At 60.7% G+C, this 57,671-nt stretch carries 48 protein-coding genes, 1 tRNA gene and 1 riboswitch (1 of these 50 cut by a window edge); of the genes, 18 read left to right on the forward strand and 31 right to left on the reverse strand.

Features of this window, described 5'->3' with window-relative positions; translation table 11 throughout:
• The coding region (locus tag HMPREF2971_RS02820) for a Clp protease N-terminal domain-containing protein (RefSeq protein WP_305793956.1) at positions 1–639 on the reverse strand (639 nt) is incomplete at its 3' end.
• Positions 640–897: 258 nt separating this feature from the next.
• On the opposite strand from HMPREF2971_RS02820, the gene HMPREF2971_RS02825 reads away from it, so the two are divergent.
• The 4 genes from HMPREF2971_RS02825 (at position 898) to HMPREF2971_RS02840 (ending at position 4,669) form a co-directional block, all read left to right on the forward strand.
• Positions 898–1,581, forward strand: a complete 684-nt coding sequence (locus HMPREF2971_RS02825) for an NAD(P)-dependent oxidoreductase (protein WP_070691180.1) — start codon at positions 898–900, stop codon at positions 1,579–1,581.
• Positions 1,582–1,599: 18 nt separating this feature from the next.
• Positions 1,600–2,256, forward strand: a complete 657-nt coding sequence (locus HMPREF2971_RS02830; protein ID WP_070691185.1) for an HAD family hydrolase — start codon at positions 1,600–1,602, stop codon at positions 2,254–2,256.
• Positions 2,257–2,583: 327 nt separating this feature from the next.
• A complete protein-coding gene (locus HMPREF2971_RS02835) occupies positions 2,584–3,081 on the forward strand; it encodes a Dps family protein (protein ID WP_070507180.1) in 498 nt (165 codons plus the stop codon).
• Positions 3,082–3,454: 373 nt separating this feature from the next.
• Entirely contained in the window at positions 3,455–4,669 is a 1,215-nt protein-coding gene (locus HMPREF2971_RS02840; RefSeq protein ID WP_070691188.1) for a VIT1/CCC1 transporter family protein, read from the forward strand.
• 167 nt (positions 4,670–4,836) lie between these two features.
• Here HMPREF2971_RS02840 and HMPREF2971_RS02845 read toward each other — a convergent pair whose 3' ends face one another.
• The 5 genes from HMPREF2971_RS02845 to HMPREF2971_RS02865 all read right to left on the reverse strand — a co-directional run bounded on the left by HMPREF2971_RS02845 (position 4,837) and on the right by HMPREF2971_RS02865 (position 11,804).
• On the reverse strand, positions 4,837–5,763 hold the full coding sequence (locus HMPREF2971_RS02845; protein WP_049363461.1) for a hypothetical protein: 927 nt from the start codon (positions 5,761–5,763) through the stop codon (positions 4,837–4,839).
• Positions 5,764–5,998: 235 nt separating this feature from the next.
• On the reverse strand, positions 5,999–6,916 hold the full coding sequence (gene sucD / locus HMPREF2971_RS02850) for a succinate--CoA ligase subunit alpha (protein WP_005504562.1): 918 nt from the start codon (positions 6,914–6,916) through the stop codon (positions 5,999–6,001).
• A 29-nt stretch (positions 6,917–6,945) separates the two neighbouring features.
• Positions 6,946–8,112, reverse strand: a complete 1,167-nt coding sequence (gene sucC, locus HMPREF2971_RS02855; RefSeq protein WP_005504561.1) for an ADP-forming succinate--CoA ligase subunit beta — start codon at positions 8,110–8,112, stop codon at positions 6,946–6,948.
• 458 nt (positions 8,113–8,570) lie between these two features.
• A complete protein-coding gene (locus HMPREF2971_RS02860; RefSeq protein ID WP_070691190.1) occupies positions 8,571–11,552 on the reverse strand; it encodes a UvrD-helicase domain-containing protein in 2,982 nt (993 codons plus the stop codon).
• A gap of 179 nt (positions 11,553–11,731) precedes the next feature.
• A tRNA-Arg gene (locus tag HMPREF2971_RS02865) sits at positions 11,732–11,804 on the reverse strand.
• Positions 11,805–11,981: 177 nt separating this feature from the next.
• Between HMPREF2971_RS02865 and HMPREF2971_RS02870 the strand changes: the two genes are divergently transcribed.
• Positions 11,982–12,998 (forward strand): DUF4031 domain-containing protein, encoded by a 1,017-nt coding sequence (locus HMPREF2971_RS02870; RefSeq protein ID WP_070691192.1) that lies wholly within the window; start codon positions 11,982–11,984, stop codon positions 12,996–12,998.
• A 182-nt stretch (positions 12,999–13,180) separates the two neighbouring features.
• Here HMPREF2971_RS02870 and HMPREF2971_RS02875 read toward each other — a convergent pair whose 3' ends face one another.
• The 3 genes from HMPREF2971_RS02875 to HMPREF2971_RS02885 form a co-directional block, all read right to left on the reverse strand.
• Positions 13,181–13,870 (reverse strand): C40 family peptidase, encoded by a 690-nt coding sequence (locus tag HMPREF2971_RS02875; RefSeq protein ID WP_070691194.1) that lies wholly within the window; start codon positions 13,868–13,870, stop codon positions 13,181–13,183.
• Positions 13,871–14,030: riboswitch (cyclic di-AMP (ydaO/yuaA leader) on the reverse strand. It abuts the gene before it with no gap.
• A gap of 605 nt (positions 14,031–14,635) precedes the next feature.
• Positions 14,636–15,340, reverse strand: a complete 705-nt coding sequence (locus tag HMPREF2971_RS02880) for an iron-dependent transcriptional repressor DtxR (RefSeq protein WP_070542967.1) — start codon at positions 15,338–15,340, stop codon at positions 14,636–14,638.
• 210 nt (positions 15,341–15,550) lie between these two features.
• Positions 15,551–16,312 carry a DUF3027 domain-containing protein gene (locus HMPREF2971_RS02885; RefSeq protein ID WP_070691196.1) on the reverse strand — a complete coding sequence of 254 codons (762 nt, stop codon included), beginning with the start codon at positions 16,310–16,312 and terminating at the stop codon, positions 15,551–15,553.
• Between the two features lie 141 nt (positions 16,313–16,453).
• On the opposite strand from HMPREF2971_RS02885, the gene HMPREF2971_RS02890 reads away from it, so the two are divergent.
• The 4 genes from HMPREF2971_RS02890 to HMPREF2971_RS02905 all read left to right on the forward strand — a co-directional run bounded on the left by HMPREF2971_RS02890 (position 16,454) and on the right by HMPREF2971_RS02905 (position 19,712).
• Positions 16,454–16,726: a hypothetical protein gene (locus HMPREF2971_RS02890; RefSeq protein ID WP_070691198.1), complete on the forward strand. Its 273-nt coding sequence runs from the start codon at positions 16,454–16,456 to the stop codon at positions 16,724–16,726.
• Between the two features lie 74 nt (positions 16,727–16,800).
• Complete coding sequence (locus HMPREF2971_RS02895; RefSeq protein ID WP_070691201.1) at positions 16,801–17,505, forward strand: response regulator transcription factor; 705 nt, start codon at positions 16,801–16,803, stop codon at positions 17,503–17,505.
• 1 nt (position 17,506) lies between these two features.
• Complete coding sequence (locus HMPREF2971_RS02900; protein WP_070691203.1) at positions 17,507–19,006, forward strand: sensor histidine kinase; 1,500 nt, start codon at positions 17,507–17,509, stop codon at positions 19,004–19,006.
• Between the two features lie 415 nt (positions 19,007–19,421).
• A complete protein-coding gene (locus HMPREF2971_RS02905; RefSeq protein ID WP_005504526.1) occupies positions 19,422–19,712 on the forward strand; it encodes a WXG100 family type VII secretion target in 291 nt (96 codons plus the stop codon).
• Positions 19,713–19,940: 228 nt separating this feature from the next.
• Here HMPREF2971_RS02905 and HMPREF2971_RS09460 read toward each other — a convergent pair whose 3' ends face one another.
• A complete protein-coding gene (locus HMPREF2971_RS09460; RefSeq protein WP_049363476.1) occupies positions 19,941–21,401 on the reverse strand; it encodes an RNase H family protein in 1,461 nt (486 codons plus the stop codon).
• Positions 21,402–21,575: 174 nt separating this feature from the next.
• Between HMPREF2971_RS09460 and HMPREF2971_RS02915 the strand changes: the two genes are divergently transcribed.
• Complete coding sequence (locus tag HMPREF2971_RS02915; RefSeq protein WP_070691205.1) at positions 21,576–22,565, forward strand: 4'-phosphopantetheinyl transferase family protein; 990 nt, start codon at positions 21,576–21,578, stop codon at positions 22,563–22,565.
• A gap of 133 nt (positions 22,566–22,698) precedes the next feature.
• Here HMPREF2971_RS02915 and HMPREF2971_RS02920 read toward each other — a convergent pair whose 3' ends face one another.
• The 4 genes from HMPREF2971_RS02920 to HMPREF2971_RS02935 form a co-directional block, all read right to left on the reverse strand.
• Positions 22,699–23,802: an isochorismate synthase gene (locus tag HMPREF2971_RS02920; RefSeq protein WP_070691206.1), complete on the reverse strand. Its 1,104-nt coding sequence runs from the start codon at positions 23,800–23,802 to the stop codon at positions 22,699–22,701.
• An 86-nt stretch (positions 23,803–23,888) separates the two neighbouring features.
• Entirely contained in the window at positions 23,889–24,656 is a 768-nt protein-coding gene (locus tag HMPREF2971_RS02925) for an SDR family oxidoreductase (protein WP_070691209.1), read from the reverse strand.
• Positions 24,653–25,354: an isochorismatase family protein gene (locus HMPREF2971_RS02930; RefSeq protein WP_070691212.1), complete on the reverse strand. Its 702-nt coding sequence runs from the start codon at positions 25,352–25,354 to the stop codon at positions 24,653–24,655. The genes HMPREF2971_RS02925 and HMPREF2971_RS02930 overlap by 4 nt, the downstream gene beginning before the upstream one ends.
• 306 nt (positions 25,355–25,660) lie before the next feature.
• Positions 25,661–27,070 carry an FAD-dependent oxidoreductase gene (locus HMPREF2971_RS02935; protein ID WP_070691214.1) on the reverse strand — a complete coding sequence of 470 codons (1,410 nt, stop codon included), beginning with the start codon at positions 27,068–27,070 and terminating at the stop codon, positions 25,661–25,663.
• 190 nt (positions 27,071–27,260) lie between these two features.
• Between HMPREF2971_RS02935 and HMPREF2971_RS02940 the strand changes: the two genes are divergently transcribed.
• Positions 27,261–27,788 (forward strand): mycothiol transferase, encoded by a 528-nt coding sequence (locus HMPREF2971_RS02940; protein ID WP_012902854.1) that lies wholly within the window; start codon positions 27,261–27,263, stop codon positions 27,786–27,788.
• Between the two features lie 171 nt (positions 27,789–27,959).
• Entirely contained in the window at positions 27,960–29,321 is a 1,362-nt protein-coding gene (locus tag HMPREF2971_RS02945; RefSeq protein ID WP_246824527.1) for an MFS transporter, read from the forward strand.
• Between the two features lie 204 nt (positions 29,322–29,525).
• On the opposite strand, the gene rlmC is transcribed toward HMPREF2971_RS02945, so the two are convergent.
• The 4 genes from rlmC to HMPREF2971_RS02965 form a co-directional block, all read right to left on the reverse strand.
• The gene (gene rlmC, locus HMPREF2971_RS02950; protein WP_070691216.1) at positions 29,526–30,659 is read right to left on the reverse strand and encodes a 23S rRNA (uracil(747)-C(5))-methyltransferase RlmC; all 1,134 of its coding nucleotides are present in this window, start codon (positions 30,657–30,659) and stop codon (positions 29,526–29,528) included.
• Between the two features lie 207 nt (positions 30,660–30,866).
• Complete coding sequence (groL, locus tag HMPREF2971_RS02955; protein WP_070691218.1) at positions 30,867–32,489, reverse strand: chaperonin GroEL; 1,623 nt, start codon at positions 32,487–32,489, stop codon at positions 30,867–30,869.
• A gap of 411 nt (positions 32,490–32,900) precedes the next feature.
• On the reverse strand, positions 32,901–33,491 hold the full coding sequence (locus HMPREF2971_RS02960) for a LytR C-terminal domain-containing protein (protein ID WP_070691221.1): 591 nt from the start codon (positions 33,489–33,491) through the stop codon (positions 32,901–32,903).
• Between the two features lie 261 nt (positions 33,492–33,752).
• Positions 33,753–34,076 carry a DUF3263 domain-containing protein gene (locus HMPREF2971_RS02965; protein ID WP_012902847.1) on the reverse strand — a complete coding sequence of 108 codons (324 nt, stop codon included), beginning with the start codon at positions 34,074–34,076 and terminating at the stop codon, positions 33,753–33,755.
• A gap of 211 nt (positions 34,077–34,287) precedes the next feature.
• On the opposite strand from HMPREF2971_RS02965, the gene HMPREF2971_RS02970 reads away from it, so the two are divergent.
• Complete coding sequence (locus tag HMPREF2971_RS02970; protein ID WP_070507220.1) at positions 34,288–34,959, forward strand: uracil-DNA glycosylase; 672 nt, start codon at positions 34,288–34,290, stop codon at positions 34,957–34,959.
• A 139-nt stretch (positions 34,960–35,098) separates the two neighbouring features.
• Here HMPREF2971_RS02970 and HMPREF2971_RS02975 read toward each other — a convergent pair whose 3' ends face one another.
• The 8 genes from HMPREF2971_RS02975 to HMPREF2971_RS03010 form a co-directional block, all read right to left on the reverse strand.
• Entirely contained in the window at positions 35,099–37,237 is a 2,139-nt protein-coding gene (locus HMPREF2971_RS02975) for a threonine/serine exporter family protein (RefSeq protein WP_070691223.1), read from the reverse strand.
• A 416-nt stretch (positions 37,238–37,653) separates the two neighbouring features.
• Positions 37,654–37,932, reverse strand: a complete 279-nt coding sequence (locus HMPREF2971_RS02980) for an HPr family phosphocarrier protein (RefSeq protein ID WP_005504506.1) — start codon at positions 37,930–37,932, stop codon at positions 37,654–37,656.
• A 234-nt stretch (positions 37,933–38,166) separates the two neighbouring features.
• Positions 38,167–39,861, reverse strand: coding sequence for a phosphoenolpyruvate--protein phosphotransferase (gene ptsP, locus HMPREF2971_RS02985; RefSeq protein ID WP_070691225.1), 1,695 nt, complete (start codon positions 39,859–39,861; stop codon positions 38,167–38,169).
• A 99-nt stretch (positions 39,862–39,960) separates the two neighbouring features.
• A complete protein-coding gene (locus tag HMPREF2971_RS02990) occupies positions 39,961–41,970 on the reverse strand; it encodes a PTS fructose transporter subunit IIABC (protein ID WP_070691228.1) in 2,010 nt (669 codons plus the stop codon).
• Between the two features lie 188 nt (positions 41,971–42,158).
• On the reverse strand, positions 42,159–43,109 hold the full coding sequence (locus tag HMPREF2971_RS02995) for a 1-phosphofructokinase family hexose kinase (RefSeq protein WP_005508167.1): 951 nt from the start codon (positions 43,107–43,109) through the stop codon (positions 42,159–42,161).
• On the reverse strand, positions 43,109–43,900 hold the full coding sequence (locus HMPREF2971_RS03000; protein WP_049357323.1) for a DeoR/GlpR family DNA-binding transcription regulator: 792 nt from the start codon (positions 43,898–43,900) through the stop codon (positions 43,109–43,111). Before HMPREF2971_RS03000 ends, HMPREF2971_RS02995 begins: the two co-directional genes overlap by 1 nt.
• A 418-nt stretch (positions 43,901–44,318) precedes the next feature.
• A complete protein-coding gene (locus HMPREF2971_RS03005) occupies positions 44,319–44,798 on the reverse strand; it encodes a VanZ family protein (RefSeq protein WP_049363501.1) in 480 nt (159 codons plus the stop codon).
• Positions 44,788–46,077, reverse strand: a complete 1,290-nt coding sequence (locus HMPREF2971_RS03010; protein ID WP_049363503.1) for a histidine phosphatase family protein — start codon at positions 46,075–46,077, stop codon at positions 44,788–44,790. Before HMPREF2971_RS03010 ends, HMPREF2971_RS03005 begins: the two co-directional genes overlap by 11 nt.
• Before the next feature lie 228 nt (positions 46,078–46,305).
• On the opposite strand from HMPREF2971_RS03010, the gene HMPREF2971_RS03015 reads away from it, so the two are divergent.
• The 3 genes from HMPREF2971_RS03015 to HMPREF2971_RS03025 all read left to right on the forward strand — a co-directional run bounded on the left by HMPREF2971_RS03015 (position 46,306) and on the right by HMPREF2971_RS03025 (position 49,660).
• Complete coding sequence (locus HMPREF2971_RS03015) at positions 46,306–47,301, forward strand: ABC transporter ATP-binding protein (RefSeq protein WP_049363716.1); 996 nt, start codon at positions 46,306–46,308, stop codon at positions 47,299–47,301.
• Positions 47,301–48,719, forward strand: coding sequence for an FtsX-like permease family protein (locus tag HMPREF2971_RS03020; protein ID WP_049363510.1), 1,419 nt, complete (start codon positions 47,301–47,303; stop codon positions 48,717–48,719). The genes HMPREF2971_RS03015 and HMPREF2971_RS03020 overlap by 1 nt, the downstream gene beginning before the upstream one ends.
• Positions 48,720–48,895: 176 nt before the next feature.
• Positions 48,896–49,660 (forward strand): HAD family hydrolase, encoded by a 765-nt coding sequence (locus HMPREF2971_RS03025; RefSeq protein ID WP_070691230.1) that lies wholly within the window; start codon positions 48,896–48,898, stop codon positions 49,658–49,660.
• Positions 49,661–49,803: 143 nt separating this feature from the next.
• Here the strand turns inward: HMPREF2971_RS03025 and HMPREF2971_RS03030 are convergent, their stop codons facing one another.
• The 4 genes from HMPREF2971_RS03030 to HMPREF2971_RS03045 form a co-directional block, all read right to left on the reverse strand.
• Positions 49,804–50,499, reverse strand: coding sequence for a methionine ABC transporter permease (locus HMPREF2971_RS03030; protein ID WP_070507236.1), 696 nt, complete (start codon positions 50,497–50,499; stop codon positions 49,804–49,806).
• Positions 50,500–51,555 (reverse strand): methionine ABC transporter ATP-binding protein, encoded by a 1,056-nt coding sequence (locus HMPREF2971_RS03035; RefSeq protein ID WP_049353211.1) that lies wholly within the window; start codon positions 51,553–51,555, stop codon positions 50,500–50,502.
• A 141-nt stretch (positions 51,556–51,696) separates the two neighbouring features.
• Positions 51,697–52,581: a MetQ/NlpA family ABC transporter substrate-binding protein gene (locus HMPREF2971_RS03040; RefSeq protein ID WP_070507239.1), complete on the reverse strand. Its 885-nt coding sequence runs from the start codon at positions 52,579–52,581 to the stop codon at positions 51,697–51,699.
• A gap of 316 nt (positions 52,582–52,897) precedes the next feature.
• Positions 52,898–54,664, reverse strand: coding sequence for a long-chain-fatty-acid--CoA ligase (locus HMPREF2971_RS03045; protein ID WP_070691232.1), 1,767 nt, complete (start codon positions 54,662–54,664; stop codon positions 52,898–52,900).
• Between the two features lie 296 nt (positions 54,665–54,960).
• Here HMPREF2971_RS03045 and HMPREF2971_RS03050 point away from each other — a divergent pair, with 296 nt between their 5' ends.
• Entirely contained in the window at positions 54,961–55,623 is a 663-nt protein-coding gene (locus HMPREF2971_RS03050; RefSeq protein WP_012902830.1) for a sugar O-acetyltransferase, read from the forward strand.
• A 45-nt stretch (positions 55,624–55,668) separates the two neighbouring features.
• Positions 55,669–56,775 carry a hypothetical protein gene (locus HMPREF2971_RS03055; RefSeq protein ID WP_070691235.1) on the forward strand — a complete coding sequence of 369 codons (1,107 nt, stop codon included), beginning with the start codon at positions 55,669–55,671 and terminating at the stop codon, positions 56,773–56,775.
• Between the two features lie 159 nt (positions 56,776–56,934).
• Here HMPREF2971_RS03055 and HMPREF2971_RS03060 read toward each other — a convergent pair whose 3' ends face one another.
• Positions 56,935–57,671 carry the 3' portion of a dihydrolipoamide acetyltransferase family protein gene (locus HMPREF2971_RS03060; protein ID WP_070691237.1) on the reverse strand. The gene runs 739 nt beyond the window's last position, so only the last 737 of its 1,476 coding nucleotides appear in the window; its start codon lies beyond the right edge, outside the window; the stop codon is at positions 56,935–56,937.

Genomic DNA, 57,671 nt, shown 5'->3' on the forward strand with positions numbered 1-57,671 from the left:
GGTCTTACCGACGCCGGGCTCACCAATCAGGACGGGGTTGTTCTTGGTTCGGCGGGAAAGCACCTGCACGACGCGGCGAATCTCAGAGTCACGGCCGATGACCGGGTCGAGCTTGCCCGCGCGGGCAATGGCGGTCAGGTCGGTGCCGTACTTTTCGAGCGCCTGGAAGGTGCCTTCGGGGTCGGGGGTGTCCACGGTGCGGTCTCCTCGGACGTTGGGGATGGTCTGTGCGATGAGCTCTGCGGTAGCGCCGAGCTTGTGCATTGCTTCAGCGGTGCTATCGGTTCCGCTGGCAATGCCGAGCAGAATCATTTCGGTAGAAACGTAGGTATCTCCGAAGCCCTGGGCACGGGTCTGTGCCGCCTGCAGAGCAGAGAGCGCTGCACGGCTAAGGGAGGCGTTCTGCACGGAGGCACCGGATGCCTTGGGCAGCTTCTTGATTTCAGCGGATGCCGCCTCGGAGATAGCGTCCACATCCAGGCCTGCAGCCTTGAGGACTGCTACGGCGACGCCTTCGCGCTGGTCCATGAGGGCCTTGAGGATGTGCGCAGTTTCAATAGTGGGGTTGCCGGCGGTTTGAGCGTTAGTATTTGCCGCCGAGATGACTTCTTGACTCTTGGTGGTGAACTTGTTGTCCATGGTGTTCCTTTCGTATTTCGAGGGGCTTATCCTATGCGCCCCTGCATTACACAACTTGAGTCTAGTCCACTCAACTATGTTTCGCAAGCCTCCTGCAAAAAAATTTTCGTATTTTTCGCCCCACCTCACACCCCCTGACCCCCAAACAAAAGCCCCAGTCAAAACTCCCTGTCAAAGCCCCAGTCGAAGCCGCATTGCTATACTGACCGGATTGGGCGCTTGCAGGTTCCCATAACAGCTAAAGATTAAGGACCCCACATGAAAATACTGGTTCTAGGCGCAACCGGCCGCACCGGCTATTTCTTTACCCGCAAAGCCCTAGAGGAGGGTCACACCGTCACCGCCTACGTGCGCAACCCCGACAAGGCGCTAACACTTTTGGGAGCGCACCAAAATCTCACTATCGTTCCGGGAGCCCTGAATGATGCCGAGCAGCTCGCCGCAGCATCCGCCGGGCAGGACGTCATGGTGAGCACCCTGGGACAGAAGGCCACGGTGCGAGAGTTCCTTCACAGTACGTTCCTACAGGAGCGCCTGCCGCTCATCATGCAGGCGGTCACGGGCGCAGGCGTGAAGCACTGCGTTCTGCTGAGCGCCTACGGTGTGGGTGATACGGTACGAACCGCATCCCTGCCCATGCGCCTGGTATGCAAGGTCATCATGCGCGGCATTTTTACCGACAAGGTTAAGGCGGACGCCCTGGTCGCCGAATACCAGCCGTATATTTCGCGGGCGCATCCGGGCAGGCTGACCGATAAGCCCGGTAGGGGCGGGGTGAAGGTGTTTGATATGGCGAGTGTCGAACGCGTTCCGAGCATTCCGACGATTGCCCGTGAGGACGTCGCCGATGCCCTGCTCACTATCACCAAGAACCCCCAGAACGCGGGCACAGATTTTTTGGTGACGATTGGGGACGTTGCCCTACGCTCACCCCAGAAATAAACCGGTAGGCTTAATGACATGACGACTACGAACACCTTCCCCGCCGCCATTCTCTTCGACCACGACGGAACCCTCGTCGACACCGAACCCGTATGGGCTGCCGCAAAGGTTGCTCTCACCGCAGAATTTGGTGGCACCTGGACCGAACAGGACACCCTCGATTGCCTGGGTCTGTCCATGCAGTTCACTCTGGATCGCCTGCGCGAGCGCGGCGTAAACCTGCCGGACGAAGAGATTAATGAACGTCTTGTGGCGAAGGTGCATGATGCTCTGGCGCATCAGCCGGTTGAGTTCCTGCCCGGTATTGAGCGTTTCCTCTCGGAGGTTCGCGAGGCACAGATTCCGGCGGCAGTCGTCACGAATGCGACCACCTCCGTGGCTCGCCGCACCGCGAATGCGGCACCCGAGGGCACGTTCTCGGTGGTTATTGGTAATGATGAGACCACCCACCCCAAGCCGGACCCGCAGCCCTATCTTTTGGCGGCGGAGCGCCTGGGTGTTGATCCGACTCAGTGCGCGGCTCTTGAGGATTCCCCTTCGGGCGTGCGCAGTGCGACCGCGGCGGGTATGCGTGTCATTGTTGTGCCGGGCGAGCTGGAGGTTCCGGCGGAGCTGGGCACCGTGCACCTCAAGCACGAGGAGCTGACCCTGCAGGCGGTGCGCGCGCTGGCGTAGCCGCTTGGTTCGCAAACCGGAAGCCCGGCAGAGAAAGCTCTGCACGAAAACTGAATACGCTTCACCCTAAAGGGCGGGATGCGTGATACGAGATACCGCACATCCCGCCCTTTATGCATGCTTGGGCGGTGAGCCGTGTGGGTTTAAGCAGGAGCTTTTGAGTGAGGACTTGAGGGCGACACAACAGGCAGATGATAATTTATTACGAAGTACTCAGAATAAGCTTGACAGCAGTTCCTTAAAATGATTTACTAATCAATAACGACTTCGGTGGGAATACAAACCTCACCGGACCACAAGCATCACAGCATCATGAAGGAGACCATCATGGCATTCGCAAACTACACCGCACCCGGCCTGACCATCGAAGAAGGCAAGGGCATTTCCGAGGTTCTCCAGGCACGTCTGCACGACCTGAACGACCTGCACCTGCTGCTGAAGCACGCTCACTGGAACGTGACCGGCCCCGGCTTCATCGCCGTTCACGAAATGATTGACCCCCAGGTCGACACCGTCCGCGAATTCGTCGACGCCATCGCAGAGCGTATGGCAACCCTGGGCGCAGCCCCCAACGGTCTGGCTGGCGCACTGGTCGCACAGCGCACCGTCGAGGACTACGCGGTTGGCCGCGCACCCGTCCCCGCTCACCTGCGCGCCCTGAACGACGTCTACACCCGCGTGATTGAGGCTCACCGCAACGCGATTGCATTCGCTGGCGAGTCCGACCCCGTCACCGAGGATCTGCTGATCGGTCAGACCGCTGAGCTGGAGAAGTTCCAGTGGTTCATCCGCTCATTCCTGGAAAACGGCGAAGGCAACATCTAAGCTGCAACCATCTAAGTCGTAGCGTCTAAACTGCAGCCTACTTATGGCGGCACGTCATGTAGGCGTTAGCTTTTAGAGTCACAAGCCGGGCGGGTGCGCTCTCCTTATGGAGGGTGCACCCGCCCGGCTTTTTATGCTCGAAGCTGCCCCGCTTCTTCCCGGCACTTTTACCTTTCCCGCCCCTTGAGTCCTCGCCCGTGCGGTATCACAAAGTACGTTGAGGCGAACAATAACATCGGGTTAGGCCGTCCTAGATTTTCTGTTCGGAGTGCTCTACAGTTGTTCACTGATCAACTCAGAACACACAGATTGAACGCATGATTGTGCGCCCGGGAAATACCCGGCGCGACCCGCATCCGGTGGAAAGAGAGATATGAGCACGCACGCCCCGAACGAGCACGGCGAAGACACGTACGGCGAGCAGACCGAGAAGCTTCAAGCTGACGCGGCCGAGGCCGAAAGGACCGCAGCTGAGGCAACCGAGCACAAGCCGACCCGCCACAGTGCGGTTACTTCCCCCTCCCCCGCGCAGATTAAGCGTTGGCGCCGCTACCTGGCTGATGAAGAGTCGGAGGCGCGCATCTACCGCTACCTGGCTCGCCGTGCCGAGGGCACCGACCGCGAAATCCTTCTGCAGGTTGCTGAGGCGGAGAAGCGTCACCAGCAGCATTGGCGTGACATGCTCGGTGAGCACGCGAATGTGCACGTGCGCCCGTCCATGCAATCTCTGGTGTTGCAGTTCTTGGCGAAGAACTTCGGTTCGGTGTTTATTCTGGCGATGGCTCAGCGCGCCGAGTCCCGCTCCCCCTACGCTGAGGATCCAGACGCTACCGAGGAAATGGCGGCTGACGAGGCAATTCACGAGGAAATTATTCGCGCCCTGGCGACTAATGGTCGCGAGAAGCTTTCGGGTAATTTCCGTGCGGCGGTCTTTGGCGCTAATGACGGTTTGGTCTCGAATCTGGCGCTGATTATGGGTATTACTGCCTCGGGCGCGTCCAGCTCGATGGTCCTGCTCTCAGGTATTGCGGGTCTGCTGGCGGGTGCACTGTCGATGGCGGCGGGTGAGTTTGTGTCTGTGCGTTCTCAGCGTGAACTGCTGGATGCCTCCCAGCCGACCCAGGTGACCCTGCGTGTTGCACACGATTTGGATTTGGATTCGAACGAGCTGGAGCTCATTTACCGTGCCCGCGGCATGGAGCCGGAAGCGGCGCATCACCGTGCGATGGAGCGTTTCGGCTACATGGATTGTGTCTGCGATCCGTCGCTGTCTCACCGCGAGGATGAGGATCGTGAGGAGAATGTGGCTTTGGGTACCGATATTGGTGCCGCCGCTGCTTCGTTTGCGTTCTTCGCTTCGGGTGCACTGGTTCCGATTCTGCCCTATATCTTTGGCTTGTCGGGTGTGTTCGCGATGGTGCTGTCTCTGCTGTTTGTGGGTGCGGCGCTGGGCTTCACCGGCGGCGTGGTGGGCCTGCTTTCGGGTGCTTCCCCGCTCAAGCGCGGTGTTCGTCAGATTCTAATTGGCTTTGGCGCTGCGTTCGTGACCTACCTGCTGGGTCTGGCGTTCGGCACGACGGTCGGCTAGTTACAACACCCCCAATAAGCTCTCGACAAGTGTATATAGCCGCTCTTGCATGTGCCGTAGCTTGAGCGCAAAGAAACCCCCGGCGGGTGATTTAAAATCACACGCCGGGGGTTTTCTATACGTCCGTACCCTGCATGAGGGGTTACCCTACTACGGGCTGAGCCCTATTACGGGTGAATCTCCGCGGTGGTGGCCTGACCGGAAACGCTCTCAGAACCGGTCGCGCCGTTGCCGGAGTAGGTCAGGTTAGCGACCTGCACGCTGGACGTCTGCTTGTACGAAACCCAGCCGTCGTTTGCCGGGAAGCGCAGCTGCGCCGGCATGAAGTTAGTCTGGCTGTAGTACTTGGTGCCGGACTGCTTCATGGTGTACGCCTTGCTGGTGGTGTAGACGATACGACCCTTGAAGGTGTAGGTGCCGTCGGAGTTCTGGGTGATGGTCGGTACTTCTGCGGTCCAGGTGCCAGCGGTCTGTGCGACGGACAGGTACTTTGCCTGGCCTGCGGAGGCTACCAGTTCGGTGGTCTTACCGGTCAGCTTGCGACCGGAGGGGGCCCATGCCTGGCCGTTGATCTTACCGAACTTAAGGAGCGACTGTGCGCTGGCGGCGACGGTGTACTCAACCTCGGTCACGAAGGTTGCGCCAGCTGCGAGGGTGACGCTGCTGCCGGGGATGTAGCCGGTGCCGGTTGCGGTGTCCTTGGTCGGTACGGACCACCAGAAGCCGCTGGAGGACATGTATGCGCCGTTTGCGCCGGTCTGGGAGTTGGTGACGGGGGTGAACTTACCTTCACCGTTGACGTAGGTTGCGCTCTTGGGCTTGGAGGTTGCGTCGTCCCAGTTGATGTCGGAGTCGGGGGTGCCGGAGGCGGTGAAGTGTGCCTCGGGGGTTGCCGGGTTGATGGTGCCGGTGTTGTTGGAGGATGCGTAGCCGACGTAGCCGCCGTTGTTCTGCACGCTGACGTACACGCCGTACTGTACGCCGGGGGTTTCCTTGGATGCTGCGTAGGCGGGCACTGCTGCGGAGGCTGCGACGACGGGTGCAGACCAGACGCCTGCCTTGGCGATGGTGCGGCGAGAGATGGGCTGGGTCATGAGTGTGGTGATCTCCTGTGAGTGGTGGTGTTTCTTGGAGCCGCCCAGAAAATGATTCTGACTAGGCTCAACGCCCTCCAGTATACAAAGGTTCTGGTCATACTTACATCTTTTTGCGGCACTATGTGCACAATCTTACTTTCTAGTGCAATATTTGCTAGCGTTAGAGGGGCGTTAAAAGCACAGATGCCGGTAGCCTCATGGACTACCGGCATCTGCCGCAATACTATGCTGTTTACTTAGCTGCGAAGATTTCGCGCATCAGGTTTGCAGCCTCGGAGGGGGTCTTACCGACCTTCACGCCTGCTGCTTCCAGAGCTTCCTTCTTCGCCTGAGCGGTACCGGAGGAACCGGAGACAATAGCGCCTGCGTGGCCCATGGTCTTACCCTCGGGAGCGGTGAAGCCTGCGATGTAACCGACGACGGGCTTGGTCACGTTTGCCTTGATGTACTCTGCAGCACGCTCCTCAGCGTCACCACCGATCTCACCAATCATGACGATTGCTTCGGTTTCGGGGTCAGCTTCGAAAGCTTCCAGAGCGTCGATGTGGGTGGTGCCGATGATGGGGTCGCCACCAATACCGATAGCGGTGGTGAAACCAATGTCGGACAGTTCGTACATCAGCTGGTAGGTCAGGGTACCGGACTTGGAGACCAGACCGATCTTGCCCTTGCCGGTGATGTTCGCCGGGATAATACCAACCAGGCACTCCTCGGGGGAGATGATGCCGGGGCAGTTGGGGCCGATGATGCGGGTGATCTGCTTGCCGTTCTCGTCCACGGATGCCTTAGCGGCTGCCCAGAACTCTGCGGAGTCCTGAACCGGAACGCCCTCGGTGATGACGACGACGAGACCGATCTTAGCCTCGATAGCCTCGAGAACTGCTGCCTTGGTGAAGGCCGGGGGAACGAAGACGATGGAGACGTTCGCGCCGGTCTTCTCCATAGCCTCAGCTACGGAACCGAACACGTTCAGCTCGATGTCGGAGCCGTCCTTCGCCTTGTGGGTGACGGTGGTGCCAGCCTTGCGAGCGTTCACGCCGCCCACAATGTTGGTGCCTGCTGCGAGCATGCGTGCGGTGTGCTTGGTACCCTCGCCACCGGTGATGCCCTGAACGATGACCTTGGAGTCCTTGTTCACAAAGATAGACATATTACTTCCTTGAAATCCTTTGCTGGCGATTACGCCTTGTGAGCGAGCTCTGCTGCCTTGTCAGCGCCGGAGTCCATGGTCTCAGCCAGAACAACCAGCGGGTGGTTCGCCTCGGAGAGGATGCGGCGACCCTCAGCAACGTTGTTGCCGTCCAGGCGCACAACCAGGGGCTTGGTTGCTGCGTCGCCCAGAATCTCCAGAGCCTTCACGATGCCGTCTGCCACTGCGTCACATGCGGTGATGCCGCCGAAGACGTTCACGAAAACGCTCTTTACCTGCTCGTCGCCCAGAATGATTTCCAGGCCGGCAGCCATAACCTCAGCGGACGCGCCGCCACCAATATCAAGGAAGTTTGCGGGCTTGACGTTGCCGTGGTTCTCACCAGCGTATGCAACGACGTCCAGGGTGGACATAACCAGACCTGCACCGTTACCAACGATGCCGACCTCGCCGTCCAGCTTCACGTAGTTCAGGTCGAACTGCTTTGCCTTAGCTTCCAGCGGGTTCTCAGCGGACTTGTCCACGAGAGCCTCGTGCTCGGGCTGGCGGAATTCTGCGTTGTCGTCCAGGGAGACTTTACCGTCCAGGGCGAGGATGGTGCCCTCGGGGGTCAGAACGAGGGGGTTAACCTCAACCAGGGTTGCGTCTTCCTTAGTGTAGACTTCGCCCAGCTTGACGAGAACGGGAACAACCTTCTCCTGCAGTTCTGCGGAGAAACCTGCTGCCTTAGCAATTTCCTCAGCCTTAGCCTGGTCCAGGCCGACCAGCGGGTCAACCTCGATCTTTGCCAGTGCCTCGGGGCGCTCAGCAGCGAGCTGCTCAATTTCCATACCGCCTTCTACCGAGCACATTGCCAGGTAGGAGCGGTTTGCGCGGTCCAGCAGGAGGGAGAAGTAGTATTCTTCGGCGATGTCTGCGCCGTCAGCGACCAGCACGCGGTGAACGGTGTGGCCCTTGATGTCCATGCCGAGAATTGCCTTAGCGTGCTCGTAAGCTTCTTCGGGGGACTTTGCGAGCTTAACGCCGCCAGCCTTACCGCGGCCGCCGGTCTTAACCTGAGCCTTAATGACGGTCAGGCCGCCAATTTCCTCAGCTGCTGCCTTTGCTTCTTCAGGGGTGGTCGCAACAATGCCCTTGAGCACGGGTACACCGTGCTTTGCGAAGAGCTCGCGCGCCTGGTATTCGAAAAGGTCCACAGGTGTCCTTCTTCTTCGAAGTGGTGCCGAGTACTGGTGCACTCGGCCTGGTCATTAGAGGAGGTTCCCCCGTGTGGTCAGTACGGTGCGATAGGGGTCTCTCGCACCCGGCGCACACGCATCATTGACGCGGGGAATTTCTCTCGTCTCTACTCTATCGGATTCGGCGTGAGCTCGCACTCACAGAGCCCCAAATCTGAGATTTTAGCGACTCAGCTCACAAATATTTTGGGTACATTCCACCCAAAGGCTGTGCACCGGGTAACTAACCCGAACTAGCACTCCCCCATCCGCCGCGAAATACCGGCGAAAATGCGGCGTTTACCGCCGTGCTCTGCAAAGCCCCGGCCACCTTCTCAGCAGGCGGACAACACGCCCGGTACAGCGCACAAAAGAGGGGCGGGAACCTCAGGTACCCGCCCCTCCATCGGCGTTGTTAGGTTCGCACGCCTGACGCGTTAGCTCACCTTCTCCAGCGGCGCGTAACGTAGCAGCAGACGCTTCTCTTCCGAACCGAAACGGACCTTCGCCACGGTCTTATCGCCGCTACCCTCAACGGCGAGCACGCGACCCTCACCGAACTTGGTGTGGCGCACCGTATCGCCGACCGCCAGGGTCGGGATTTCCTTGCTCTGGTGAACGCGGGAACGGTTCGTCACCTTCGAGGAGGCAGCTGCCGCCGCCAGCCCGTAGCTTGCCGAGCCGTTGATATCCGCGGTGGACGGCTCAGAACGGCGTGCGGGGCGGGACTCGTAGGGGTCGTATGAGCCGCGCGAGCCACCGGAACTGTACCCGCTCGAGCCATAGCCGCCCGAGTAGCCGCCGGAACCGTAACTGGAACGAGAACCGCCCGAATAGCCGCCACCGTACGAGTTCCCGTATGAGCTGCCGCCATAGGAACTGCCGCGAGCGCCATACGCACCCATACCGGAGGCACCAAAGCCCGAAAAACCGGCGGTGCGCTTCCACTCGATGAGCTCCTCCGGGATTTCCTCCAGGAAGGGCGAGGGCGGGTTGAACTGGCTCTTACCCCACATGGTGCGGGTTTCCGAGCGGGTCAGGTACAGGCGCTCCATGGCGCGGGTCAGACCCACGTACGCCAGGCGGCGTTCCTCGCTCATTTCCTTCTCGTCGGTCAGGGCACGCTGATGCGGGAACAGGCCGTGCTCCATGCCGGTCAGGAACACCACGGGGAACTCCAGGCCCTTGGCGGTGTGCAGGGTCATGAGAGTGACCATACCCTGCGCCTTCGCCTCGGCGGCTTCGGCGGCAATCTGTGCGGCGGAGGCGTTCTCACCCTCCGCGCTGGCGGGGCGGTTCGGGATTGAGTCGGCGTCGGCGACCAGGGCCACGTGTTCGAGGAACTGCTCCAGGTCGGCGCCGGGGTTCTCTGTCTCGAACTCGACCATGGCGTCGAGCAGCTCGGAGAGGTTCTCCACGCGTGATTCGTCCTGAATATCCTTGGAGGCGCGCAAAGCCGCAAGGTACCCGGTCTGCTCCAGGACCGCTTCCAGGCAGGTTGCGGCGGGTTCGGTGCGGGCAATCTGCGCCAGGTCGTCCATGAGGCGCACGAATTCGGCGTACTTCTTGACCGCGGCGGCCCCCAGGCCGGGGATGTCGGCTGCCTGGCGTGCGGCGGCGTAGAAGGAGATGCGGTTCGCACTCGCGTACTCCGCCACCACGGACTCAGACTTGGCACCGATACCGCGCTTGGGTTCGTTGAGGATGCGGCGCACGTTCACGTCGTCATCGGGGTTGCTCAGGGCGCGCAGGTACGCCAGCGCGTCCTTGATTTCCTTACGCTCGTAGAAGCGGGTACCACCGACCACGCGGTAGGGCAGGCCGGCACGCATGAGCATGTCCTCGAGGGTTCGGGACTGCGCGTTGGTGCGGTAGAAGATTGCGACGTCACCGGGCTGCACGCCGTGCTCATCGGCAAGGCGGTCAATTTCGCGGGTGATGTAGCGCGCCTCGGCGTGCTCGGATTCAGCAACGTAACCGATGATTTTCGCACCCGCGCCGGAGGCGGTCCACAGCTTCTTGGGGCGACGGTCGGGGTTGCGTTCAATGACCGCGTTCGCCGCGGAGAGAATGTTCTGCGTGGAACGGTAGTTCTGTTCCAGCAGAATCGTGTGGGCGTTCGGGTAGTCCTTCTCGAAGTCCGTAATATTGCGGATATCCGCGCCGCGGAAGGCGTAGATGGACTGGTCGGAGTCACCGACCACGGTCAGCTCGGCGGGGGGCACGGCATCCGGGTAGGGGCCGCGGTCAGCAGGTGCCTTCGTGTGGGCGCCGACCAGTTCACGCACCAGCTGGTACTGGGCGTGGTTGGTGTCCTGGTACTCGTCCACGAGGATGTGGCGGAACTTGCGGCGGTAGTAGTTCGCGATTTCGGGGAACTTCTTGAGCAAGAAGACGGTGCGGCCAATCAGATCGTCAAAGTCGAGGGAGTTGGCGGCGCCCAGACGCTGCGTGTAGACGGTGTAGATCTGCGAGATGGTCTTCTCGTACGGGTTATCGCTCGCCACGCGGGATGCGTACGCTTCGGCACTGACCAGCTCATTCTTCAGCGCAGAGATACGGTTGCCCACGGCCTTGGCGGTGAACTTCTTGGTGTCCAGGTTGAGCTCTTTAATGATGAGGCTCAGCAGGCGCTGCGAGTCGGTCGAATCATAAATGGTGAAGGTGGACTTCAGACCCAGGGCGGCGGCCTCACGGCGTAGCACGCGCACGCAGAAGCTGTGGAAAGTAGAAATCCACATGTGCTTGGCGCGCGGGCCGATCAGCGCCTCAATACGTTCACGCATTTCGGCGGCAGCCTTGTTGGTGAAGGTGATGGCGAGAATCTGGCCGGGGGTCGCGCGGTGGGTTGCGAGCAGGTAGGCGATGCGGTGGGTGAGCACGCGGGTCTTGCCGGAGCCGGCGCCCGCGACGATGAGCAGGGGCGAGCCGGAGTGCAGCACGGCTTCTTCCTGGCGTTCGTTGAGTCCGGCGGTGAGGGAGGCGGGGTCAACAGCGTTGAGGCTGTGGGCGCGTTCGCCGTAGGGGTCGGCGGGGTCGAAGTCCTCGCCGTAGCCGCCGACGCGGTAGGCGGGCGGCATGAAGTCGCCGAGCGGGTCTGCGGCGGTGAAGGCTGCGGGTGCGCCGGGTTCAGAAACGGGCACACTATTAGCAGGGGCACCGTAGGCGGGCATGCCGGCAGGCAGGGCGGCGGGTACGTCCTGTGCGGGCGCCTCCATCACCGGAGCATCCATCACTGCGGCGTCCATGGGAGGGGCGTAGTAGTCGTCCTCGGCAGGGGGTACGTCGTAGTAGGGGTCGAAGGGCGGCTCGTCCACTGGTGCAGGGTCTACCGGTGCTGCGGGGGTGACGAGTTCGGCGGCGAACAGGCCGTCCTGTTCGGTGAAGGGCTGCTTCTGCTGTTCGGGCTTGTCGCTCATCGTCTACCTCGCTGCCTAGAATACACGTTCGATATTCCATGCTACCGCATTTGCTTCGCGGCTCCCACCCGTTCGGTCATCCGTCGCCCTCTCATTCGAGCAAAGATAAGAAAACCGCCCGCACCTGCTAATGCAAGCGACGGGCGGTTTCTTGTACCGGGGTGAATGCCGGTTCTGTGTGCCCCCGAGACGATTCGAACGTCCGACACCTTCTTTAGGAGAGAAGTGCTCTATCCCCTGAGCTACGAGGGCGTACCTATCCAGTATAAAGCACCCCGCACCGCAGGTCGGCACAGCCCACGACAAGCCGCCCGCATCCACCGGTAATCGCACCGTGCCCACCCCCGGTCCCAGCCAGCGTTCACCGACCCGTGTTCACCGCCTGAGGACACCCGCACCCGGCGGCAGAACCACTCCTACAATGTACGAATGAGCATCTACATTGACCCGCCCGTCTGGCCCGCGCACAGCACCGTCTTCTCGCACCTCATTTCGGATGTGTCCCTGACGGAACTGCACGAGTTCGCCGCAGCGGCGGGCATCAGTGAGCGTGCCTTCGACCGCGACCACTACGACGTTCCGGCGCACCTCTACGAGGATCTAGTACGGGCGGGCGCGAAGGAGCTCAGCGGCGCGCAGCTGACTCGCACGCTCATTGCGAGCGGTCTGCGGATTCCCCTGAAGGAGCGCCCCGAGAAGATTCGCCCGCGTCTGCTTCGCGCCTGGGAGGCAGCGTTTACACCCCGCCTCAAGCGCATGGAGGTTCCTGCCGAGCTGCGGGCTCAACTCACGGCGCAGGTGGCGGAACTGGGTGAGAGCCTGCTGCAGGCGTGGGAGCAACCGCACCGCGCCTACCACCACAGCGGGCACCTTTCGCAGATGCTCACCGACCTGGACCGCCTCTACGCACATCGCGCGCAGGCAGGTTCTACTCCCCTGGCGTTGATTCTGGCGGCGTGGTTCCACGACGCAGTCTACGAGGGCGCGCCGGGTGAGGATGAACGCCGCAGCGAGCAGCTGGCGGGCACCTCCCTGGAGCCGCTGGTTGCCGCAGGTCTACTGAGTACGGACGAGCTGCAGATGGTGAGCCTTCTGGTGCGTGCCACGGCAACCCACGAGCTACCCGAGTCCGCCGAACTACCGGCGGGCTACGAGGTAACGGATATTGAGTTCTTCCTTGACGCCGATATGGCAATCCTGGCGGCTGATTCGGTACGCTATCGCCGCTACCTGCACGGAGTGCGTAGCGAGTACTCCCATTTTGACGATGAGGCGTTCCGTACCGGTCGTACGACCTTCCTGCGTTCGGTCCTGGGTCGCGAGCGCATCTTCCTCTCCGAAGAGGCCCTCACGCTCTGGGAGGAGCCCGCACAGGCTAATCTACGTGCTGAGCTCAGCGAGTGGGAGCAGGACCCGCAGAGGCTTCTGCAGACTCTGGCATCCTAGCCGCATACACCTAAAACACATACCGCCGAGAATGCACCCACACTAAGGTGCGCTCTCGGCGGTATTTTCATGGAATCTCTCGGGTACACAAATCTCGGGTACACAAAAGGCGCCCACCCGCGTGCGGGGTAGGCGCCTTTTTGAAGTATTTTGGGCTAGACCCAGCTCTTATGCGCTAAGGCTTAGAGAGCGGTGTAGTAGCCGTCAACGGACATCCAGGAGGTGGGGTGCACCAGGGTACCGTTGGTGGGGTTCAGAGCGGAGATCATCTTGCCGTCGCCCAGGTAGATACCAACGTGGCTGTAGCCGTTCTGGAAGACGATGTCGCCGGGCTGGGGGTTAGCGGTCGGGCGCAGCTCGTTCTTCATTGCGTAGGTGAAAGCGGTCAGCTTGATACCGTGCTGAGCGAAAACCCAGGAGGTGAAGCCGGAGCAGTCCCATGCACCGAAGGTCTTGCCGCCCCAAACGTATGCGCCGCCCAGGCCGCTCATTGCGGTTGCAACGATTGCGTCGCGGGATGCGTTACCGGTGGAAGCGGAGGAAGCTGCGGGTGCAGGAGCTGCAACGGGTGCAACGTAAGCCTGCTGTGCCTCAGCCTGGGGTGCTACGTAGGAGGTCTCAACTGCGGGAGCAGCGGGTGCCTCGGTTGCTGCGGGAGCAACGTAGGTCTGCTGTGCCTGAGCCTGGGGTGCAACGTAGGTGGTTGCGGGGGTGTTGTAGCTGGTGTAGTCGAACTCGTAGTTGGTGTAGTCGTAGGACAGATCAGCAGCAGCGGGGATCTGTGCAAATGCGTTCGCGGGAACGGTCGAGCCGAGCAGGATTGCGCCTGCTGCGAGGGTTGCACCTGCGGTACGTACGATCTTCTTAACCATTGATAATTCCTCCATTGCCTGACGAGGTGAGCTGTCGGACTCGAGCATGGATTCGCTCGGCCACCGAAGTGACTTAGCCCCGAGGCTTCTCGATTGAGAAGCCGTATCCCAGCTTGGGGATTGGGTCCCCCGCTTCTGCCATATTGGGTAGACGTTCATCGAAGCGTTGGCAGAACTCAGCGGAACCGCTTCGACGGTGCCCTCTTACGATTAGGATTTGGGCACAGAAAAGAGAATACACAGAAAACTCCCAGTTGTCACCTCTTTCAGCCTTAAATTCCGGGCTTTCACCCCCGGCGGAATGGAGTGGACTGGACTGACTAGCCCCCCGCTTATTTTCGGGAACTTAAGCAGATTAAGGCGCTTGACTAGGCATTTCACAAGGATGCACATTCGCTTTTAATGCACCATCACCCCTTAAGGACAGGGTTCAAAACTCTTAAAAATGACCCTTATCTCTTAAGTGTCCATTCTCAGAGATTGCTCAAGCATCGGCGTTTCCCTCAGTTTCAACCTCAGATTTAAGCGAAAAACACGAAAAATGCACTCGAGCGCAGTTGCTAAAACTCTGTGAGAGGAGTATATGCGCCCGCGCACGCAACCAAACTCTGAAACGCCCGCCCGCTAGGCGCCCCAACCCGAATCCCACCGCAAGACCATATAAACCGCCACAGACACAAAAACGGTGGCACCGCCTCCTCAAGTAAGAAGGCGATACCACCGTTTAAAGCGTAAACTGGGTTAGCGGACTCTCAGAACTAGAGCTTAGAGGCTGCCACCGCGCTTGACCACAATTGCGTTTGCCACGTCCATATCTAGGGAGAGGGTGTCCTCTTCACCATCGGCGTGAACAATCACGTCATCGTTCTGGCCAGCAACCACGGACACCGAAGCGCCGTAGACAATACCTGCGTCAGCCAGCAGCTTCAGCAGCTCAACGTCAGTCTGAATGGACTCGGGGAAGCGAGAAATGGTGAAACGATCCTCGGGACCGGAGTCGCGTGCAGCCAGGGACATGGGCACGGTGCGCTCATCATTCTTCTCGCTAGTGTGGCCCAGGTCCTCCAGGCCGGGGATAGCGTTACCGTACGGGGAGAACTTGGGATCCTTGAGCATCCCCAGGATGCGCTTCTCCACCTTGTCACTCATGACGTGCTCCCAGCGGCATGCCTCTTCGTGCACGTACTCAAGTTCCAGACCAATAATGTCGGAGAGCAGGCGCTCAGCCAGGCGGTGCTTACGCATCACCTCAACCGCCTTGTGGCGGCCTTCCTCAGTCAGTTCGAGGTGGCGATCCGGCTCAACGGTGAGCAGGCCGTGCTTCTCCATACGTGCCACAGTCTGGGAAACGGTCGGGCCGGAGTGCTCCAGTCGTTCAGCAATGCGCGCACGCATGGGGACAATGCCCTCTTCCTCCAGTTCGAGGATGGTGCGCAAATACATCTCTGTGGTATCGATAAGGTCTGTCATATATCTCTCCCAGCTATCACCGCAACAGTGCTTAGATAGCACTGCCTAAGTCGTTACTTATTCAATAATCTATTATGTACTTTTTCAGCGGCTTTTGCCACGGCTTAAGTCATTGAGTCGCCCAACAATAACCGTTGGACGACTCAATACAACACCTTATATATACATTTTGTTAGCCCGCCCCTTAGTAAGAGGAGTGGATAGTAGGCTCTATTCTGCGGACTCAGCCTCGGCAGTTTCCTCTGCAGCAGAAGCGTTCTGCGCGGTTTCACTCTCCGCCGAGTTGTTCTCTACGGGCTCACCGGACTCAGCAGATTTCTCAGCATCAGACTCTGCGTTCTCCTGCGCGGCGTTCTCCTCCAGGTCTTCCGGGCGAACACGGTCAGCCCACGGAACCCAATCCGGAGCGATGAGCGCATCATCACCGGGCAGCAGACCCACCTCGCAAATCGTTGCCACGCGGGAGCGAGGCGCACGCGAGAGGGTAGCAAACCAGAACCAGCCACGGTAACCGGGCAGGGTGCACTCAAAGAGGTGAGTGCTCAGGCGCTCTTCCTCGGCGCGCACGTGGTGAACCAGACCGATAGCGTGTGCCGGGGCGATCTCTCGCACACCCTGCAGCGCTACGTCCTTAGCGGCGGCAAGAATCTCATCCACCTTGGAGGTGCGGCGCAGCTTGTGCGGAACACCCAGGGAGGGGACACCTACCTCTTCATCCAGCGGGGTGAAGGGGTCGGGGGTGGAGTCTTCGTTCTGTTCAGTTTCTTCGGTAGCGGATTCCTCGGAAGTAGATTCTTCAGCAGGCGTCTCAGCCACCTCAGGCTCCTCGGCGTTCACGGAGGGCTGAGTCTCAGCAGGTACAGCGCTACCCTCGTCAGCGCTCTCAGGCGCGGCAGAAGGCACAACGGACTCTGCGGGCGCGTCAGTAGCGGGCGTAGTTTCGGGGAGCAGTTCAATAACCTGTTCAGACATACCCCTATTAAAGCATCTCGCGTGCGCAAACAGTGCGGCCGCTCCCCCAAGCTTCACATACGCTGTGAATTTGGGTCTCAAACCGCTGAATCTGGGGCTTCGCCCACGAACAGCTGTGTGTGAGCTGATACCGTTAAATCCATGAGTAATGAACCCGCACAGGATAAGCACAACGCTGCAGAGCAGACCCCTGCACCCCTGCCCTACGCCGGAGCCATCCGCTGGCTCGGTGCAGGCGGCGCGATTCTCGCCCTGCTTTGTCTGCTCACCGGAGTTGCCATGCTCGTGATGAAGTGGGTTGGGGCAGCGCCGCCCGCCCTCATGAGCCAGATTCCGCTGGTCCTCCTCCCCGTCGCCTTTATTGCCCTCATGGCCGCACTCATTCTGTCGGTTATGCGCCGCAACAAGGCATAAAGATTTGAGCCGCAAGCTCACACACATCATTCACTTATCAAGTACAGCCTGCCATTCAGAGAGAAAGATAGAGTATGTCTGCTGAAGCAAAACTCCTAGTCGTCGATGACGAGTTCAACATTCTTGAACTACTCGCCACCTCCCTGCGTTTCGCCGGTTTTGAAGTAGTTACCGCCGGCAACGGCCGCGAAGCCCTCGAAAAGGCACACGCCGAAAATCCCGACCTCATCGTCCTGGACGTCATGATGCCCGGCATGGACGGCTTCGAGGTGACCCGCCGCCTGCGCGAAAACGGCACCACCACCCCCGTGCTCTTCCTGACCGCGAAGGACGCCACCGAAGACAAGGTCACCGGTCTGGGCGCTGGCGGCGACGACTACGTCACCAAGCCCTTCTCCCTCGACGAGGTTATTGCCCGCATCCGCGCGATTCTGCGCCGTAGCCGCAGCGTCCAGGAAGAGGATGACGCCGTACTGCGCGTTGACGCCCTCAGCCTGAACGTGGACACCCACGAAGTGTTCCTCGGTGACGAAGAGATTGACCTCTCCCCCACCGAGTTCAACCTGCTGCACTACCTGATGCTCAACGCCAACCGCGTGCTGTCCAAGGCGCAGATTCTTGACCACGTGTGGGAGTACGACTTCAACGGCGACTCCTCCATCGTTGAGTCCTACATTTCGTACCTGCGCCGCAAGATCGACAACAACCGTGAAAACCACGAGCCGCTCATCCACACCAAGCGCGGTGTGGGCTACATGATTCGCGGTTCTCGAGGCTAACGTGGCGCTCAAACCCCTCGACCGGATCCCCCAGTCTCTTTCCCTTCGCACCCAGCTGGTGCTCATCACCTCCATGCTCATCGCCCTCTCCATTGCGGTGACGAGCCTGGTGGCGATTTCCGCTCTGCGCGCCCAGATGGTGCACCAGCTGGACGAAGAGATGAAGAACAGCGCCCCCTCACTCGTGCAGCTGGCGACCGTGCGCCCCTCCGGCAATCAGGAACAATCCCTGAGCACCTACCGCCTGTACCTGCTCGACAAGGACGGCAACGTACTGTACTCGCTCAAGTCCGAGGACAGCGAACAGTTCAGCGAGCCGGCGCTGCAGGGCTGGACCGAAGAGAAGGTTCGCAAGCAAAACGAGGAGGCGGTCACCGTAAACTCGGTGGGTAGTTCCTCCGATTGGCGTGTGCTCGCCGTACCCATTGAAGCCAACGACTCTTCAGGTTTGCCGGAGGCGGCCTCCCTCATCATTGCCATGCCGTTGAAACAAACGAACCAGGTGGTCGCCCTCGTGGGTGTGCTGACCTTCGCGTTTGGTTTGGCGACTCTTGCCTCCGCGATTGCGATGACCTGGGTGATTGTGACCCGCACCTTCGAGCCGCTGGCCCGCGTGGAGCAGACCGCCGCCAAGATTGCTGCCGGTGACCTCTCTCAGCGTATTGAGGACTACAACCCGAGCAATGAGATTGGTAACCTCGCGGTTTCGCTGAACACGATGCTCACCCAGATTGAAATGCTCTTCAAAGCCCGCGAGAAGAGCGAGGCGAAAATGCGCCGATTCGTGGGTGACGCTTCACATGAGCTACGCACCCCGCTGGTCAGTATTCGAGGCTACTCGGAGCTGTACCGTCAGGGCGCTCTGCCCACCGACGAGGCCGTTGCTACCGCGATGAGCCGCATCGAATCGGAGTCCAAGCGTATGGGTCAGCTCGTGGAAGACCTGCTGACCCTGGCGCGTATTGATGAGCGCCGCGAATCCAAGCTGGCGCCCTTCGACCTGTTCAACCTGGCAGTGGACGCTAGTAACGACGCCTACGCTACGGCACCCGATCGTGCAGTGTCCCTGGTGGGCCTGAACGAAGAGGTGGCACCGACCTCCGCAACCGTGCTCGGCGACGAATCGCGTCTGCGTCAGGTCGTGGCAAACCTGCTGACCAACGCCATGCGCTACACCCCCGACGGCTCTCCCCTGGAGATTGCGGTGGGCGTGCGCGAAGAGGTTCCCGGCTTCCCGCTGTCCGTGCTGGAGGTGCGCGACCACGGCCCCGGTATTCACGGCGAAGACCGCGAGCGCGTCTTCGAGCGTTTCTACCGCACCGACACCTCGCGTTCGCGTGAGACCGGCGGTACGGGTCTGGGTCTGTCCATTGTGGCTGCGATTATTGAGCAGCACGAGGGCAGGATTCATATTGACGAGACCGATGGTGGCGGTGCTACCTTCGTGATTTCTTTGCCGTTCTATCCGCCGCCCGTCTCGGATGATCAGCTGATGAAGTAGCGCTGATGCATAAACCCCCGGATTGTGGAACTTGAGTGTTCTACGGTTCGGGGGTTTTGCTGTGCCCTGGAGGCGGGACTATATCGCGGCGGGGCGATAACTCGCGGCGGCGCAAGTGAGGAGAGCGCGGGGAGGAGAAGTTGCGCGGCTCAAGAACAGCGGGGGCAACCTCGTGTGCGTCATGGCGGCGTCATTTTCGGGTGGGTTTTCGATTTTTTCGAGATGCCGGAGTGAATCTGGCGGGTTTATCCACAGATTTATTCAATAATCATTTTTCAGCTCATTTGATGCATTTTGAAAGATATAGTGATAACAAGCTTCCGGTCAGGAACTCAGCTCTTTCAGAGATCCAAACCCCAAGCACCACCACGGGGCAACCGCCCCACCCATCTCACATATCTCAAAGGAGAAAACCATGGCACAGTTCAATGTCGATTCCGAAGTCATCGCAGCCAAGAGCGCACAGGCACGATCCTACGTCGCATCCATCACCGCAGACGTCAACGGTATGACCGCATCCCTGCACGATTTGCAGAGCTCCTGGACCGGCTCTGCATCCGCTAACTTCCAGGGTGTGCTGGACCAGTGGCACGCAACCCAGCGCCAGGTCGAAGCATCCATCACCCAGATCAACGAGGCACTCACCCGCGCAGGCGTGAACTACGCAGACACTGAGCAGGCTAACGCCTCCATGTTCGTCGGCTAAGGGGTCAGGGCAATAAGCCCAGAAGCCCCCAGGCAGGCGGCACGCAGGGCGGCTAAAAGGTCCGGCCGCACGGCACACCGCCCGCCAGATTCGCCAGAAGGTGGCGAACATTTATTGAGAAAAACCCCGCCGCATCCTCGCAAGTGAGGATGCGGCGGGGTTTTATTGCACGAAAATCTTTGGGCTCAAGAGCCCAATCCTTAGGAGCTGAGCGTTAGAAGCTCAGCTTTAGGAGGCGGGGGTCTCCTGGCGGAATCGCAGACGCCACAGACCGCGCTCAGCGTCGTAATGCCAGATGCTCGAACGGCTCACGCGGCCACGCGCGGTGGCAACCGCCGCCATGACCAGCACGCTGGAAGAGTCCAGCACCTGCACGCCCTGCTTGAGCGGGGCACCCTGCTGGGTGAAGGCGCGTTCACGGTACTGCAGCACCGAGGAGCGGGACACCGACTTGCCGGTGGCGGTCACCCACACCAGTCGCTCGTGCAGCATGGATTCCAGCTGCGCTGCTTCCATGGCGGAGCCGCGGCTTTCGAGCAGCTGTTCTGCGGCGGAGGCTTCCTCAGGGTTCAGGACAGCGGGGTTCGGAGCAGGCGCGGCGGGAGCGGTGCGCGCGGGAGCAGAAGCGGGCGCTTCCTCCACGGGTGCCTCAACCTGAGCGGACTCTACGGTCTGTGCGGGCGCCGCGGCGGGCTCTACGGCAGGCTCTACCGTCTGCTCTTCTGCGTGTTCTTCCGTCTCACCCAGCAGTTCCGCCGGGTCAACATCGTTCGGGTCCAGACCCGCGAACTCTTCCAGACCGGTCAGGTCATCCTCTTCTTCCGCCTGCGCGGCAGTGGATGCCTGCTGAGCGGTCTCCTGCTGGAGCGCCAGTGCCTTTGCGTCACGCTCGGCGGCACGCTCTGCCGCGAGCGCCAGCTGTTCCTTGCGGGTGCGGACCGCCTCCGGGTCGGGGGCGTTCACCGCGGAGGCGGGGCGCAGCAGACCTGATAGGCGCAGGCTCTCCACGCCGCGCTGGGCGTTCTCAATCTCGGCTGCGGTGAATTCCTGCACGGGCAGGTGGGCATCCGCGGAAGACTCGGAGGGCGCCGGCTCAGAGAGCGCAACCTCAGGGAGGGCAGCGTCCAAGAGGGCAGGTTCTGCAGCCGGAGCGTTCACAATCGGCGCTTCAACAGCCACAGGCTCCACAGCCGCAGCCGCAGGTTCAGCAGACGCGCCGAAGCCGGGGCCGTGCGCAGGTTCGCGGCCCTCCTGATAGGCGCGCGCGGCACCATTCGCCAGGGAATCCGCCTTCTCGTTGAGCTCGTGACCCGCGTGGCCCTTCACCCAAATAAACTCGTAGTCGCGGCCGGTCAGCGCCTGATCCAGCGCCTCCAGCAGGTCGCGGTTGAGCACGGGCTTGCCGTCGGACTTCTTCCAGCCCTTCTTCTTCCAGCCGGGCATCCACTTGGTCAGCGAGTTAATGACGTACTGGCTATCGCAGTACACGCGCAGCTTCGCCTCCGGGCGGGATGCGGTCGCCTCAAACAGGTCCAGAACAGCCTTAAGCTCACCCATGTTGTTGGTGCCGTGCGCCCAGCCGCCGCTCGCCCAGTGGTCGTCGTCGATATACCATGCCCAGCCCGCCGGTCCGGGGTTGCCCAGCGCCGAGCCGTCTGCGGCGGCAATGATCTCTTGCGTGCTGTTCACGGTGCCTTCTTTCTGCGCCGCCGCTCTATCGTGCGGGCGGCTGTCCGTAATGATGTCTGTGATGACTTTACCGCACCGGCGGCGAGGGTGCGTAGCGCGCGGTTACAGCTGTGGACAACCTCAAGCAGACTTGTAGCGCCATTTGCCGTAATGCCGGGCGGGTACACTAAACCTATGAGCTATTCTGCCCCCGAAACACCCAGCGCACAGCGCCCGGAGCCCCCTACCGCCCGTCCGAGCGAGCGCGTGCAGATTTTCGCTCTTCCTACCCGCACGATGTACGGCTCCCTGCGTTTTAGCTGGTTGAGCTACCTGGGGCTTGCTGAGCAGCAGCATGCGGCGCAGTTGCCGACCTCCACGGCGGCGGTCAGCTACCTGAGCACTCAGGCGCTCATGCGCGCTATGGCGGCGGCGCGTCTGGATGTGCCTTCCAGTGCCGCTTCTGAGATTGAGGTGGATCGTTCCTGCACCCTGTGCACCAGCGGTAAGAAGCACGGTAAGCCGCGTATTGCGGGCGTAAATTTCAATATGTCGCAGGTGAATCCGCTGGTGGTGGGTGCGTTTAGCCGTAATTCCTCGGCGGTGCTCGGCGTGGATGTTGAGACTCTGGATGCGCGCCTGTTCTCTGGTTTTGCGCGCCTAGCGCTCTCCAATGAAGAACGCTCTTTCTATGAGCGGGCGGCGCAGGAACGCCCCGCGCCCGTACTGCACCTGCTCTCGGTGGCACTGTGGACCGCTAAGGAGGCGGTGCTCAAGGCGACCGGCCACGGTCTGAGCGTGGTGCCGTCCCTGGTTCGGGTGCAGCTCACCGATGCACTGCTGGATGCGCTCGAACTTGCCATGAACGAGGAGGTCCCGGGGGACCTTCTGGGCAGCGGCACTCCCGAGCCGACCGCCCTACGTGTACTGACTCAGGACAGCTTGACCGCGCGTGCTACCTTTAGCGCACCCACACCTCAGGGCGGCGGCGAGGCTATCGAGCGAAGCTTTAGCCTGCAGTGGGTACCCGTGGCACTGCCCGACGCGGAGAACCCCGAGCATGCGCAGAAGATGCTCATCGCCCTGGCAGTGGAGAACCCGACCGAGGGTGAGCCCGCGCAGATTGAGGCTCAGCTTCTGCCGGTGGCTACTCCCCTGGAGCTCAAGCGCCTGCTCACCGATTAGTCGCGCTCAATCCCCTAACACCTGATACAACGACGGAACGCGCCCGCCATGCCAGCGAGCGCGTTCCGTCGTTTTATTCAGTCATCGTATTCAGTCGTCGTATTCTGCCTCGTCAAGGCGTTCAAGACAGAGCCTAAGGGGTATCCTCACCCAGGGTATCCACGCCCAGGGCGCGGCCAAAGCTACCGAGCTTCGTACCGGTCTCGGTGTGCTCCAGCTCCGGGTCGGACTCAGCCACAATACCCGCACCGGCGTACAGGACCGCCTCATCCGGGCTGACCTGGGCACAACGCAGGACCAGCGCCCACTCGCCATTACCCTCGGCGTCCATGTAGCCAACCAGGCCGCCAAAGTAGCGGCGCTCGAAAGACTCCAGCTGGCGAATCAGTTCCAGCGCCTTCTCAGTGGGGGCACCGCAAATCGCGGGGGTCGGGTGGATCGCGCGGGCACCGTCCAGGCAGGTCAGCCCCTCCTTCAGCACGCCGTCGATGGGGGTCGCCAGGTGCCACAGCTGCGGGGTTTGCAGCAGCGAGGGCACCTGCGGTACGTTCAGCTCCTCGGCAATGGGGGCCAGGCGCTTGGCAATGTCGTTAATGACGTAGGCGTGCTCGTGGCGGTCCTTCGGCGAGGCGAACAGGCGGTCGCGAATCGCCTCGTCCTCGGCGCTACCGGGCTCGGCAATGCGCGGGGCGCTACCGGCCAGCGGGTGGGTCTTGAAGGCGCGACCCTCGGTGCGGAACACCAGCTCCGGGGAGGCGCCCATCAGGTAGCTTCCGCTCATGCCGCGCTCGCCCTCGGGCAGGCGCACCGCAAAGTTGAAGGCGGAACGCTGCTGGGCGCGCAGGTTGTTGTACAGCGCCTGCAGGTTGAGGGCGCCGGGTGCGTAGCGGGCGGTGAGCACACGCGAAAGCACGATCTTGCTCAGCTCACCCGCCTTCATGCGTTCCACGGCGGTCGCCACGGCGGTACGGAACCGGTCGTTCTGCCTGCCGGTGACCGATACCGGTTCGGCAAGTTCCACGGTCTGCTCGGGGACCGGCACCTGCTGCTCCTCCAGGCGTTCAGGCACGAAGAGGTAGGCGGGCATATCGGGGTCAAAAGGAATCAGACCCACGACGGCGCTACCGGCACGTTTCGCCTCGTCCAGGGCATTATCGAAGGTGACAGGGGTCATCGCACCGGATGCGCGCAGGACGCGGGTGCCGGTGGCAAAGATAAAATCGGGAAGGTTCGTCATCGTACTTCTATCAGTGGTGTGCGGGTTCGCGCCAGAAGCATTTAGGATATATGCGGGCGCGGGTACAGTCCGGGCTCGGAGTACCGTTAGAGGGTCGCGCCGCCGTCGGCGACAATCTCCTGCATGGTGATGTGGCGTGCCGCTTCAGAAATGAGGAAAGCATTCACCGAGGCAATATCCGCCGGGTCGGCAATACGGCGCAGCGGAATGCCCAGGCGGAAGGTTTCCGGGTTACCGGCAATCGGCAGGGCGGAGCGGTCCTCACCCTCCCAGGCGTCAGTCACCATGGGGGTTCGGGTGGTGCCGGGGCAGACCGAGTTCACGCGAATACCGTGCGCGGCAAGCTGCAGACCGAAGCTGGAACTCACGCGTGCTGCCGAGGCCTTGGACGCACCGTAGGCACCAAACTCCGCGCGGGGCACACGTGCCGCGTTGGAGGCGACCGTCACCAGGGAGCGGCTGTTGGTCGGGTCGGTTTCCTGCTGGTCAATCATGATGCGCGCGAATTCGCGCAGGCACAGGAACACGCCGTCGGAGTTGACCGCGTGCAGGCGCTTCCAGGTGGCGAAGCTGGTTTCCAGCAACGGCTGGCTGTGGGCGATGCCCGCGGCGAGCACCGCACCGGTGATGGGTTCGTCGAGTGCCGCTACAGCGTTGGCGAGGGCGGTGACGGACTCTTCGCTCGTAACGTCTACGGCGCGGTAGCGGAAGATCGCGTCCCCGTAGGTACCGAAGGAGGCAATGGGCTGCTCCGCAAGGTCAGCCGCAAACACCGAATAACCGTTCTTGATGAGCTGGTGGACGGTTGCCTCACCAATACCGCCGTTCGCGCCGGTCACAATGACCCAGCTCATGCGCGCGCCTCCTCAGCAGTCTCAGCCTTCTCAGCACCTTCTGCAGCATGCAGGTCGGCGAGTACATCGGCGGTGTTCAGCACGCGGGCGCAACGACCCGAAGCGTACTCGCACGCTATGCGGTGCTCCTCCTCCGAAAAGTCGGCGAGCGCATCGGCAACCATGAACGGCTGAATGTCGCGCATGAACGCCTCCAGGGCGGTGGTTAGGCAGCCAATGTGCGCGTACACGCCGCCGATAATGAGCTGGTCGCGGCCGGATTCCTTGAGCAGATCTTCGAAGGGGCTGCGCACGAACGCGGAGTAGCGCCACTTGGTCAGCACGGTGTCGCGGTCGGTGGGTGCAAGTGCGTCAAGCACGCGGGCGGATTCGTCATTCTGCAGGCCATCGCCCCAGAAGTCGATGAGCAGGCGGCGGTCTTCGGGGTTCTGGCGCGGCGGCTGCGCGGTGTAGTAGACGGGGATTCCTGCTGCGTGGGCGGCGTCAATGAGGCGGCGCAGGTTCTTGATGGCGACGTTAATCTGGGCGTCCGGGTTGGCGTTGCCCTCACCCAGATTGGCGCCTTCGAAAGCTTGGACGAAGTGCACCTGCATGTCGTGCACGAGCAGTACAGCGCGGGAGGGGTCCACGGGCCAGCTCACTCGGTTGCTGTGTTCACGGTCGACGTAGGTGTAGGGCTTAATTTTGGGCAGTGCCATGATTCTCCCGGTTCGTGCCTTTGGTTTTCGGTTGTATGCGCGGCGCAGGCGGTGCGCTGTGGTGGGTGTAGCAGCGAGTGGGTGTCTCCTCCGAGCCCTCTCGCGCTGACCACCCAATCGGTGAGCTTGCGCTTATCTCATAACCATCTTAGGGCATGCTTAGCTACTAGGTATATATGAGCCTTAACAAAAATGCTTCCCCACCCGCACCTCCGTTGACAGCACAACGGGTGGGACGGGCAGGGAAGCACTCAGACAAGCAGAAACGCTATACGAACCGCGAATTCAGCCGCGATTCTAGTTCAACTAATTTACGGGCGCCGCGACGGCAAGAACCTCATTCAGACCCTCAGTGATCGAGGGGTGAGTGTAAATCTCATCGCGCAGCTGCGAAGCAGTAATGCCGTGGCGCATCGCCAGAGCCACCAGGTTAATAACCTCCATGGACTCGATTACCAGCAGCTGGGCACCCAGAATCTGGTCGCTCTGCGCGTCAATCACGAACTTCATGATACCGCGCGGGTTCTCCTGGGTCTTCGCACGCGGCATCGCGGCAACCGCGGCAACAGGCTTCGAAGCGACCTTCACCTTGTGGCCAGCCTCAATCGCCTCACGCTCGGTCAGGCCCACGGAAGACAGCGGCGGGTTCATGTAGATGGTCGAAGCCACTGCCTTGCGGTCCTTGGTGGAGCGGGAACCGTCACCGACCAGCTGAGAGAGCACCACACGGTAGTCATCCATGGAAATGTAGGTGAACTGCGGGCCGCCGTTCACGTCACCGAGCGCGAAAATGTTCGGCACGGTGCTGCGCAGGTGCTCATCCACGACAATTGCGCCGCGGTCGTTGGTTTCGATGCTGGTGTTCTCCAGACCCAGACCCTCGGTTGCGGGCTTGCGGCCGGTCGCAACCATCACGTAGTCCACCTCCAGCTCCCGGGTAGCGCCCTCGGAGTCGAGGTAGGTCACGGTCACCGAGTCAGCGCCGTCCTTGAAGGACTGCACACGCACGCCGGTGTGAGCGGTAATGTCCTGATCTGCGATAATCTCGCGGGCAACCTGGGCAACGTCCTCATCGTAGCGTCCGAAGAGGGCGGGGGCACCGTCCAGAATGGTTACCTCAGTGCCGTAGGAGGAGAAAATACCGGCAAACTCAACACCGATGGGGCCGCCACCGATGATGCCCAGGCGCTTGGGGCGCGGGGTGAGCTTCTGCAGCTCGGTGGAGGTGAGCACACGCTCAGATTCGCGGACGCCCTCAATCGGCGGGATGACCGACACGGCGCCGGTGTTGACGATGAAGTAGTCGGCGGTAACGCGCAGGGTGTCCTCGCCCGCGGTAACCTCAACCTCGGTGTCGGAGATGAAGCGTGCGTGACCGTCAATGAGCTTGGCAGTCTCGTTGGACAGCAGGATTTCGCGGTTCTTGGCGCGCATCATGCCGGTCAGCTTGTCACGGAAAACCACGGCGGATTCGTAGGCGGCGTTTGCCTCTTCAAGGGTGCGCTCGCCGCTGGCACGGAACTCGTCGGCACGGTGCACGAGCGCCTTGGTGGGTACACAACCGATGTTGATGCAGGTGCCGCCATACATGCCGGTGGATTGTTCGATGAGAGCAACGTTCTTGCCGGTCTTGGCGTAGGCGCCGGCGAGGGTCTTGCCGCCCTTGCCGAAGCCGATGACGACCATGTCAAAGTGCAGGTGAGCGGGGGTGGTCATACTATTCTCCTGTGAAATTTAGATGATGATGTGTTCGCAGAATTCAACGGGAAGAAATGAGTATTATTCCCGTGCGCCACATTTTTTCTTGGCCCCAGCCGCCCCTCAGCCCGTGCGGGCGTAGACTGAAACTACCCGGCTCCCTACGAGAAGCCAGCCTACGAGCAGCCAACATTTTCAGGAGGACTTTATGAAAACCCACGATATTCTGCGTGACGCCGCCAGCCGCCCCGGCATCGAGGCCGCCGTAGCCGTCAAAGGGCTATCAGCGGAGGCGCTCAACGCCCACCCGTGCGGGCACCCGAACTCTATCGCCTGGCTGCTCTGGCACGCCGGACGACAGATGGACATGCAGCTTTCTGCTCTGAACGGTCAGCCGCAGGTCTGGGAGGCTCAGGGCTTCAGGGAACGTTTCAACCTGGGCGAGCTTGGCGACACCATAGGTTACGGCCACACCCCCGAGCAGGCACGTTCCATCGTGGTTGCAGATTCTGCCCTGCTGGTGGAGTACCTTGTGGCAACCGGCGAGGCGCTCGCGGCCTACGCGCAGACGCTGAGCGAGGCTGATTTGAGCGAGGTTATTGACCGTTCGTGGACTCCGGCGGTGACTCGCGGTGTGCGCCTGGTCAGCCTGATTGACGACGCAGCCCAGCACGTAGGCCAGGCGGCGTACGCGGCGGGTATTCTCGCGGCACAGGATTTCGCGGCGCAGGGATAGAATTTCACGCCCGCTAGAGGGGAACGAAAAAGCGGTGGCGGGCAACCCCGATAACACCGCGAGCAGATAATATTTCGGCGAGAAGATAACGGACTGTTATCTGCTCGCGCATCTTGTGTCTTGTTTCGCCTCGGTTACAGCGTTCTTACCCGTGATAGAATCCACAGTATTATGAGACGCACCACAGACCCTTCGCCTGAGCACCCTGAATCACCTGCGTCGCGCATTCCAACAAACACACCAGACGCGACCGCAAAACCCACATCAGCAACGCCGCTGAACGCACGCGGGCAGCTCACGCTCCTGACCGCGCAGGTTTCTGATGCTCTTGCGTCCAGTATCCAAGCTATCGCCATGCCCCTGCTGACCTACGGCGCCACCGGCGACCTCGCCCACTCCGCTATCGTCATGGTCGTCGAGGCAGTCCCCGTCATCCTCTTCGCACCATTCGCAGGCGCTATCGCCGACAAATTCAACCGCAAAACCCTCACCGTCAGCTTCAGGCTCGCCAGCGCCGCCCTACTCATCGCATCCCCAGCCCTCTACGCCGCCGCAGGACTACCCGCCTTCCTCACCATCGCATTCCTCGTCTCAACCTTCGGCACCTTCTCATCCCCCGCAGCCTCCGCCGCCATGCCCTCCCTGCTCGGCGACGACTACCAAAAATACATGGCACGCCGCGGCAGCCTCATCTTCCTCGCCCAAACCCTCGGCCCCACCATCGCAGCCGCCGTCGCATCCTTCACCACCCCAGCCCTCGCCGTCGGATTCGCAGGCACCCTCAACCTGCTCGCTGCCCTCACCGTCGCCACCATACGCAACTACGACCTCACCCACGCCGAACGCACCGCCACCGTGCAGGAACACCACACCGGCAGACTCCTGCGCGAAGGCGCCGCCTACACCGCACACAACCCCATCGTGCGCGGTATGCTCACCTTCTGGTTCCTCTCCATCGCCGCCGTACCCATCACCACCCTGCCCATGCTCGAATACCTCACCCGCGGCCTCGGGCACGACTACACCGCCTTCGGAATCGCAACTTCCGTCTACGCCGCCGGATGCGTGATCAGCTCCTGGCTTTCAGCCAAACTCGGCGTCGGTACAGGCGCCGGGCGGGTGCGTATGACCAAACGCGGGTGGATGTGCATCTCCGGACTCGGCTACGGCGCCGTTTGTCTGAGTATGGGACTACACCCGGCGCTGTGGGCGGTACTCGTGCTCTGGTTCATCTGGGGCATGTTCTACGGACCCGAAGAAGTGCTCGGGCAAGTCCTCTTCGCAGACGCTATCGACGAACACATGCGCGGGCGCGTCTACAGCTTCATGGGTGTGGTTTTCTCCCTAGCGGGTATGGTCGGGTACCTCATCACCGGATGGGCGGTACCAGCGTTCGGCGCGATCAACACCATTGTTACCGGAGGGGCACTCTTCATCATCGCCACCGTATTCACGTTCATTCTCGGCCCGACTGCGCGAGCGATACGGGCGCAGGAATCGCGGAATGAGGCAAAGAGCCGTGCGGGTGCATGACTGTGCTCTGTATATCGCCTCGGGGCATCATCGCCTCACCTCCGCCACGTTGCGGGCAACCCTGATAACACCGCGAGCAGGTGATTTTTGGCCGAGCATGCAGGAAAAATACTACCTGCTCGGCCAAAAATCACCTGCTCGCGCCCTAGTGTTATGTATCTGCTCGCGGACTTGGGATAGGAATGAGCGCTTGACCCGAGAAACCTACCCGCGCTTCAGCAACGTCATAACCTCATAGTGGTCCGTATGCGGGAACATGTCCAGCACACGGCCCTGCACCGGCGCATACGAGGGCATACGCTCCAGATCCTTCGCCAAAGTCACCGCGTTACAGCTCGAATACACCACACGGTCAATACCCGAACCCTCAATCCACGCACACAAGCTCTCACCAATACCGCGGCGCGGCGGATTCACCACCAGCATCTGCGGCACCGCGCCCGAAGACACCGCGAACTCCGGCGCGTCCTGCGCCGAAAAGTTCACGCCCTCCAGCCCATACTCAGCCACCGTGCGCTGCGCCGAAGCGACCGCCTCCGCACTAATCTCAATACCCGTCACCGAACCGCCGTCCATCACCGAAGCGGCATGCAGGGCAAAACCGCCCACGCCGCAGTACAAGTCCCACAGTGAGCGCGGAGCCACCTCACGCACCCACTCACGACCCTGCGCGTACATCGCCTCAGCGACCTTCGTGTTCGTCTGGAAGAAGCTCTGCGGACGCAAATGCAGGGTCAGGTCATTCACCTGCATCGGCAGGGTCTGACGCTCCGAGAGAATAATCTCCTCATCACCCTCAACGCGCGCCACCGGCTCACGCAGCAGGTTCACCGACAGCACTGCCAGGTTCGGCAGCCGCTCCTGTAGCCAGCCCATCTGGCGGCGAATCGGCACCAGAAGCTTCTTCGAACGCAGCACGAAACGCACCATCAGCTCACCCGCCGCCGAAGCAGTCACCAGAATATTCTTCAGCTCACCGCGACGGTTCGGAATGTCATAAGGGGTCAGGTCTGCACGCTGAATCAGCTCACGCAGCACCGGTATAGCCGCCTGAATCGGCTCCATATAGAGCGGGCATTCGCCAAGATCAGTGGAGGCACCCGTGCGGTAATCCACGATGCCGAGGGTCGGGTTCTTCGCCGAACCGCCCACCACGAGCTTCGCCTTGTTGCGGAAGCCCGCCTCCGCACTGGTCACCGGGTCCAGCCACTGTAGCTGCGGGTAGTTAGCGAGCAGGGCGCGGGCATGCTCCTGCTTCGCCTGCACCTGCGCGGTGTAGGCGGTCTCAATGCTGGGGCAGGAGGAGCAGAGGTCATCACGAAAATAGGCGCATTCCATAAGGAGCCATTCTACCGCCTCCACCGCCGGGACAGGACGCACGGGCACACAAAAGCGGGGGCGGCCACCCTTCATGGGTAGCCGCCCCCGCCTCATACGGATGCGTGGACCTGCGCCGGTTTGGGTACCAGCGCCGGGTCATCGCCGAAGGCCACTTCGTGCCCTTCGGATTCCATAACTTTTTGCCCCATCAGGGACAAAAAGTTATTACATCATTCCGCCCATTGCGTCCGCACCGGGAGCAACCGCACCAGCGGGCTCCGGCTTGTTCGCAACAACAGCCTCAGTGGTCAGGAACAGACCAGCAATAGACGCAGCGTTCTGCAGAGCCGAACGGGTCACCTTCACCGGGTCAGCAATACCAGCAGCCATCAGGTCCTCGTACTCGCCGGTCGCAGCGTTCAGACCGGTACCAGCAGGCAGGGAACGAACGCGGTCAACCACAACGCCCGGCTCCAGGCCAGCGTTAGCAGCAATCTGCTTCAGCGGTGCGTCAATAGCCACGCGCACAATGTTCGCGCCGGTCGCCTCATCGCCGGTCAGCTCCAGCTCGTCGAAGACCTTCACGCCAGCCTGAATCAGAGCAACGCCACCACCGGGGACGATACCCTCCTCAACAGCAGCCTTAGCGTTACGCACAGCATCCTCAATGCGGTGCTTGCGTTCCTTCAGCTCAACCTCAGTTGCGGCACCAGCCTTCAGCACAGCAACACCACCGGCGAGCTTAGCCAGGCGCTCCTGCAGCTTCTCACGGTCGTAATCGGAGTCAGAGTTAGCGATCTCTGCGCGGATCTGAGCAACGCGACCCTCAATAGCCGCTGCGTCGCCTGCACCCTCAATGATGGTGGTCTCGTCCTTGGTCACAACGACCTTGCGAGCGGAACCGAGCATGTCCAGGGTTGCTGCGTCCAGGGACAGGCCAACCTCTTCGGTAATGACCTGGCCGCCGGTCAGGATAGCGATATCAGCCATCTGAGCCTTACGGCGGTCACCGAAGCCCGGAGCCTTCACAGCAACAGACTTGATGGAGCCGCGCATCTTGTTCAGCACCAGCAGAGCCAGAGCCTCACCCTCAACGTCCTCAGCAACGATCAGCAGCGGCTTGCCGGACTGCATGACCTTCTCCAGGACGGGGACGAGGTCCTTCACGTTCGAAATCTTCTGGTTCACAACCAGGATGTAGGGGTCCTCCAGGACTGCTTCCTGACGCTCCGGGTCGGTCACAAAGTAACCGGACAGGAATCCCTTGTCGAAGCGCATACCCTCGGTCAGCTCCAGGTGCAGGCCGAAAGTGTTGGAGTCCTCAACGGTGATGACGCCTTCCTTGCCGACCTTCTCCATTGCCTCAGCAATGAGCTTGCCGATCTCAGCGTCGCCAGCGGAAATAGATGCGGTTGCAGCGATCTCTTCCTCGGTCTCAACTTCCTTCGCGGAGGAGAGCAGAGCCTCGGTCACAGCCTCAACAGCCTTCTCGATGCCGCGCTTGAGGCTCAGCGGGTCAGCGCCAGCAGCCACGTTGCGCAGGCCCTCGCGAACCAGTGCCTGAGCCAGAACGGTAGCGGTGGTGGTACCGTCACCTGCGATGTCGTCAGTCTTCTTAGCAACTTCCTTGACGAGCTCCGCACCAATCTTCTCGTACGGATCCTCCAGCTCGATTTCCTTCGCGATCGAGACACCGTCGTTGGTGATGGTGGGGGCGCCCCACGCCTTCTCCAGCACAACGTTGCGGCCGCGGGGGCCGAGGGTCACCTTCACTGCATCGGCGAGGGTGTTCAAACCGCGCTCAAGGCCGCGGCGTGCCTCTTCGTCAAAAGCAATGAGCTTTGCCATAAGTGTCCTCCTGGACGATCGGATTTTTTCCTTCACCCTTGCGGGTGCGGTACATCTAAAATCGGGTGGTTGCCCCTCCACAACGCCCCGGTTACGGAGGCGCGGGCAGAGTAGGGCATAAAGTACCCGAATGCTACATCAATTGTGGCACCCGCACCGGCATGGAGCAAACGTTTAAGCCCAAGGTTGAAGGGTTAATCGCCCAGTGCTTAATCTGCGCTCATTAAGCCTGCCTACAGGGGCGTTAATGGTGTGCCCGCCGGGAGTGCGTGAGGGGTGTTAAAAGCATCAACCCCACCCGGCGCATCAGTGGAATTGCGCGGATGGGGTTGAGCAGAAGTCGTTATGGCAGAAACAGTGGGCACGGGCTTAGATTCGCGGACTTAGATTCACTGGGGCAACCGCCCGAACCTATTCCGCCGCAGTAGCGGAGGCGGTGTAATCCGAGGACAGAATCACGATGACCTCGTGGTTGCCCATCTGCACATCGGAGGTTGCCTGACGCACCTGAGTAATGCCCAGTTTCGAGGCGATACTCTGTGCCTGCGACTGGTAGCCCTCAGCGTAGTAGACCACGCTGGTTGCCGGTGCCACACCCGTGTAGTTTGCCGTCTCGCTGATGGTGTAACCGGTCAGCAGAGCCGCCGCACCGGAGGCGCTACCCGCCGGAGCCGCCGCATTGTAGACCGCCACAGAGATGGACTCAGCCAGACCGGTCTTCGTGGCGCTTGCCGACGCAGAAGCCTTAGCCGGCGCAGAGGACGCCGACGCACTTGCGGGGGCGGAGCTGCTCTTCGCGGTGGACGCCGAGTACTGCGGGGAGGCGGTGCGCGGCGCGTACACGTACATTGCGCCGCCGATGAGCAGACCAACTACGCCTGCAGCTACCAGGGGGATAGCGCCCTTGGGGCTCTTTGCCGGGTCAGCATTGACCGCGCGGTAGGTTCCGCGGCGGGCGGTATTTTCGTCTACCTCATCAAATTCGTCGCGGGGGTAGCTCATTTATCCTCATTTCACGGGTCTCTGTTTACCGGCTGGTACCGTGCCTCCCTGCCTGGCACGCGGGCGCGGCTGCAGAAGGTGCGGTCTTGGTGTTCTAGTACCTAGAGTACCGGCTCAATTAGCGAGAACCAATGTGAACGCCCCGCAACCGGCTGTGAAAGAGACGGACACCGCACAGTGTTCAATCTCTGGTTGAACCTAAGGTGTGCGGGGTTGGATGCAGGAGTTGGAAGGCTCGCACGGCTCCCGCAATTCGAGCCCCTAGTCAGCGTCTCGGCGGGCGCGCAGAACGTCGATCATCTGCGGCGCTGCGGCGCGTACCCGCTCATCATCGAGCATCACATTCAGGCGCTGATAGTAGGCAATCGGGGTGAAACCGGCGGCGATAATCGCCTTCTCCTTGGAACCCTGGTGCTTGAAGCGGCGGCGCTCCACCTCAAGGATGCGGCGCTCCACCGGGGTCAGCCCGCCGGGTTGGCTCTGGGCTTCCGGCTGGTTTTCTATTTCCGCCTGGCTCTGCGCTTCTAATTGGCTCTGTGCTTCTGGCTGGCTCTGTGCGGTTTCAGCGCGTTCCTGTTCTGACACGTTCCCTCCTGTCTGTAGCTCGCCCGCTGCGGCTGGCGTCTCCTAGCGTGTGTATTCGTCATCCCCTAGTCTAGAAGAGAAACCCAGCCTAGAAGAGAACCCTAGCCTAGAGGAGAGCCTCAGTCTAGAAGAGAACCTCAGTCTAGAGGAGAAGTATTCATCCCGCACCCGGCCCCGTCACCGTCCGGGTCGCATCAGCCCCAGGAGATTCATGAACCAGCCCCTCAGCAACATTATGAGCGAGGATTGGGCGGCAGCACTCGCCCCGGTCGAAGAGCAGATTCACGCCATGGGCGCTTTCCTGCGTGAGGAGCACGCGGCGGGGTATCGTACTTTCCCGCCTGCCGCTGATATTTTCAATGCGTTCCGCCGCCCGATGAGCCAGGTGAAGGTCCTCATTATTGGCCAGGACCCCTACCCTACTCCGGGCAATGCGATGGGTTTGTCGTTCTCGGTGCACCGCGGTATGCCGTTGCCTCGTTCGCTGAACAATATTTACAAGGAACTTGAGGACGACCTGGGTATTGCCCCGGCTGATCACGGCGACCTGTCCTGTTGGGCTGATGAGGGTGTCATGCTGCTCAACAGGGTTTTGACGGTGCGCGAGTCTGATGCGGGTTCGCACCGCGGCAAGGGCTGGGAGGAGATTACCGAGTGCGCTATCCGTGCACTGGTGGCGCGTAACCAGCCGCTGGTTGGCCTGCTGTGGGGTGCGGATGCGCGCAAGTGCGCACCCATGTTGCAGCCGTACCCGAGCGTGGAGTCGGCGCATCCTTCGCCGCTGTCTGCTCGTCGTGGTTTCTTTGGTTCGCGCCCGTTTTCGACCGTGAATTCTTTGCTGGTGCAGCAGGGTGCGGAGCCGGTGGATTGGACGGTCCGCTAGGCGCAGCGTAAGAACCGGTGTAAAAGCTGGCGCAATGGGTGTAGCGAAGGGGCGGTAGCTTGTGAGTTGAACTCGCAAGCTGCCGCCCCTTCCCGCATCCAATATATGCAATATTGGCTATATACCCTTGAAAATAGGGTTAGGAATCTGCCGGTTCCACATTCCGCGGAGTCGTAAAATGCTGTAGCGCGTACTGCATCGTGTAATTACCCAACGCAACACCCGAAGCCATCGCCACCACAATCGAAACCGCCGTAATCATATTCTGCATACCCAGAATCACATCCGTCTCAACCGTCAACAAATACATGCCGCGGAAGAACGACAGACCCGGCAGCAAGAACGTAATCGCAGGAATTGAGAAAATCGCCTGAGGCACATGCAGACGGTACGCAAAATACGTGCTCAACGCACCAATCACAACCGCCGCACACGCCGTCGGACCACGACCAGTACTCGGACCGGCAAGCATCTCGTAGCCGTAATACGCCGCCAAACCGCAACCCGTAATGAGCATCAGCCAACCGACCTTCACCAGCTTCGTCTGCAAGGTAATTGCAAAAGTTGCAATCGCCACCAGGAAGAAGAAAGACGCCGCCAGCGGGGTCGTCGGCTCAAAACGCAGCTGCTCAATATCCAGGGTCGGTCCGTTGAAAATATTAATCGCACTCACCGCGGTAGCAATACCGACCACCAGGCCCAAGAAGCTCATGCCCGTAGACACGAAACGACCAGCAGCCGTCACAGGGAAGCCGTTAATCGCATCCTGCACAGCACCCACCAGACGCGGAGTCGGCAAGAACATAATCATACCCGCAGCAACCACGAGAGGCGCCGAAATCGCCTCTCCTTGACGCTGAAGCACCGAAAGAATGGACCCTTCACCGCCCAGCCAAATCGCCAAGAAAGTCATCAGACCTGCACTAGCAGCCATGCGGAAGAACGCCGGAATACCAATCGAACTCAACCACTGAATCAGCAGGTACACGGGAATAAAGATAATCGCCGCGCTCAACGCCGTCGCAAAACTCGCCCCCAGCGCCGCTGTCAGGGTTCCAGCGCACGCCAGATTCGCCAGCCACACCACCAGAGGCGGGAACGGCTTGGGTCGGTGCGTAATCTGGTTCAGCTTCAAATCAGCCATTTCCAGGGTCATACCGCCGCGAGTGATCTTGTAGATCAGGCCGTACACCTCGGAGAGTGCCTCGTAGTTCTCAGTGGAGGAACGCACCACACGCACCAGGGTGTGGGTGAAGCGCTCCTCAGCGTTCGCATTGCGCTTGGCGATGCGGGACTCCATGTAAATATCGGGGTCCGACGTGTAGTTGATGGTCACCGACTGGTTCGTAATATCGACTTCCACCGAGTCCAGCCCGTACGCCGAAGACACCGCAATAATCGCAGAGTCCACGTCCATGGCGTCCGCGCCGTAGTGGAACATCGCCTCAGCCAGGCGCAGGGTGAAGTTCAGGGTATCGCGGGCGTACTCCTTCTCACGGCGGAATGCCTCACGACGCTCATGCTCGTCAGAGCGGATAGTCGGCACAAACTGACGCTGAGCAATACGCTGGGCGCCGCGCGGAGCGGCGGGTGCCGCCTCCTCAGTGCGCACGAAGGAGCGGAGGCGACGCGACCCCCAACGGCCGCCACTACCGCGCCCAAGGAGGCTGTGAGACCCCCTATCGACCAGCGGTACGGAGGTGGTGGGCATCGAGACGGGCCCGGTCTTCGGCATTGCGGCAGGATCCGCACCGAAGCGTCGGGCTGCGTGAGAGTTCGGCACCTGCGGAATCATACCGGTCATGGGCACCGGCTGGGAGGGTCGGGTCAGCGCCTCCTCGGTCACCATATTGCTGGAGGTGACGGGGTTCGGGTCCTCACGGTACGCGTCCAGCTCATAATCAGGCACGAGGGAGGGGTCAATGACGGTACGCGCGCCGTGGCCGTTAGGGGTCAGTTCGGGGTCGCATGTGGGCTCAACCGGCTCCTGCGCGGTGATGCCCATATCCGCTGCGGCCTCCTGCAGTACATCGCTGACAGCTTCTGCAGCGACGGTGCTCTCCTGGCTTGTCGCGGAGGTAGCATGCTGAGCCAGCACGCGGCGCAATTTCTCGTCGGTGACCTGGTCTAGTGAAACCAGGGGAAAACCGCGTTTACCGGCGATGTAGCCCGCGGTGGTGTTCTGCTCGCTTCCTTCCATTGCGGCAGTGTTCGCTTCGTCTGCATGCGAAGCTTCCCGCGATGTGGGGGTCGCGGGGGTGTTCCTCGATTCTGCCAATGTCCCTCCCAGATAGACAGTGCCTATTTAGTCTAACAAGGGCACGATTCTGCGGTAGCACTGGAGAGCAGAAATATCACTTTTCTGCCCGGTGATTTTGTGAGCAAAAAGCGCTCTGCGGCACTTACGGCAGAAGGCTTCATTGATATGAAGAGAAATCCAGGTCATTACTGCACAGAAGATATTTTGGGAGATATTTCTAGAGCTATTTTCGAGGAAAAATAAAGGTTATATATACATTAAGATTTGCAGAGAAATATCCCCTATCTCCCCCCACTCACGCCTCAATAAAAAATGAATTATTCATAACAAAAAATATCCCGCCACCGAAGTGACGGGATATTCACGCTTTAAGGCTGTAGCCTTCACAGCATCCGAAGCGCACCGCTCAGGGTCACTTCAGAGGCGAAAGTCAATTACTCAGCGTCGTGGTCGGTCTCGAGGATCTTAACCAGCGAGTCAAGAGCCTCTTCAGCACCTTCGCCCTCAGCGCGCAGGACAACAACGTCGCCGTGCTTTGCACCCAGGGACATCAGGGACAGAATCGATGCAGCGTCCATAGCCTCATCTGCGGGCTCACCCTTAGCAGCGATGGTCACCTCAACGGGGAGGTCGCCAGCTGCCTCAGCGAAGATAGCTGCCGGACGTGCGTGCAGGCCAACACGGCTTGCAATAGTGGCTTCGCGCTCTGCCATTATGTTTCTCCTTTGATCAAGGAACCAAAAATATATCAGTCCCTATTCTAAATGAACGGGGCGCTTCAGGACCCGCCCTTACTCTATAAATTGTACCGTTCAGCCGTACGCTAACAAGTACAAAAATGCCGGATGCAGAAATAAAACTCCGCACCCGGCATTTTTATGGACCCGGGCACCGCCTAACACACCCCACCAAGGGGCGGCAGGCAGAACCCGGAATCGTTTTAAGGCTTAGAGGCCCAGCTCATCCAGAATCGGCAGAGCCTTGCGTGCGCTCTCCTTCGCCTCAGCAGAAGAAATCTGCTGCAGAGCGATAGCCGCAATCTGCTGTGCCTTCTCCTTGGTCACAGACTTCAGAACCGCAGCCACAGCGGGGATAGCGCCAGCGTTCATGGACAGGGTGTCAACACCCAGACCAATCAGAACAACAGCCAGAGCCGGGTCAGCCGCAGCCTCACCACAGACGCTCACGTACTTCTTCTTACCCGCGGTGACCGATGCACGCTGAGCACCCTCAACAGTCATCTTGATCATCTTCAGCACTGCAGGCTGCCAGGGGTTGTTCAGGTGCGCCAGGTCACCCAGCAGACGGTCAGCTGCCATGGTGTACTGGGTCAGGTCGTTGGTGCCGATGGACACGAAGTCGACCTCGCCCAGGATAGCCTCAGCGTTCATCACAGCTGCGGGGGTTTCAACCATCACACCGTGAACGGGCAGGCCGATCTCCTTGAGCATGTTCGCGAAGTTGCGTGCCTCGGAGGTGGTCGAAATCATCGGAGCCATAACCCAGATGTCCGCGTCGGAGTTCTCCGAAGCAGCCTTAATAGCCTCCAGCTGGCGGGTCAGAACGCCCGGAACGGTCCAGTCAGTACGGAAACCGCGAACACCCAGTGCGGGGTTCTCCTCGGGGTTCACGTTCAGGAACGGCAGGGGCTTGTCAGCGCCAGCGTCCAGGGTACGAACCACAATGTGCTTGCCGGGGAATGCGTCAAACACGGACTTGTAGGTCTTAGCCTGAGTCTCGATAGAAGGCTCAGAGTCGTGGCCCAGGAAGCCGAACTCGGTGCGCAACAGGCCAACACCCTCAGCCTTCAGGCTTGCAGCCTTCTCAGCGGACTTGCCGTCACCAACGTTTGCGTACAGCTCAACGCGGGTGCCGTCAGCCAGCACACCCTGACCGTCAAAGTCAGCGACAGGCTTACGGTTTGCGTACTTGATTGCTGCCTCACGGTCAGCGTCGGTGGGCTCGGTGTCAACGATGCCTTCGTTGGAGTCCACGTAGACGACGGTGTCGTCAGCAATCTCGGTCACGCCCTTAGCCGCCACAATAGCGGGCAGACCCAGACCGCGAGCCAGAATAGCGGTGTGTGCCTGGGGGCCACCGTCAGAGGTAATCAGAGCGATAACCTTCTCGGGGTCCAAGGTCGCGGTGTCAGCCGGTGCCAGGTCAATAGCGGCCAGGATGAACGGCTCATCAGAAACGGGGATGCCGGGAGCCTGCTGGTCGGTCAGCTCAGCAACAATGCGGGCACGCACGTCGTGGATGTCGGTGACGCGCTCAGCCATGTAGCCACCCAGGGCAGCCATCTGGTCTGCGAAGGAGGTTGCAGCCTCCCAGATAGCGCGCTCGGGAGCCATCTCCTGAGTCTCAACCAGCTTAATAGCGCTCTTGATGAGTGCACGGTCGGTAGCCATCTGAGAGGTAGACTTCAGAACAGCCTTGCCGTCACGGCTAGCGTGCTCTGCACGAGCGAGCAGGTCTTCCTTCACGCGGACCGAAGCGTCCTTGATGCGCTGCGCTGCAGCCTCAGCGGTCTCACCGCTCAGACGCAGACCGTCCTTGGGTTCCTCGATGGGCTTAGGCATCTGAAGAACGGGGCCAATAACGCGGCCGGCGTATACGCCGACGCCCTTGTAGGTAGTCATAAATTCATGTCCTATCTGTGGTTTGTCTACAGTGTAACGTGTTTTTTCACGCTCACGCCTGCAAACAGACGATCAAATGAAGGTGAGGTTATACGGCCTTTATGCGGATGCCTTGGAGCGGGCACCCATGGACTTCAGCACAACGTACACCAGAGCCGATAGCACGGTACCGGCCAGCACGGCCACGAAGAACATCAGCGGGTTCTGCGCCAGACCAATAATCCAGATACCGCCGTGCGGAGCCGGGGAAGCCACGTGCGCACCCATGGAGATTGCACCGGCAATAGCGCCACCAACAATGGTCGAAGGAATCACGCGAGCCGGGTCAGCCGAAGCGAAGGGAATAGCACCCTCAGAGATGAAGGATGCACCCAGCAGCCACGCAGCCTTACCGTTCTCACGCTCGTTCTCGTTGAACAGCTTGGGACGCAGGGTGGTTGCCAGAGCCATAGCCAGCGGCGGAACCATACCGGAAATAATGACGGCAGCCATGATTTCCTGGTTCACGGTCGCACCCGAGGACAAGCCAGCGGTTGCGAAGAGGTAAGCAGCCTTGTTGATGGGGCCACCCAGGTCAGAAGCCATCATGGCGCCCAGAATCAGGCCCAGCAGCAGAGCGGAACCACCAGACATGGAGGTCAGCCAATCCTGCAGGGTGGTCATAACCCACGCCAGGGGCGCACCGAGCAGCAGGTACATTGCCAGGCCGGCGACCAGAGAAGTCACCAGCGGGGTGATGACCACGGGCATCATCGAGCCAAGCCAGCGGGGCAGCTTCAGAGTGCCCAGAGCGTACGCAATCAGACCGGCGAGAATACCGCCAACAATACCGCCAAGGAAGCCCGCGTTTACCGCAAGAGCCACCGAACCGGCGATGAAGCCCGGAGCAATACCGGGACGCTGAGCCAAACCGTACGCAATGTACGCGGCAAGAGCCGGAACCATCAGGCTCAGACCGAAACCACCGATGGTCTGCAGAACAGCACCCAGGTACAGGGTCCAGTGCACATCACCGAGATTGAACAGGGTTGCCGACTCGAGAATCGCCTTGGGGTTCACATCACCAAGGTTCGGCACCGTAATTGCCTCGAAAACGAAGCCCAGGGCGACCAGAATACCGCCGGCAGCAACGAACGGAATCATGTAAGAGATACCGGTCATCACGGCCTTGTAGATGCGCGAGCCCCAAGCGCCTTCGGTAGCGCCTGCGCTGTCCTCACCGCTGGATGCGGCAGCGGCAACGCGTGCACCGTTGGGATTCTCAGCCTCAGCCAGAGCCTCCGCAATCATTTCCTTAGGCTCGTCAATACCGCGCTTAACGGGAGACTCGACAAAGGGCTTACCCGCGAAGCGATTACGCTCACGCACGTTCACGGACACCGCAAAAATCACGGCGTCTGCGGCGTCAATATCAGCCTGAGTCAGCTTCTCATTACCCGAGGAGCCCTGAGTCTCAACCTTCAGATCGTAGCCGAGCTCTTCAGCAGCGTACTTGAGGGCGTCCGCAGCCATATAGGTGTGAGCGATACCGGTGGGGCATGCGGTCACAGCAACAATCTTCTTCACCGGAGCCGAAGCAGCGGGGGTGTCCTGAGCGGAGGCTGCAGGTGCGGCGGCGGGCGCAGCCTCGGCGGGCTTAGCCTCTGCCTTCTTCTCGCCCACGCCGAGTGCACCGTTGACCAGCTCAACAATCTCTTCAGCCGAGGAGGCTTCGCGCAGGGACGCAGTGAAGCTCTTCTTCATCAGGGAACGTGCCAGAGTGGAGAGCAACTTCAGGTGAGCCTGGTCAGCGCCATCCGGTGCAGCAATGAAGAAAATCAGGTCGGCGGGGCCGTCCTTAGCGCCGAAGGAAACTGCCGGGTTGGGGCGTGCCATCGCCAGGGTCGGCTCGGTGACAGCAGCGCTACGGCAGTGAGGAATCGCAATACCGCCGGGGATACCGGTGTCGGTCTTGGATTCACGTGCCTCGGCAGCCGCGTAGAGCTGCTCGAAGTCGGTAGCGCGTCCGGCATTTACGACTGCCTGGGCGAGCTTGGCAATTACGTCGAATCGGGTCTCGCCGAGGTTCTCGTCCAGCAGGACGAGATCTGCGGTGATCAGATCAGACATATTCCCTCCTCGGGTATGTGTTGGGGCGGGAAGAGGCTTGGCGGGGTGCCAAGTTTCTCCCCTGTATGAGTTCAAGGTGTGTGCAACCTGTGTGTGTTGTGTTCGTATATGCGTGTGGGTGTTGAGGTAACACCCCTGCATACATTCCCTTCTGAGAATAAAAGCTGGAGGTGCGAAAACAGTCCGAATTAGAGCTGCAGCTGACGAACAGTGACCTTCTCAGGAGTGGTCTGCTCCAGCGAAGGCATACGGGTACCGGGCAGAGCAGCAGCAGCCGAACCGTGAGCTACCGCCTGAACTAGGCAACCGGGGGCATCCTCACCACGAGTGTGAGCAATCAAGAAACCGGACAGCGAGGAGTCACCGGCACCCACAGTGCTACGAACCTGAATCGGCTCGTGCACAGCGTGCCAGATACCCTGCTCAGTGACCAGCACGGCACCGCCGCCACCGAGGGTGGCAAGCACGTACTCGATGCCGTCGCCGAGCAACTTCTGGGCGGTGCGGGCGGTCAGCTCGGGGCTGGCCTCCAGCTCCTCCCAGTTGTCGCTACCGGTCAGCTGAGCCAGCTCCTCCGAGTTGGGCTTAATCAGGGTGGGCTTATGCTCACCGGCAACGGTCGCAATCAGCGGCGCCTCCGAGGTATCAATAGCAATCTTGCCCTCGTAGCCGGAGGCGCGCAGTGCCGCCACCAGCTCGGAGTAGTAGGTCGGCTCCAGACCCGGAGGCAGCGAACCAGCCAGAACCACCCAGTCGGCACCCTTGGAACGCTCAACCACCAGCTCGTCCAGCTTCTGACGCAGTTCGGCATCAAAAACGGTGCCGGGGGCGTTCAGCTTGGTGGTGGTGCCATCCGGATCAACCACGGTGATGTTCGAGCGAATCGGCTCGCCGGTCGGCAGGTTAGCGAACTCGACGTCCACAGCCTGTAGTGCGGTCAGCACCGGGTCGGTGGCTTCACCGGGCACAATGGCGAGGGTCGGTACGCCGGAAACCTGCAGGGCGCGGGAAATATTCACGCCCTTACCACCGGGATCCTGTACGGCACCGACAGCACGCTGCACGGCACCGTGAGCCAGGGGTGCACCGAGTTCAATGGTGCGGTCCAGGCTGGGGTTGGCGGTCAGAGTAATAATCATTAGGCAATCACAATCTCAACATTTGCGGCCTCGAGTGCCTGGCGGAGGGCACCTTCGGGCTCGCGATCAGTAATGAGGGTGTCAATATCCTCGAATCCGGCGAAGCGGACCAGGGATTCCTGACCGAACTTCGCGGAGTCACAAAGCAAGACCACGCGGCGGGCTGCCTTGCAAATTGCGGTCTTGACAATAGCTTCGTTCATGCCGGGGGTGGAGATGCCGAAGTGGGCTTCAATGCCGTTGGCACCGATGAAAGCAATATCGGGGCGCATGGTACCGAAGTGCTCTGCGGCGCGTGCACCAACAGCAGCCCAGGTCATCTTGCGCAGCTGGCCGCCAACCAGTTCAAGGGTGACACCCTCGGCTTCGGCGAGCTTGACTGCAATGTGCAGTGCGTGGGTGATGATGATGCGGTCGTTGCCGGTCTTGAGGCTGAAGTTCTCGGCGCCGATGTGGTCGGCGAGAATCTCGATGGTGGAGCCTGCGTCCAGGACGATGGAGCCTGCCTCGGAGTCGCGCAGCATCTGGTATGCCTTGGTGGCGATACGGCGCTTCTCGGGGGTGTTCATGCCCTGTCGGGAGGAGATGGAGGACTCCAGGGAGGTGGACTGCTCAATGGTGACAGCACCACCGTGAACACGGCGGAGCTTACCTGCCTCTTCCAGTGCGGCGAGGTCACGACGCACGGTCTCCATGGTCACATCGTAACGACGTGCAAGGTCAGCGCCGTTGACACGACGTGCGGAGGCAACAAGCTTTGCAATTTCGGCACGGCGTTCTTCTGCGAACATAACTCTGGTGTTCCTTTGGGCTAGTGGGAGAAAATCTGTGCGTTCTTTTCTGCGTTCTGCTCGGCTTTTATGGCCATGAGAGACATGGCTTCAATGAGCCAGCAAAACACTTGAGGGTAATACTTGATTTTATGTGGGTTTTTGTGGGCAAGTCAATATAAAACGCTGTATTTGCCGGAATATTACCCGAATGTTCCCTACCGAAACCACACCTATTTGCGAGCTGTTGCCTGTTTATGTCTGTTTGACCTAATGAACTGTTGGGTTTTCCCGCTCCCTCACCATTCCCACAGTGTCCAACACCTACACGGCGCCCTCACAGGGCAAAAAGTGGAGGCGCCGGCTCCGAAAATCCTCGAAACCAGCGCCTCCACCAGCAGAACATATGCAATTAATGCGCGCTTATTTGGGTGCTCGTTTACTTGCCCTTGCGTTCGCGACGCACGCGACGCCAACGATGCACACCCAAGGCACCCGCCGCGCCCAGCAGAGCACCCGAACCGTTCATCAGCACATCCACCGGGTCGCCGGTGCGATCAGGCATGAAACTCTGAATCATCTCAATGCAGGCGCTGACCAAAAATCCCGAGTACAGCACGTGCGGGCGAGCCTTCGGCTTGAGCAGCAGGGCGAAAAGAAAACCGCCCGGAATGAACATAATGACGTTCGAAAGCTGCTCGATGCTCGAATAGGTGATGAACGCAGGCAACCAACCCTCGGAGTGGCCGGTATCCAAAAACTGCGCCAGGCGGCCGCCCATCTCGTTATCGTCCACGTGCACGGGGGCGAACACGATACTCGCCACCACCGCGCAGTACAGCGCCGTGACCGGCCAGAGAATCAGCCGCCACACGCGAGCGCCAGAGCGACCGCTACCGGGTTGTCCTTTACCAAACAAGGCGACCCACCTCGTCGAATTGCTTGGTCGAGTCCCACGCGAACAGGCCCGGCACGTCAATCGTGAGCGGTTCGGCGTTCGGCACGGTCACGGTCCATTCTTCACCGGCCGCTGCGGAGAGGGCGCGGCGGATAAAGCTACCGTGGCTGACGGCAATAATCTTCTGGTCGCCCGGCTCTTCGGAGAGTTCACGCACGATATTGCGCAGGGTACGCACCGCGCGGATGTACACGTCGCGTTCGGATTCCACGTTCGGGTAGTAGCGTTCGGGGGCGCGGCGTTCGGGGGCGGGAATGTCCAGGCCCTCACCGGCACCGTAGGCGCGTTCCACCAGCTCGGGGTAAGTCTTGTGCACCTGCAGATCGAAGTGCTCACCGACCAGTTGCGCGGTCTCGTGGGCGCGGGAGAGCGGCGAGGACACTAGCATGGTGAATTCCAGGCCCATGTCGGCGAGCTTCTTGCCGGTGGTGCGTGCCTGCTCGCGGCCGGTGTCGTTGAGCGGAATGTCGGTGATGCCCTGCATCAGGTTCGCCTTGTTCCAGTCGGTCTGGCCGTGACGAATCAGGGTGAGGGTCGTATTCTCGGCGCCCTCCGGTACTTCCTCGGGGCCCAGCTCGGGTTCCAGATGCTGCACGACCAGGCGGTCGATGGCATCGTCCAGGTACTGCAGGGGCACCTCGGTCAGGGAGGCGTTGGCCGGGATCGGGTAGATACCGTCCTCGTTGAGCAGTTCGGGGTGGCGCTCAGCGACCAGGGCGGTCACGACCATGGCAATCAGCATGCCGTGCGCGGCGACCACAACGGTCTGGCCCTCATATTCGCGGCGGACGCGGTTCAGCGCCGCGAGGGAGCGGGCGAGGAAGTCCTTCTTCGGTTCCACGTTGAAAGCGTTGTTGGACTGGCGGGAGGCGAGAATCAGCTCGGGGGTAGCGATCTGGCCCTCCAGGTCGCCAAAGGAACGTTCCTGGAAGCCGTCAACGGCACCGCGGTAGGGTACGCCCAGGCCTTCGGCTACGATTTCGGCGCTTTCTACGGCACGGGAAAGGGGCGAGGAGACGATAGCGTCCACGGCGGTGCCCTCAGCTGCTGCCTGCTGCAGGGCACCGATAGCGGTGCGGACCTGCTCTCTGCCGGTGTCGTTGAGGGGGATGTCGGTGCCGCCTTGGAAGCGGTGGTCAATGTTCCAGTCGGTCTGGCCGTGGCGTAGGAAGATGATGCGGGTTCCTGCCTCGGGGTCGGGTACCGGAGTGATGATGGGGGTGTTCTGTGCGTCGGTCATCCTTCTAGTATGGCATTGCCCCCGCGCAGTTCAAGGGGGCAAGAGGCGTATTCTCTCATGAAGCGCACTCATACCGCGGTATGAGCTGCGGGGTGGTTGAGCGCCCGGTCGGGCGAATTTTTTCAGGGTTTTCCCATATTTTTCAGCCCCCAGACGGAGGGATGAGCCGCCAAGAAGCTGAGATGATAGAAGTGTACTTCCGTTAGTTCATACCCAATGAAGGTTGTCATGACGCAGAATCCTCAATCCCAGAACCATCCTCAAACCCAGAACCCGCAGTTCCAGGCTCAGAACCCGTACTCAATGACCCCTCCGCAGGCGGTGCAGCCTGCCGGTCAGTATTCCGCTCAGCAAGGTCATCCCCAGCAGGGTCAGCCCGGCCAGCCCGGCCAGCAGGGCTACTACCAGAGTCAGCCGCAGGGCTACCCGGCTCAGGCACCTCAGCAGATGCAGCAGGCGCCCTTCGCGCGCGGCGCGATTATTTCTGCCCGTAACCTGCACAAGTCGTACGGCAATAACCCGGTGCTGCGTAACGTGAGCCTCGATATTTACCCCGGCGAGTCTGTAGCGATTATGGGTCCTTCCGGTTCCGGTAAGACCACCCTGTTGCATGCGCTCTCGGGCATTATCAAGCTCGATGCCGGTTCTGTGCTGTTCAACGGCCCGGCCGGTCAGGTGGCGGTGGAGTCCCTCAGCGAGCGTGAGCGCACCTCCCTGCGCGCTAACTCGTTTGGTTTCGTGTTCCAGCAGGGTCTGCTGGTTCCCGAGCTGACCGCGGAGGAGAACGTTTCCCTTGCCGCGATGATTGCCGGTGTCCCCCGCCAGCAGGCGCGTTCCATTTCGGCTGATTTGCTGAACCGCCTGGGTCTGGGGCAGATGCTGGACCGCCGTATGGGTGAGATGTCCGGTGGTCAGGCGCAGCGTGTGGCGATTGCCCGCTCCCAGGTGAACGGTGCCCCCGTGACTTTCGCGGATGAGCCGACCGGTGCGCTGGATTCGAAGACCGCGCGTGAGGTGATGGCTCTGCTGCTGACCATGATTCCGCAGCAGGGTAAGACTCTGTTGGTGGTTACTCACGACCCGAACGTGGCGGCGGCGTGCTCCCGCGTGGTGTACCTGCAGGACGGTCAGATTGTGAGCGATCAGCGCAATAACCAGGGCGGTGTTCCCGCTTCCCAGAACCACGCTCAGAGCTTCGGCGCTCAGTCTCAGGCAGGTGCATAATGCAAATCTATGCTCTACTCGCCAAGCGAACCCTATGGAGTTCGCAGGCGATTCTTCCCGTGCTGGCTTTTGCCGCCTCCTCGGCGCTGTTTTTGACGGTTGCCGGTGGCGTTCAGGCACTGAGCACGTGGCTTGACCACGCCAACGTTGACCACGAACTGGTGAACCTGATGGGCATTCAGAAGCTCTACATGGGTTTGGCGTGGGTTGCCGCTCTGGTGCTGGTTGTTCCGCTCTTTACCCTGGGCGCTTCGGCTGCTCGTTTGAGTGCCCGCCGCCGTGACGAGCGTCTTGCGTCCCTGCGCCTGATTGGTGCCTCCACGACCCTGATTGTGGGTCTGTCGGTTGCGGACGCACTGGTGTACTCCCTCGTGGGTTTCATCATCGGTCTGCTGCTCTACCTGGTGCTGATTTTCCCGTTCGGTGCCATGCACTTCATGAACGTACCGCTGGGTGCTGAGAATATGCTCCTGCCGGTGAGCACGATCTTCTACTGCTTCCTGGGATGTATGGTCCTGGCGGCTCTCAGCTCCCTGTTCGGTTTGGCGAAGGTCAGCATCAGCCCGCTGGGTGTGCGTACCCGCGCGAAGGCTGGCTCAGCAGGTTACATTGCCATGGGTATCGGTGTTGTTCTGATCATTGCCGTGATGATTCTGGCGTCGACCTCCAGGGGCTTCAGCATGTTCTCACCCTTCCAGGACGGCGGTGCCGATAGCGCCATGAAGAACCTGGCGGTTTTCATTGCTCTGCCGGGTTTGCTGATGATGCTTGCCATCGACTGGATTGGCACCTTCCTGGTGTGGGCATACGCAAAGATTCGTGTGCGCATGACCCAGAAGGCATCGGTTCTGCTGGGTTACCGTGCGGTGTTGGAGTCCCCGCGCGGTGCGTGGCGTCAGGTTTCGGGTGTGGCACTGTCGACCTTCTTGGTGACCTTCTTCGGCCCCATCCTGATTCTGGCGGGTGAGATGAGCAAAGACGCGAAGCAAGCCGGTCCCGCTGCCGGCCCCTTCATGACCATCATGCAGGACATGTTCCAGGGCATGCTGCTCATGCTGTTCTTCTCATACCTGCTGGTCACCCTCTCCGCAGTGCTGAACCAGAGCGCCGCCATTTACGAGCGCGGTTCGCTGTATTCTTCGCTGAATATGATGGGTACCCCCACGAAGCTGCTGCAGGCTTCACGTCTTACCGTGGTCTTCGGTCCGCTGGTGCTCATCAGCGTGATTTCTGCACTACTGGGTCTGCCGCTGACGACTTTGATTGCGGCGCAGGGTCTTCCCGGTGAGGTTCTGGCGAAGATGTTCGGTCTGACCTTCGGCGCTATTGCGCTGGGTCTGGTACTGGTCTATGCGGGCCTGCTGGCAACCATTCCATTTATGCGTCAGGTGACTCATAAGCCGGTGTCCGCTCTCTAAGCTGTACGGTTGCTACCCTCCCGTTGCGTTCTCTCAGGATGCGGCGGGAGGGTTTCTTCATGTGGTTTTCCGTCCCGCCCGGTCTTTCGTTCCGTGGGCGAGGCGCAACCCCGCATGTTTTCTCACGCACCGGGCCACCGCTTCCATAGCCTCAAGCCCTGTGAGAGACTGACATTATGTTTGAACACACAGTACCCTCCGATTGGTTCCCCCGCTGCGCAATCTTCGACTGCGACGGCATCCTCCTCGACTCCGAGACCGTCTGGAACGATGTGCAGCGTGAGCTTTTCGCCCGCTGGTCTGTTCCCTTCACCGAGGAGGTCGAGCACCGCCTCACCGGCCTGGCGGCAGCCGACGTCGCCGAGGAGCTTGCCCTGCTCTCCTACGAGGCGCAGAACGGCCAGAAGCCGAATGTTGCCTCCGCAGAGTACGCCGAGCACCATGAACGCGTGATGAAGGACCTGCTCACCACCGAGCACGAGGTCATCAGCTCCGGCGTGGACCTGATTGAGGGTGCGCAGAAGTTCCTGGGCTTCCTGAGCGAGCACATGCCGGTTGCGGTGGCGTCGAACTCCACCGCGAACATTCTGACCCTGAAAATGGAAAGCTACGGTTACGCCCCGCTGGTGCGCACCTGGGTCAGCAGCAACGACGTTCCGGCCGGTAAGCCCGCCCCGGACATGTACCTGGAGGCGGCACGTCGCCTCGGCTTTGAAGGTCACGAGGCGCTGGCGTTCGAGGACTCCCCCGCGGGCGCGCAGGCGGCACGTGACGCCGGTACGAAGGTCATGATTTACGTGCCGGAAGGCACCGACCCGGCAAAGGCACCGGCCGGTTTTGGGCGCTTCGATTCGTTCAATGACCCGCAGCTCTGGGAGGCGGCACGCACCTGGGTCGCCAAGCTTGAGGCGGCACAGCAGTCCGAAGCATCGCAGGGCTAAGCAGCTAGCGTCCCCTCCCCTGGCGCAAAGAAACCCGGCACAAAGAAAGACCCCCGGCCCGCTCCTCAAGGAGCAGACCGGGGGTCTTCTATGCTGTATCAGCCGTACCTACAGTACCTACAAGGCCTACAAGGGGCACGAGCTTATCGGCGCATAACCTTCTTCGCCAGGAAGTTACCGATGAACTGAACCAGCTGAACCAGGACGATAATAATCGCCACAACAGCCCAGGTGATCTCATCGTTGAAGCGCTGGTAGCCGTCCACGATCGCGATCTTACCCAGACCGCCAGCACCCACGTAACCGGCCATAGCGGACATATCCACCACGCCAATGACGAGGAAGGTGTAACCGAGGATCAGCGGGCCAAGCGCCTCCGGAATCATCACGGTGAACAGGATGGTCAGCTTTGAAGCGCCCATCGCACGCGCCGCCTCAATCACGCCCGGGTCAATGGAGACCATGTTCTGCTCCACGATACGGGCAATAGCGAACGCAGCACCGAAGCTCATCGCGAAGACCGCAGCGTTCACGCCCAGGCGGGTACCCACCACAGCACTAGTCAGCGGGCCCAAAGCCGCAATCAAAATAATGAACGGAATCGGGCGAATCACGTTCACCAGAATGTTCAGGATCGTGTACACGAAGCGGTTCTGGAAGATGTTACCTTCACGGGTGGTGTACAGCAGCGCACCAACAATCAGGCCGACCAGACCTGCACACAGCATCGTAACAGACACCATGTAGAAGGTGTCGCCGATAGCCGGGAGCAGCTTCTCGGGCAGGAACTCGGACCAGTCCGTCTTAGACGCAGCCAGCGGAAGAGTAGTAGCAAACATTTAGCGCACCTCCTGCACGCGGGCAACGGTCTTCAGTTCGGCAACGGCGGCATCAATGCTGGTGATTTCGCCGAGAAGTTCCAGGGTGAGGGTACCGTACGCCTTACCCTGCAGGGTCTCAATACCGCCGCCCACAATGTTGAAGCGGACGTTACGGGCACCCAGGTAGGACAGCACCTTACCGAGCTCCTGGTTACCCTCCACGATTTCAACGTTGATGAGGTAACCCTTGTGGTTAGCGCGCAGCTCAGCCGCCTCCTTGCCGGTGGGGGCAAGCTTGACGGTGGTTGCCACGAACAGCTTCGCCACGTCGGTCTGCGGGTTGGAGAAGACGTCGTAGACGTTGCCCTGCTCGACCACGCGGCCGGACTCCATGACCGCCACACGGTCAGCGATGCTGGAGACCACGTCCATCTCGTGGGTAATGACCACGACGGTCACACCCAGTTCGCGGTTCACACGCTTGAGCAGAGCGAGCACTTCATGAGTGGTTTCCGGGTCCAGCGCGCTGGTGGACTCATCCGCCAGCAGCAGGGCGGGGCTGGTCGCGAGCGCACGGGCAATACCCACACGCTGCTTCTGACCGCCCGAAAGCTGGTTCGGGTAGTGGCCTGCACGGTCGGCAAGACCCACAAACTCGAGCATTTCCAGGGCGCGGGCGCGGCGGTCCTTCTTAGACCAGCCGGCAATCTTCAGGGGGAACTCGACGTTACCGAGCACGGTGCGGGAGTTCATCAGGTTGAACTGCTGGAAGATCATACCGATGTTGGTGCGTGCTTCGCGCAGTTCGGAGTCGCGCTTGCCGGAAATTTCGAAGCCGCCGACGGTCAGGGTGCCGCTGGTGGTGGTTTCCAGGCCGTTAATGAGGCGGACCAGGGTGGACTTACCGGCGCCGGAGTAGCCGATAATTGCAAAGATTTCACCGCGGTTAATGGTGAGGGAGACGTTGTCGACAGCAACTACTGCCTTGGGGCCGTTGCCGAAGACCTTGGAGACTCCGTCCAGAACCACCATGGGCGAGGTGCTGTCGCCGAAGCTCTGTGCCAGTTCACTCATAAATATGTATCCGTAAATGTCGTGGTTGGGGCGCTAAAGGGCCTTAACGCCGTTACGCAAAGGACGGTAAGCCTTCACCCGCATCGGGTTCTTAGACTTACCGCCTTTGCGTATGCCTAGAAGAGGCGTGTATTCAGAAGATTACTTCTTGGCGCGCAGCTTGGCTTCTTCGTTAGCCAGGGACTGACGCAGCTCGTCGGTGCTCACGTTGACCTCAACAGCGGTGCCGCGGGTCTCTTCCTGAACGACGTCCATGACGGCCTTCGAGTGGAAGAGTTCGACGATCTTCTTGTAGGTCTCGTCGTCAGCCTTGTCCTTCTGAGCAACGAAGAGGTTCACATACTTGATGGCCGAGGGGTCGGTCTTGGGGTCGTCCTGAGCCAGTGCGTCTGCGGGCTTCAGGCCTGCATCCTTGAGGAAGTCGTTGTTGACGACTGCGCCGTCAGCGGACTCCATGCCAACCACGGTCTGGGTTGCGTCGACGGGGGTGACCTTCACCTTGGAGTTAGCGGTGTCCACGTCGTCGATGGTGGGTGCGTCAACGTCAGCGTTCTTGAAGGTGACCAGACCGTTGGTCTTCAGCAGCTTCAGTGCGCGTGCCTCGTTCACGGTGTCGTTCGGGATAACGATCTCGCCGCCCTGGGGGATGTCAGCCAACTTGGAGTGCTTCTTGGAGAACAGAGCCATCGGGTAGATGACGGTCGGACCGACAATCTGCAGGTCCTTGTTAGCGCTCACGTTGTAGTTAGACAGGTACGCGATGTGCTGGAAGCGGTTCATGTCGATGTCACCGGCGTCCAGTGCGGGGTTCGGCTCGGTGTAAGCGCTGAACTCCTTGTACTCAATGTCGATACCCTGCTTCTTAGCTTCTTCCTTCAGGGTCTTGTTGAACTTCTCAGAGCCAACCACACCGATGGTGACCTTCTTGGATGCGGAAGAGGAGGAAGAGGAGGAGTTGGTGGAACCGCAGGCTGCCAGGCCAAAGACCATGGGGACAACTGCGAGTGCAGCAGCAAACTTCTTCACGGCTATGAATCTTTCTGTTGAATGATGATGCGTTCCACCGGGTGCTGACGTTGGTATTAGCACGTCCGATGGGAATGATGATGGGACAATTACAGCACGGGCGGGGGCGGGTGTGGAAGTTAAGAGCTATTCATGAGACACAGAACGTCAAGGTCGTCATATTTTGTCATATTTCGTCATGCGGTGATTATTTCCAGGTTATAAAGCGTCATTACCGGTGTATTCAGGCGCACACAAAACGCCGGCAAGGGCACAAAAACCCAAGCCAGCGTCCATCTAACCCACTCATTACGAGCAGGCGGCGAATCAACCAGTACTACTGATCGAACTCGCCCGAAGCAATCAGCTGCTCACGCACCTTACGGCGTAGAACCTTACCCAGCATCGAACGGGGCAGGTCATCCACCACCACGATGCGGCGCGGAACCTTATAGCGGGTCACCTTCGAATAGCAGTGCTCGCGCAGAGTGTGCTCCTGCACCACTCGGCCCGGGGCGGCAACCACAGCGGCAACGACCATCTCGCCACCGGCGGGCAGCGGAATACCGACGACCGCCGCATCCGCGACCATGTCGTGCTGCTTGAGGGCAACCTCAACCTCCGTCGGGGAGACGTTGAAGCCACCGGTGATGATGACCTCCTTGATGCGGTCGACAATCTGGATGAAGTAGTCCTCGTCCAGGCGCACAATATCGCCGGTACGCAGCCAACCATCGGGGGTGATGGTCTTCGCCGTCTCGTCTTCGCGCTTCCAGTAGCCAGCAAAACGCTGAGGGCCCTTCACCCACAGCTCGCCCTCTTCACCATCGGGCACGTCTTCACCAGTTTCCGGGTCCACCACACGAATATCGGTGGAGGGGAACGGAACACCAATAAAACCGGCGCGGCGAGTGTCATTGAGCGGGTTGCAGGACACCAGCGGCGCGCACTCGGTCAGGCCGTAGCCTTCCACCATGAAACCGCCGGATGCTTCCTCCCACTCGGCAACCAGCTCAGGCGGCAGGTTCATCGCACCAGAGACCGCGTAACGGATACCCTCCAGGGACACGCCGCGCTTCTTCGCCTCATCCATGAGGCGGCGGTACACCGGCGGAACCGCAGGAAGAATGGTCGGGCGGGTCTTCTTCATTGCCTTCAAAATCAGGTCCATGTCCACGGTCGGGAACAGCACCAGGCGGGCACGGCACAGGGACGCAATCGTCACGCCCAGGGTCATACCGTACGCGTGGAACAGCGGCAGAACCGAGTAAATCACCTCGTCATCGCCCGGGTTAATCCATGCCTCACCCATGCGGCCGTTAGACTCCAGGTTGCGGTGCGTGAGCATCACACCCTTCGGCAGGCCGGTCGTACCCGAGGTGTACTGCAGCAGCGCAATATCGTGCGCGGTCGGGCGGCGATGCGACGGGTCAATACGCTCACTCTTCACCAAATGAGCCCACGACACCGTACCCGGCGCGGAGCCGGTCAGCTTCTCACGCGAAGCACGCGCACTCTTCACCGGCAGCTTCAGCGCGGTACGCATCAGCACGGGCATCGCCGAAATCATGTTCACCGAATAGATATGGTTCGGGCGGATATCCGACGGCAGACCCGTAATATGCGAGGCAATCTTATCCCACACAATCGCGACCTTCGCACCGTGATCCTCAAACATGTGGCGCAACTCCGCGCCCGTATACAGCGGGTTATGCTCCACCACAATCGCACCCAGACGCAGAATCGCGTAAAACGCCGCAATATGCTGAGGACAGTTCGGCAAAATCAGCGCCACACGGTCACCCGGCTGCACGCCCGCCACACGCAGACCCTCCGCCGCACGCTCAATCTGATCCCCCAACTCAGCGTAGGTCGTGGTCGCGCCAAAAAACTCCAGCGCCACCTTGTGGGGTACGGTGCGGACCGCCTCATCAATGAGGTGACTCAACGACGTCTCCGGGAGCTCAATATCGCGTGCAGTCCACGTAGCATAGTTCTTCAACCAGGGACGATGCGCCAACGGATGCGCGCCAGCCGACGCGCCAGCGGGGGATGCAGGAGCCGCCGCATCCTGCAGGTTCGTGTTCTTCTGAGCCTCAGTCATGCAATGATTGTGCCTTCCCGCCCCCGCAGGCTTCAACTCTGCAGCGCTTCTTCCCACGCTGAAAATCACACGGTACGCCCGCCCCAGATACCGCAATAAACACCGAAACACTAAGGTAAACCCAAGCAACTCTGGGATACTTAAAGCATGAGTAAACGACAGCAAGAGATCACTGACGAACAGTTCAAGAAGCTCCTCCGCGAAATTTCCAAACGATTCGCTATCGCCGGAGGAGTCGTCATTCTCTTCGGAATGGCCATCATCGCGCTAGTCTACCTTCTGGGAGGAGCCCACTAATGCACACCCCGCAGCGCCCCACTGGTGAAAACTTCAACCGCATGACCAACGGTTCCGTCTACATGGCCGACGCCGAATGCGCCGCACAGTTCAAGCGCATTTACGCCGCCACCATCCTCGCCGAAGAACACTACGCACGCGGCGAGCAGGCGCAGGCAATGCACGTCTACCGTGAACACCTCGGCCACCTGGGCGAACACGCCCACATCCGCCCCGGCGCACGCTTCGACTACGGCGTGAACACCTACATCGGTAACGGCTCCTTCTTCAACTTCGGCACCGTCTTCCTGGACGTCTGCCCGATCCGCATCGGCTCCACCGTACTGGTTGGCAGCAACGTACAGTTCATGACCCCCACCCACCCGCTCCACCCCGGCGACCGCGCCGACTACTGGGAAGCAGGCGCACCCATCACCGTTGAAGACAACGTATGGATCGGTAGCGGAGCTATCATCCTGGGCGGCGTGACCATCGGCAAGAACTCCGTCATCGGCGCAGGCACCGTCGTCACCAAGGACGTCCCCGCTAACTCCCTCGTGGTGGGCAACCCCGGCCGCGTCATTCGTACCCTGGGCGAGAACGAGCGCCCCGCGCACCCGCACACCTTCTCCGCAGAAGCTATGGAAGAAGCACGCGCCTTCTACGCTGACCGCGCGCTCTAAGGCAACCCGCACACCACGACCCCAGGATTAGATCCAAAGGACTTAATGAACGCACAGAACAACACCCCGCAGCAGCGTCCGGCTGCCGCGGCGTCCTCCCCCACCGAAAGTGACCTGTGGGAGGCGGCATTCTCCTCCGACGACCCCACCGTGGTCCTGACCGATGAGGAGCTGAACGCGGCACGCCGCGCCCACGAAAAGGCGCGCGAGTCGAGCTCTTCGGCGCAGTCCTCCGCACAGTCCTCGCAGGATGCGACCCGCCCCCTCACCCAGGCGGCTACCGCAACCCAGCCGATCCTCTCCCCCAGCGCCACTTCTCAAGGCGCAGAATCCGGCGCTCACTTCGGCGAACCCGGAGATGACAACCTCAGCTGGCTCGACAAGCCTGCAGCCCCCAGCACGGACAACGTACGCGGCGGTGGCGCCCCCACTACCGCACCTGCCACCGCTGCAAGCTACGAGGTGCCCGCACCCGGCAACGCCCACGCGGCATCGAGCACCCCGCAGGCTGACCCCGCGGCAGATGACCGCTTCGTCATCCCCACCCCCGCAGGTGATGCCGCTGGTTCGGACCCCATCCTCACCGCCGCAACCGCACTGTCCATGCAGAAGAGCCGCTACTCCCGCATGCACCTGCTGCCCGGTCTGCTCGGCTGGCTGATTACCATCTCCCTCATGGACGGTGGCCTGTGGGCTATCAAGTCGTGGCTGACCCTGACCGGTCAGACCGAGTCCGTCGAGTACGCCTCGGTGGTCTCCCGTCTCTTCAGCGGCGCATCGAACGCTGTGCCGGTCGCGGTGGCGTTGGGTGTGCTCACCTTCTTCGCCTACCTGGTGGGCGGTTACGCGGCCGGACGCATGGCACGATTCGCGGGCGCGAAGCAGGGCATTGCCGTATGGCTCTGGCAGATTATGGTGCTCATCATCGGGTCCCTGGCGACCTTCCTCGCGCCTCAGCTGTTCCAGAACGGTGTCGCGTCCCTGTCCCTGCAGAAGCTGATGGGGGGCGACTTCGCGAACGGCCTGCTGGCGGTTCTGCTGGTTCTGGCGTTGAGCTTCCTCGGCGCTATCCTCGGCGGCCTATTGGGACGCCTGTACCACCGCCGCGTGGACAAGTACCCGAGCGACCAGGTGGCACGCGAGGACGCCTAGTCTTCTAAGCACCCGCGCCTCGTTGCGATAGGGATAAAACGTGCAGAAAACCTCCGGTACCTTACGAAAGGTACCGGAGGTTTTCTGTATCTAAGTATCTGTATCCTAAACGGCCTTAGCTACCCAGCAATACGGCGCTGACTAGCCAAAATGTTCCGCTTAGTGGTCCAGCAGCAGTGCAGGCTCCTCAAGAATCGCAGCCACATCAGCCATGAAACGAGCTGACAGGTCGCCATCCACCACACGGTGATCGAAGGAGCCACCCAGGGTCGTCACCCAGCGAGGAATGACCTCACCATCAACCACCCACGGCTTCTGCTTGATCGTACCGAAGGCAACAATCGCCACCTCACCGGGGTTAATAATCGGGGTACCCGTATCAATACCCAGCGAACCGATGTTCGTAATGGTCAGGGTGCCGTTCGCCATCTCAGCGGGCTGAGTCTTACCCTCACGGGCGCGAGTGGTCAGGTTGTTCAGCGCGATAGCCAGCTCACGCAGGGACAGCTCCTGAGCGTCCTTAATGTTCGGAACCATCAGGCCGCGCGGGGTCGCCGCAGCAATACCCAGGTTCATGAAGTGCTTAATCTGGATTTCGCTATCGGTCCAGGTCGCGTTGACCTGCGGGTTACGCTCAGCAGCCCAAATGACCGCGGCGGCAAGCACCAGCAGCGGGGTGACCTTCACACCCTCAAAGTGGCGGGACTTCTTCAAACGCTTCACGAACTCCATGGTGCGGGAGGCATCAACATCCACGAAGATGGACACGTGCGGGGCGCTAAACGCCGAAGCAACCATAGCCTTCGCGGTAGCCTTACGCACGCCACGCACCGGGATGCGCTCAATGCGGTCACCGGGGGTGGCTGCGGGCTGCCAGAACGGCTGGCGGGCGCCGC

It is taken from the genome of Rothia sp. HMSC066G07 (assembly GCF_001814485.1).
GTDB lineage: Bacteria > Actinomycetota > Actinomycetes > Actinomycetales > Micrococcaceae > Rothia.

Bases quoted from the DNA above. Each gene is read 5' to 3' on its own strand.
- HMPREF2971_RS02825 (WP_070691180.1), top strand. From the start codon at position 898: ATGAAAATACTGGTTCTAGGCGCAACCGGCCGCACCGGCTATTTCTTT.
- HMPREF2971_RS02830 (WP_070691185.1), top strand. From the start codon at position 1,600: ATGACGACTACGAACACCTTCCCCGCCGCCATTCTCTTCGACCACGAC.
- HMPREF2971_RS02835 (WP_070507180.1), top strand. From the start codon at position 2,584: ATGGCATTCGCAAACTACACCGCACCCGGCCTGACCATCGAAGAAGGC.
- HMPREF2971_RS02840 (WP_070691188.1), top strand. From the start codon at position 3,455: ATGAGCACGCACGCCCCGAACGAGCACGGCGAAGACACGTACGGCGAG.
- HMPREF2971_RS02845 (WP_049363461.1), bottom strand. From the start codon at position 5,763: ATGACCCAGCCCATCTCTCGCCGCACCATCGCCAAGGCAGGCGTCTGG.
- sucD (WP_005504562.1), bottom strand. From the start codon at position 6,916: ATGTCTATCTTTGTGAACAAGGACTCCAAGGTCATCGTTCAGGGCATC.
- HMPREF2971_RS02860 (WP_070691190.1), bottom strand. From the start codon at position 11,552: ATGAGCGACAAGCCCGAACAGCAGAAGCAGCCCTTCACCGAACAGGAC.
- HMPREF2971_RS02870 (WP_070691192.1), top strand. From the start codon at position 11,982: ATGAGCATCTACATTGACCCGCCCGTCTGGCCCGCGCACAGCACCGTC.
- HMPREF2971_RS02875 (WP_070691194.1), bottom strand. From the start codon at position 13,870: ATGGTTAAGAAGATCGTACGTACCGCAGGTGCAACCCTCGCAGCAGGC.
- HMPREF2971_RS02880 (WP_070542967.1), bottom strand. From the start codon at position 15,340: ATGACAGACCTTATCGATACCACAGAGATGTATTTGCGCACCATCCTC.
- HMPREF2971_RS02885 (WP_070691196.1), bottom strand. From the start codon at position 16,312: ATGTCTGAACAGGTTATTGAACTGCTCCCCGAAACTACGCCCGCTACT.
- HMPREF2971_RS02890 (WP_070691198.1), top strand. From the start codon at position 16,454: ATGAGTAATGAACCCGCACAGGATAAGCACAACGCTGCAGAGCAGACC.
- HMPREF2971_RS02895 (WP_070691201.1), top strand. From the start codon at position 16,801: ATGTCTGCTGAAGCAAAACTCCTAGTCGTCGATGACGAGTTCAACATT.
- HMPREF2971_RS02905 (WP_005504526.1), top strand. From the start codon at position 19,422: ATGGCACAGTTCAATGTCGATTCCGAAGTCATCGCAGCCAAGAGCGCA.
- HMPREF2971_RS02915 (WP_070691205.1), top strand. From the start codon at position 21,576: ATGAGCTATTCTGCCCCCGAAACACCCAGCGCACAGCGCCCGGAGCCC.
- HMPREF2971_RS02920 (WP_070691206.1), bottom strand. From the start codon at position 23,802: ATGACGAACCTTCCCGATTTTATCTTTGCCACCGGCACCCGCGTCCTG.
- HMPREF2971_RS02925 (WP_070691209.1), bottom strand. From the start codon at position 24,656: ATGAGCTGGGTCATTGTGACCGGCGCGAACGGCGGTATTGGTGAGGCA.
- HMPREF2971_RS02930 (WP_070691212.1), bottom strand. From the start codon at position 25,354: ATGGCACTGCCCAAAATTAAGCCCTACACCTACGTCGACCGTGAACAC.
- HMPREF2971_RS02935 (WP_070691214.1), bottom strand. From the start codon at position 27,070: ATGACCACCCCCGCTCACCTGCACTTTGACATGGTCGTCATCGGCTTC.
- HMPREF2971_RS02940 (WP_012902854.1), top strand. From the start codon at position 27,261: ATGAAAACCCACGATATTCTGCGTGACGCCGCCAGCCGCCCCGGCATC.
- HMPREF2971_RS02945 (WP_246824527.1), top strand. From the start codon at position 27,960: ATGAGACGCACCACAGACCCTTCGCCTGAGCACCCTGAATCACCTGCG.
- rlmC (WP_070691216.1), bottom strand. From the start codon at position 30,659: ATGGAATGCGCCTATTTTCGTGATGACCTCTGCTCCTCCTGCCCCAGC.
- groL (WP_070691218.1), bottom strand. From the start codon at position 32,489: ATGGCAAAGCTCATTGCTTTTGACGAAGAGGCACGCCGCGGCCTTGAG.
- HMPREF2971_RS02960 (WP_070691221.1), bottom strand. From the start codon at position 33,491: ATGAGCTACCCCCGCGACGAATTTGATGAGGTAGACGAAAATACCGCC.
- HMPREF2971_RS02970 (WP_070507220.1), top strand. From the start codon at position 34,288: ATGAACCAGCCCCTCAGCAACATTATGAGCGAGGATTGGGCGGCAGCA.
- HMPREF2971_RS02980 (WP_005504506.1), bottom strand. From the start codon at position 37,932: ATGGCAGAGCGCGAAGCCACTATTGCAAGCCGTGTTGGCCTGCACGCA.
- ptsP (WP_070691225.1), bottom strand. From the start codon at position 39,861: ATGACTACCTACAAGGGCGTCGGCGTATACGCCGGCCGCGTTATTGGC.
- HMPREF2971_RS02990 (WP_070691228.1), bottom strand. From the start codon at position 41,970: ATGTCTGATCTGATCACCGCAGATCTCGTCCTGCTGGACGAGAACCTC.
- HMPREF2971_RS02995 (WP_005508167.1), bottom strand. From the start codon at position 43,109: ATGATTATTACTCTGACCGCCAACCCCAGCCTGGACCGCACCATTGAA.
- HMPREF2971_RS03000 (WP_049357323.1), bottom strand. From the start codon at position 43,900: ATGTTCGCAGAAGAACGCCGTGCCGAAATTGCAAAGCTTGTTGCCTCC.
- HMPREF2971_RS03010 (WP_049363503.1), bottom strand. From the start codon at position 46,077: ATGACCGACGCACAGAACACCCCCATCATCACTCCGGTACCCGACCCC.
- HMPREF2971_RS03015 (WP_049363716.1), top strand. From the start codon at position 46,306: ATGACGCAGAATCCTCAATCCCAGAACCATCCTCAAACCCAGAACCCG.
- HMPREF2971_RS03020 (WP_049363510.1), top strand. From the start codon at position 47,301: ATGCAAATCTATGCTCTACTCGCCAAGCGAACCCTATGGAGTTCGCAG.
- HMPREF2971_RS03025 (WP_070691230.1), top strand. From the start codon at position 48,896: ATGTTTGAACACACAGTACCCTCCGATTGGTTCCCCCGCTGCGCAATC.
- HMPREF2971_RS03030 (WP_070507236.1), bottom strand. From the start codon at position 50,499: ATGTTTGCTACTACTCTTCCGCTGGCTGCGTCTAAGACGGACTGGTCC.
- HMPREF2971_RS03035 (WP_049353211.1), bottom strand. From the start codon at position 51,555: ATGAGTGAACTGGCACAGAGCTTCGGCGACAGCACCTCGCCCATGGTG.
- HMPREF2971_RS03045 (WP_070691232.1), bottom strand. From the start codon at position 54,664: ATGACTGAGGCTCAGAAGAACACGAACCTGCAGGATGCGGCGGCTCCT.
- HMPREF2971_RS03050 (WP_012902830.1), top strand. From the start codon at position 54,961: ATGCACACCCCGCAGCGCCCCACTGGTGAAAACTTCAACCGCATGACC.
- HMPREF2971_RS03055 (WP_070691235.1), top strand. From the start codon at position 55,669: ATGAACGCACAGAACAACACCCCGCAGCAGCGTCCGGCTGCCGCGGCG.